The organism is Gordonia sp. NPDC003585, assembly GCF_040610755.1.
GTDB lineage: Bacteria > Actinomycetota > Actinomycetes > Mycobacteriales > Mycobacteriaceae > Gordonia.
The window spans coordinates 1-55,988 of record NZ_JBEXMX010000023.1; the positions used below are offsets into that span (position 1 = coordinate 1).

General features: G+C 65.3%; 56 protein-coding genes and 1 pseudogene (1 of these 57 running past the window's edge). 17 read left to right on the plus strand and 40 right to left on the minus strand.

The window, feature by feature from the left end:
- Both ABZW74_RS08370 and ABZW74_RS08375 read right to left on the minus strand, forming a co-directional pair.
- Positions 1-503, minus strand: a pseudogene (locus ABZW74_RS08370) (ATPase); the annotation flags it as partial.
- Positions 504-520: 17 nt separating this feature from the next.
- On the minus strand, positions 521-964 hold the full coding sequence (locus ABZW74_RS08375) for a hypothetical protein (protein WP_240857130.1): 444 nt from the start codon (positions 962-964) through the stop codon (positions 521-523).
- A 115-nt stretch (positions 965-1,079) separates the two neighbouring features.
- Here ABZW74_RS08375 and ABZW74_RS08380 point away from each other — a divergent pair, with 115 nt between their 5' ends.
- Positions 1,080-1,556: a nitroreductase family deazaflavin-dependent oxidoreductase gene (locus ABZW74_RS08380; protein ID WP_355275543.1), complete on the plus strand. Its 477-nt coding sequence runs from the start codon at positions 1,080-1,082 to the stop codon at positions 1,554-1,556.
- Between the two features lie 6 nt (positions 1,557-1,562).
- Here ABZW74_RS08380 and ABZW74_RS08385 read toward each other — a convergent pair whose 3' ends face one another.
- Positions 1,563-2,390, minus strand: a complete 828-nt coding sequence (locus ABZW74_RS08385; RefSeq protein WP_240857128.1) for a crotonase/enoyl-CoA hydratase family protein — start codon at positions 2,388-2,390, stop codon at positions 1,563-1,565.
- Between the two features lie 156 nt (positions 2,391-2,546).
- Here ABZW74_RS08385 and ABZW74_RS08390 point away from each other — a divergent pair, with 156 nt between their 5' ends.
- Positions 2,547-3,206, plus strand: a complete 660-nt coding sequence (locus tag ABZW74_RS08390) for a PaaI family thioesterase (RefSeq protein ID WP_240857127.1) — start codon at positions 2,547-2,549, stop codon at positions 3,204-3,206.
- Positions 3,207-3,250: 44 nt separating this feature from the next.
- Here ABZW74_RS08390 and ABZW74_RS08395 read toward each other — a convergent pair whose 3' ends face one another.
- Entirely contained in the window at positions 3,251-4,186 is a 936-nt protein-coding gene (locus tag ABZW74_RS08395; protein WP_240857126.1) for an AraC family transcriptional regulator, read from the minus strand.
- A gap of 154 nt (positions 4,187-4,340) precedes the next feature.
- Positions 4,341-5,420, minus strand: a complete 1,080-nt coding sequence (locus ABZW74_RS08400) for a diacylglycerol kinase (protein ID WP_355275546.1) — start codon at positions 5,418-5,420, stop codon at positions 4,341-4,343.
- A gap of 150 nt (positions 5,421-5,570) precedes the next feature.
- Here ABZW74_RS08400 and ABZW74_RS08405 point away from each other — a divergent pair, with 150 nt between their 5' ends.
- Entirely contained in the window at positions 5,571-6,305 is a 735-nt protein-coding gene (locus tag ABZW74_RS08405; RefSeq protein ID WP_355275548.1) for a glucose 1-dehydrogenase, read from the plus strand.
- 9 nt (positions 6,306-6,314) lie between these two features.
- Here ABZW74_RS08405 and ABZW74_RS08410 read toward each other — a convergent pair whose 3' ends face one another.
- The 6 genes from ABZW74_RS08410 to ABZW74_RS08435 form a co-directional block, all read right to left on the minus strand.
- Positions 6,315-7,298: a bile acid:sodium symporter gene (locus ABZW74_RS08410; RefSeq protein WP_355275550.1), complete on the minus strand. Its 984-nt coding sequence runs from the start codon at positions 7,296-7,298 to the stop codon at positions 6,315-6,317.
- 80 nt (positions 7,299-7,378) lie between these two features.
- Positions 7,379-8,008 (minus strand): uracil phosphoribosyltransferase, encoded by a 630-nt coding sequence (gene upp, locus ABZW74_RS08415; protein ID WP_355275621.1) that lies wholly within the window; start codon positions 8,006-8,008, stop codon positions 7,379-7,381.
- Positions 8,009-8,060: 52 nt separating this feature from the next.
- A complete protein-coding gene (locus tag ABZW74_RS08420; protein ID WP_355275552.1) occupies positions 8,061-9,305 on the minus strand; it encodes a URC4/urg3 family protein in 1,245 nt (414 codons plus the stop codon).
- A complete protein-coding gene (locus ABZW74_RS08425; RefSeq protein ID WP_355275554.1) occupies positions 9,305-10,558 on the minus strand; it encodes a GTP cyclohydrolase II in 1,254 nt (417 codons plus the stop codon). The genes ABZW74_RS08420 and ABZW74_RS08425 overlap by 1 nt, the downstream gene beginning before the upstream one ends.
- A 166-nt stretch (positions 10,559-10,724) precedes the next feature.
- A complete protein-coding gene (gene katG / locus ABZW74_RS08430; protein ID WP_240857120.1) occupies positions 10,725-12,947 on the minus strand; it encodes a catalase/peroxidase HPI in 2,223 nt (740 codons plus the stop codon).
- A gap of 42 nt (positions 12,948-12,989) precedes the next feature.
- Positions 12,990-13,436: a Fur family transcriptional regulator gene (locus ABZW74_RS08435; RefSeq protein ID WP_240857119.1), complete on the minus strand. Its 447-nt coding sequence runs from the start codon at positions 13,434-13,436 to the stop codon at positions 12,990-12,992.
- Between the two features lie 94 nt (positions 13,437-13,530).
- Here ABZW74_RS08435 and ABZW74_RS08440 point away from each other — a divergent pair, with 94 nt between their 5' ends.
- The gene (locus ABZW74_RS08440; RefSeq protein WP_355275556.1) at positions 13,531-14,016 is read left to right on the plus strand and encodes a PPOX class F420-dependent oxidoreductase; all 486 of its coding nucleotides are present in this window, start codon (positions 13,531-13,533) and stop codon (positions 14,014-14,016) included.
- Between the two features lie 637 nt (positions 14,017-14,653).
- Here the strand turns inward: ABZW74_RS08440 and ABZW74_RS08445 are convergent.
- The 4 genes from ABZW74_RS08445 to ABZW74_RS08460 are packed head-to-tail and all read right to left on the minus strand — an operon-like array spanning position 14,654 to position 18,853.
- Positions 14,654-15,592, minus strand: coding sequence for a M28 family metallopeptidase (locus tag ABZW74_RS08445; protein ID WP_240857117.1), 939 nt, complete (start codon positions 15,590-15,592; stop codon positions 14,654-14,656).
- A complete protein-coding gene (locus ABZW74_RS08450) occupies positions 15,589-15,900 on the minus strand; it encodes a hypothetical protein (protein ID WP_240857116.1) in 312 nt (103 codons plus the stop codon). Before ABZW74_RS08450 ends, ABZW74_RS08445 begins: the two co-directional genes overlap by 4 nt.
- 7 nt (positions 15,901-15,907) lie before the next feature.
- Complete coding sequence (locus ABZW74_RS08455) at positions 15,908-16,819, minus strand: zinc metalloprotease (protein WP_240857115.1); 912 nt, start codon at positions 16,817-16,819, stop codon at positions 15,908-15,910.
- A 9-nt stretch (positions 16,820-16,828) separates the two neighbouring features.
- On the minus strand, positions 16,829-18,853 hold the full coding sequence (locus ABZW74_RS08460) for a DNA/RNA non-specific endonuclease (protein ID WP_240857114.1): 2,025 nt from the start codon (positions 18,851-18,853) through the stop codon (positions 16,829-16,831).
- 219 nt (positions 18,854-19,072) lie between these two features.
- On the opposite strand from ABZW74_RS08460, the gene ABZW74_RS08465 reads away from it, so the two are divergent.
- Together ABZW74_RS08465 and ABZW74_RS08470 are read left to right on the plus strand one after the other, a co-directional pair.
- Positions 19,073-19,921, plus strand: a complete 849-nt coding sequence (locus ABZW74_RS08465; RefSeq protein ID WP_355275559.1) for a hypothetical protein — start codon at positions 19,073-19,075, stop codon at positions 19,919-19,921.
- 11 nt (positions 19,922-19,932) lie between these two features.
- On the plus strand, positions 19,933-20,568 hold the full coding sequence (locus tag ABZW74_RS08470) for a hypothetical protein (RefSeq protein WP_355275561.1): 636 nt from the start codon (positions 19,933-19,935) through the stop codon (positions 20,566-20,568).
- 108 nt (positions 20,569-20,676) lie between these two features.
- Here the strand turns inward: ABZW74_RS08470 and ABZW74_RS08475 are convergent, their stop codons facing one another.
- Both ABZW74_RS08475 and ABZW74_RS08480 read right to left on the minus strand, forming a co-directional pair.
- A complete protein-coding gene (locus ABZW74_RS08475) occupies positions 20,677-21,231 on the minus strand; it encodes a DUF4334 domain-containing protein (protein ID WP_240857111.1) in 555 nt (184 codons plus the stop codon).
- 69 nt (positions 21,232-21,300) lie between these two features.
- Positions 21,301-21,840 carry an FKBP-type peptidyl-prolyl cis-trans isomerase gene (locus tag ABZW74_RS08480; RefSeq protein ID WP_240857110.1) on the minus strand — a complete coding sequence of 180 codons (540 nt, stop codon included), beginning with the start codon at positions 21,838-21,840 and terminating at the stop codon, positions 21,301-21,303.
- Between the two features lie 134 nt (positions 21,841-21,974).
- Here ABZW74_RS08480 and ABZW74_RS08485 point away from each other — a divergent pair, with 134 nt between their 5' ends.
- Positions 21,975-22,412, plus strand: coding sequence for a VOC family protein (locus ABZW74_RS08485; protein ID WP_355275564.1), 438 nt, complete (start codon positions 21,975-21,977; stop codon positions 22,410-22,412).
- Between the two features lie 176 nt (positions 22,413-22,588).
- Here ABZW74_RS08485 and ABZW74_RS08490 read toward each other — a convergent pair whose 3' ends face one another.
- The 6 genes from ABZW74_RS08490 to ABZW74_RS08515 form a co-directional block, all read right to left on the minus strand.
- Positions 22,589-24,217 carry an alkaline phosphatase D family protein gene (locus tag ABZW74_RS08490; RefSeq protein ID WP_355275623.1) on the minus strand — a complete coding sequence of 543 codons (1,629 nt, stop codon included), beginning with the start codon at positions 24,215-24,217 and terminating at the stop codon, positions 22,589-22,591.
- Between the two features lie 142 nt (positions 24,218-24,359).
- Positions 24,360-25,481: an ATP-binding protein gene (locus tag ABZW74_RS08495; protein WP_355275566.1), complete on the minus strand. Its 1,122-nt coding sequence runs from the start codon at positions 25,479-25,481 to the stop codon at positions 24,360-24,362.
- A gap of 6 nt (positions 25,482-25,487) precedes the next feature.
- Positions 25,488-25,658 (minus strand): hypothetical protein, encoded by a 171-nt coding sequence (locus tag ABZW74_RS08500; RefSeq protein WP_355275568.1) that lies wholly within the window; start codon positions 25,656-25,658, stop codon positions 25,488-25,490.
- A 136-nt stretch (positions 25,659-25,794) separates the two neighbouring features.
- Complete coding sequence (locus ABZW74_RS08505; protein ID WP_240857108.1) at positions 25,795-26,163, minus strand: TraR/DksA C4-type zinc finger protein; 369 nt, start codon at positions 26,161-26,163, stop codon at positions 25,795-25,797.
- Positions 26,164-26,191: 28 nt separating this feature from the next.
- On the minus strand, positions 26,192-26,557 hold the full coding sequence (locus ABZW74_RS08510) for a hypothetical protein (protein WP_240857107.1): 366 nt from the start codon (positions 26,555-26,557) through the stop codon (positions 26,192-26,194).
- Positions 26,558-26,626: 69 nt separating this feature from the next.
- Positions 26,627-26,902: a nickel-binding protein gene (locus ABZW74_RS08515; RefSeq protein ID WP_240857106.1), complete on the minus strand. Its 276-nt coding sequence runs from the start codon at positions 26,900-26,902 to the stop codon at positions 26,627-26,629.
- Positions 26,903-27,039: 137 nt separating this feature from the next.
- Here ABZW74_RS08515 and ABZW74_RS08520 point away from each other — a divergent pair, with 137 nt between their 5' ends.
- Both ABZW74_RS08520 and ABZW74_RS08525 read left to right on the plus strand, forming a co-directional pair.
- Positions 27,040-29,613 carry an AAA family ATPase gene (locus ABZW74_RS08520; protein WP_355275625.1) on the plus strand — a complete coding sequence of 858 codons (2,574 nt, stop codon included), beginning with the start codon at positions 27,040-27,042 and terminating at the stop codon, positions 29,611-29,613.
- Positions 29,614-29,769: 156 nt separating this feature from the next.
- Positions 29,770-30,261, plus strand: coding sequence for a hypothetical protein (locus ABZW74_RS08525; protein ID WP_240857104.1), 492 nt, complete (start codon positions 29,770-29,772; stop codon positions 30,259-30,261).
- A gap of 2 nt (positions 30,262-30,263) precedes the next feature.
- Here ABZW74_RS08525 and ABZW74_RS08530 read toward each other — a convergent pair whose 3' ends face one another.
- Together ABZW74_RS08530 and ABZW74_RS08535 are read right to left on the minus strand one after the other, a co-directional pair.
- Positions 30,264-32,486 carry a 6-phosphofructokinase gene (locus ABZW74_RS08530; RefSeq protein WP_240857103.1) on the minus strand — a complete coding sequence of 741 codons (2,223 nt, stop codon included), beginning with the start codon at positions 32,484-32,486 and terminating at the stop codon, positions 30,264-30,266.
- Between the two features lie 172 nt (positions 32,487-32,658).
- Complete coding sequence (locus ABZW74_RS08535) at positions 32,659-33,720, minus strand: lactonase family protein (protein ID WP_240857102.1); 1,062 nt, start codon at positions 33,718-33,720, stop codon at positions 32,659-32,661.
- 192 nt (positions 33,721-33,912) lie between these two features.
- Here ABZW74_RS08535 and idi point away from each other — a divergent pair, with 192 nt between their 5' ends.
- Genes idi through crtI (ABZW74_RS08550) form a run of 3 tightly spaced genes read left to right on the plus strand, consistent with a single transcriptional unit; the run spans position 33,913 to position 37,000 of the window.
- The gene (gene idi, locus ABZW74_RS08540) at positions 33,913-34,458 is read left to right on the plus strand and encodes an isopentenyl-diphosphate Delta-isomerase (protein WP_240857101.1); all 546 of its coding nucleotides are present in this window, start codon (positions 33,913-33,915) and stop codon (positions 34,456-34,458) included.
- The gene (locus tag ABZW74_RS08545; RefSeq protein ID WP_355275573.1) at positions 34,455-35,378 is read left to right on the plus strand and encodes a squalene/phytoene synthase family protein; all 924 of its coding nucleotides are present in this window, start codon (positions 34,455-34,457) and stop codon (positions 35,376-35,378) included. Before idi ends, ABZW74_RS08545 begins: the two co-directional genes overlap by 4 nt.
- Entirely contained in the window at positions 35,375-37,000 is a 1,626-nt protein-coding gene (crtI, locus tag ABZW74_RS08550) for a phytoene desaturase family protein (RefSeq protein ID WP_240857099.1), read from the plus strand. The genes ABZW74_RS08545 and crtI (ABZW74_RS08550) overlap by 4 nt, the downstream gene beginning before the upstream one ends.
- A 140-nt stretch (positions 37,001-37,140) precedes the next feature.
- Here crtI (ABZW74_RS08550) and crtI (ABZW74_RS08555) read toward each other — a convergent pair whose 3' ends face one another.
- The 7 genes from crtI (ABZW74_RS08555) to ABZW74_RS08585 all read right to left on the minus strand — a co-directional run bounded on the left by crtI (ABZW74_RS08555) (position 37,141) and on the right by ABZW74_RS08585 (position 45,102).
- Entirely contained in the window at positions 37,141-38,628 is a 1,488-nt protein-coding gene (crtI, locus tag ABZW74_RS08555; RefSeq protein WP_355275575.1) for a phytoene desaturase family protein, read from the minus strand.
- Positions 38,625-39,776 carry a glycosyltransferase gene (locus ABZW74_RS08560; RefSeq protein WP_355275577.1) on the minus strand — a complete coding sequence of 384 codons (1,152 nt, stop codon included), beginning with the start codon at positions 39,774-39,776 and terminating at the stop codon, positions 38,625-38,627. Before ABZW74_RS08560 ends, crtI (ABZW74_RS08555) begins: the two co-directional genes overlap by 4 nt.
- A complete protein-coding gene (locus ABZW74_RS08565) occupies positions 39,763-40,509 on the minus strand; it encodes a carotenoid biosynthesis protein (RefSeq protein ID WP_355275579.1) in 747 nt (248 codons plus the stop codon). Before ABZW74_RS08565 ends, ABZW74_RS08560 begins: the two co-directional genes overlap by 14 nt.
- A 71-nt stretch (positions 40,510-40,580) precedes the next feature.
- Positions 40,581-41,213: a monooxygenase gene (locus ABZW74_RS08570; protein ID WP_355275627.1), complete on the minus strand. Its 633-nt coding sequence runs from the start codon at positions 41,211-41,213 to the stop codon at positions 40,581-40,583.
- Positions 41,214-41,275: 62 nt separating this feature from the next.
- The gene (locus ABZW74_RS08575; RefSeq protein ID WP_355275581.1) at positions 41,276-42,403 is read right to left on the minus strand and encodes a polyprenyl synthetase family protein; all 1,128 of its coding nucleotides are present in this window, start codon (positions 42,401-42,403) and stop codon (positions 41,276-41,278) included.
- Positions 42,404-42,470: 67 nt separating this feature from the next.
- Positions 42,471-43,799: an NAD(P)/FAD-dependent oxidoreductase gene (locus ABZW74_RS08580; RefSeq protein WP_355275583.1), complete on the minus strand. Its 1,329-nt coding sequence runs from the start codon at positions 43,797-43,799 to the stop codon at positions 42,471-42,473.
- Positions 43,800-43,860: 61 nt separating this feature from the next.
- Positions 43,861-45,102, minus strand: coding sequence for an FAD-dependent oxidoreductase (locus ABZW74_RS08585; protein ID WP_355275585.1), 1,242 nt, complete (start codon positions 45,100-45,102; stop codon positions 43,861-43,863).
- Between the two features lie 228 nt (positions 45,103-45,330).
- Here ABZW74_RS08585 and ABZW74_RS08590 point away from each other — a divergent pair, with 228 nt between their 5' ends.
- Positions 45,331-45,801, plus strand: coding sequence for a VOC family protein (locus ABZW74_RS08590; protein WP_240857093.1), 471 nt, complete (start codon positions 45,331-45,333; stop codon positions 45,799-45,801).
- Here ABZW74_RS08590 and ABZW74_RS08595 read toward each other — a convergent pair.
- Positions 45,790-46,371, minus strand: coding sequence for a dihydrofolate reductase family protein (locus tag ABZW74_RS08595; RefSeq protein WP_355275587.1), 582 nt, complete (start codon positions 46,369-46,371; stop codon positions 45,790-45,792). The two genes, ABZW74_RS08590 and ABZW74_RS08595, sit on opposite strands and share 12 nt — an antisense overlap.
- Before the next feature lie 64 nt (positions 46,372-46,435).
- The gene (locus ABZW74_RS08600; RefSeq protein ID WP_240857091.1) at positions 46,436-47,314 is read right to left on the minus strand and encodes a hypothetical protein; all 879 of its coding nucleotides are present in this window, start codon (positions 47,312-47,314) and stop codon (positions 46,436-46,438) included.
- A gap of 36 nt (positions 47,315-47,350) precedes the next feature.
- Here ABZW74_RS08600 and ABZW74_RS08605 point away from each other — a divergent pair, with 36 nt between their 5' ends.
- Positions 47,351-48,235, plus strand: a complete 885-nt coding sequence (locus ABZW74_RS08605) for a DUF3616 domain-containing protein (protein ID WP_355275590.1) — start codon at positions 47,351-47,353, stop codon at positions 48,233-48,235.
- A gap of 49 nt (positions 48,236-48,284) precedes the next feature.
- A complete protein-coding gene (locus ABZW74_RS08610) occupies positions 48,285-49,616 on the plus strand; it encodes a glycosyltransferase 87 family protein (protein WP_355275592.1) in 1,332 nt (443 codons plus the stop codon).
- On the opposite strand, the gene ABZW74_RS08615 is transcribed toward ABZW74_RS08610, so the two are convergent.
- The 6 genes from ABZW74_RS08615 to ABZW74_RS08640 form a co-directional block, all read right to left on the minus strand.
- The gene (locus ABZW74_RS08615; protein WP_355275594.1) at positions 49,591-50,457 is read right to left on the minus strand and encodes an SGNH/GDSL hydrolase family protein; all 867 of its coding nucleotides are present in this window, start codon (positions 50,455-50,457) and stop codon (positions 49,591-49,593) included. The genes ABZW74_RS08610 and ABZW74_RS08615 overlap by 26 nt on opposite strands.
- A gap of 56 nt (positions 50,458-50,513) precedes the next feature.
- Positions 50,514-52,151 carry a hypothetical protein gene (locus ABZW74_RS08620; protein ID WP_355275598.1) on the minus strand — a complete coding sequence of 546 codons (1,638 nt, stop codon included), beginning with the start codon at positions 52,149-52,151 and terminating at the stop codon, positions 50,514-50,516.
- A gap of 55 nt (positions 52,152-52,206) precedes the next feature.
- Positions 52,207-53,457, minus strand: coding sequence for a M23 family metallopeptidase (locus ABZW74_RS08625; RefSeq protein ID WP_355275600.1), 1,251 nt, complete (start codon positions 53,455-53,457; stop codon positions 52,207-52,209).
- An 81-nt stretch (positions 53,458-53,538) separates the two neighbouring features.
- Positions 53,539-54,006, minus strand: a complete 468-nt coding sequence (locus ABZW74_RS08630; protein WP_355275601.1) for an SRPBCC domain-containing protein — start codon at positions 54,004-54,006, stop codon at positions 53,539-53,541.
- Between the two features lie 9 nt (positions 54,007-54,015).
- Positions 54,016-54,663, minus strand: a complete 648-nt coding sequence (locus ABZW74_RS08635) for a dihydrofolate reductase family protein (protein WP_240857084.1) — start codon at positions 54,661-54,663, stop codon at positions 54,016-54,018.
- Complete coding sequence (locus ABZW74_RS08640) at positions 54,660-55,007, minus strand: metalloregulator ArsR/SmtB family transcription factor (protein ID WP_355275604.1); 348 nt, start codon at positions 55,005-55,007, stop codon at positions 54,660-54,662. Before ABZW74_RS08640 ends, ABZW74_RS08635 begins: the two co-directional genes overlap by 4 nt.
- A gap of 110 nt (positions 55,008-55,117) precedes the next feature.
- On the opposite strand from ABZW74_RS08640, the gene ABZW74_RS08645 reads away from it, so the two are divergent.
- Positions 55,118-55,636 carry a hypothetical protein gene (locus ABZW74_RS08645; RefSeq protein ID WP_355275606.1) on the plus strand — a complete coding sequence of 173 codons (519 nt, stop codon included), beginning with the start codon at positions 55,118-55,120 and terminating at the stop codon, positions 55,634-55,636.
- A gap of 40 nt (positions 55,637-55,676) precedes the next feature.
- Positions 55,677-55,988, plus strand: partial view of a VOC family protein gene (locus ABZW74_RS08650; protein WP_240857081.1) — the 5' portion only. The gene runs 48 nt beyond the window's last position; only the first 312 of its 360 coding nucleotides appear in the window; it begins with the start codon at positions 55,677-55,679; the stop codon falls past the right edge of the window.

Genomic DNA, 55,988 nt, shown 5'->3' on the forward strand with positions numbered 1-55,988 from the left:
GGTGAGGGTTCAGTCCGACCGTCGAACGATCGCAACGCGGCGTCGATCCCCGCCCGTCCGATCCAATACGCGCTCCCGGCATCGCCGACAAGGTGACCCCAGCCGTCGACGCGCCACGTGCCCGCCGGCCCGACGCCGAGTGCGACGACCCCGGTGCCGACCGCGCAGGTCACACCGTCGGCGAAGCGGTTCGCGGCGAGATATGCCGACACCGAGTCGTGTGCAAGGACGACGGCGGTGATCCCGAGGTCCGACACCATCGCGAGTAGCGAATCCGGCCGTGCGTAATCGGGTGTCAGACCCGATACACCCGCTGCGAGTGCCGACACCGGGCCCGACGAGGGTGCCAGCACCGTTCGCGCGATGGCGGCGACCTGCTCCACGACGGGCCGATCGGTGTACACCGGCTCGGCATCATGATCGTCGTGACCGTCGGACCTGTGTACACGTACGCGCGTGCCCGTCTGCCCGGCGTCGATGATGATGCGCGAGCCTGCAGTCATGGCTCGACGCTAGCGTGTCAGGCCACCTCGCTGATCGTCTTCGGCATCGTCACGAGGGTCGCGTCGTTGGCGCGGTGGATCGGATGCAAGGACACGCGATGGCGGGCGCCGGCCTCGGCCAGCATGTGCGCCCAACCCTCGTCGCTCGTGCTGATCCCGTCGACGCCGGGCCGCGTCAGCAAACACGCCACCGACACCGATCCGTCGACGGTTGCGATCTCGCCCAATCGGTTCATCAGGAGGTCGGCGAGCCGGGCGTCGGGCGTGGCGGGCAGGTCGAGCTTGTTGGCGGCCGGAATGATCCGGCAGTCGTCGTCGACGAACACGAACCAGAGCAGGCGCTCGGAGAAACCCAGAGGTCCCATCAGAGCTCGCCAACGTTGACGAAGCTGTTCGGTGCCGTGGAACGGCTCGGTGACGGTGTCGATGTGCGGAATCGGGGTGTGTTCGGTGAATGTCATGGACAGATCCTCACGGCTTGAGGGCGCCAACCCGAGAACTCCATCCACAGGAGGCAGTCGCTGTGGAACGTCGGGTTGACCAGCGGTCGGTCGTGCGCATGCCAGACTGGTATCCGTGAACCCGTTGCGCGCCACCGCGGTGAAGATCGGATCAATTCCGTGGATGCCCACTTATCTTCCGCAGATCGTCAAGTGTGACAGCGCTTTACAGAAGCTCACCGGGCATCGTGTGGGATTGCTCGACATCGCCACCTTGCCGAACATCACCATGGAGGTCGTCGGCAGATCGAGCGGGGTCGTCCGGACGACTCGTCTGCTCGCGGTACCCGACGGGGACGACTGGGTGATCGCCGGGTCGTACTTCGGTGGTCCGAAGATGCCGCAGTGGGTGTTCAACGTGCGGGCCGCCGACACCGTCGAGATCTCGAGGCACCGACGATCCTGGACCGCGGTTCCGACCGAACTCGACGGCCCCGACCGCGAACAGGCATGGCAACTGTTGAGGGCGGTATGGCCGAATTTCGACCTCTACGAGCAACGCACCGACCGGCGAATCCCGGTGTTTCGACTGCGGCCGGCGGAACACACCTGAGCGGCGTTACTCGCCGGTGAACTCGGGTGCGCGCTTCTCGAAGACTGCGGTGATGGCCTCGGTCAGATCGTTGCTCGGCAGGAATGCCGAGTTCCACGCCGCGACATAGCGCAGGCTGTCATGGACGGCGGCACTGCGCGTGTGGTCGAGCACCGCCTTGATGCCGTGCACCACCAGGGGCGGATTCGTGGCGATCTGGGCGGCGGTCTCCCGGGCGAGCGCGAGAACCGCGTCCTGGTCGTCGGCCACGTCGTTGACGAGTCCGATCTTCTCGGCGCGAGCAGCGTCGATGTCCTTGCCGGTCAGTGCCAGTTCGCGCAGGTGGCCGTCGTTGAGGATGAGCGGCAGACGCGCCAAACTGCCGACGTCGGCGACCATGCCGACCTTGACCTCACGAACGCTGAACCTGGCGTCGGCGCTGGCATACCGGATGTCAGCAGCGGCGATGAGGTCCACACCACCACCGATGCACCACCCGGAGATCGCGGCGATCACCGGCTTGCGGCAGTCGGCGACCGCGGTGATCGCGTTCTGCAGTCCGCGCAAGCTGTCGAGGAACTCGGTCCGCGGTCGCGCCTTGGCTCCGTCGGCGAGCACCGACGACAACGTGCCGCCCATGGCGACGAGGTCGAGTCCGTACGAGAAGTGTCGTCCAGAGCCGGTGAGGATGACCGCGCGGACGTCGTCGTCGGCGTCGAGCTGTCCGAACAGTTGAGGCAACTCGCTCCAGAAGTCCGGGCCCATGGCGTTGCCCTTGCCCGGCCCGGTCAGGGCGACTTCGGCGATGTGGTCGGCAACGGAGACCTCGAACGCTTTCCACGCGTGTTCACTCATGCGGCTGAGACTACCCGGCGCACTATGGCGACCTACATATGGGTGGACCGCCCGCGCGGTCGATCGAGAAGGCCTGTTACAACCGAGTGAGGTTTGGTGAGTCAGTGACGTTGGTGAGTCGGCGTGATACGGCTCGAGGCGACGAGGAGTGCCCGTATGAGCGGCTATATCCAGGAGGACATCGATCCGGAGGAGTTGCGGCACCGCACCGACACAGCGCGAGCGCTTGCCGATCGAGTTCGCGATCTCGTGTCGGCAACCGTCGTCACCGACGTCGACGACGCAGCGATCGACGACGCGCAGCGTCACATCGAGGCCGCCACCGCGATCCTGTCCGCCCGACGACTGCCCGGGTCGTTCGGGGTTCGATTCAACTCCGACTCGACCAAGCGGGCCTGGGGAAACGCGGTGGTGGGGGAGCGGAACCCGTTAGCTCCTCCGGTGGAGCTCGTTCACGAAACCGATTGCAGCTGGGCAGAATTCGCGCTAGGCCCACAGTACGAGGGGCCAGCGGGACTGGTGCACGGCGGGGTGATCGCCATGATCCTCGACCAGGTGTTGGGTTCGGCTGCCGAGCATGCCGGGTCGCCGGGCATGACCGGGACCCTGACCATCCGCTACGTTCGCGGCACGCCGCTGGGCGAGGTGCGGGTCCAGGCCAGCCTTGATCGGGTGGAGGGGGTCAAGTCGATCGTGACCGGGACTCTGAGCACCGCCGACGGGGTCTGCGCCGAGGCGGAGGGCATCTTCATACTCCCGAAATGGGCGCGCGGCAGGGTTTCCGAGCAACTCCGCAAGTCCGTGGGTGAGGGCTGACCTCACCGAATGGTCAAACGCTACGGATCAACGCGGCCCGGCCGTCATCGGAACCCTCCGGATTGCTTGCGGTGCCACATGATCGGGTCTGGATCGAGTCCGGAGACGTCGACCCCTGCGTCGTGCAGCATCCAGCGGACGAGTTGTCGTCGGTGTGCGGAAAACGTCAGCACGTGGGCGACGATCTGCGACAGCAGGAACGACTCGGGTGGTTCGCACAGGGCGTCGACGATACGGTCCTGCCATGCGCCACGGCGGTCGATGTCCCGGATCAGGGCGAGCCAGCGTGCAGCGATGTCTTCATGGAGGTCGGTGAGTGCTGCGACATCGTCACGGGTGTCGGTCGACATCGCGCTACCCTCGATACTCGACAACCACGGAGCCTTGTCGCTGACGAGGTGAAACATGACCTCGCACAGTCGTTCTTCAGGTCCGCTCCAGGCGAGCACACGATGTTCCGGCAGACGCTTGCGTCGGTACTCGGTGTCGTCGAGAGCCTTCGCTGCGTCGAGCAGTATCGCGGTGTCGTCGAGGTCGTGTCGGACCATCATCATGGTGACGTTCCCGGCACCCTCGGTCACCGCGGTGCCGTTGTCGACGTACAGCACTGTCGGGGAATGGAAGTGGATGCCGTTGGGCGCGTCGAGCCAGTGGCCGCGCTCGCCGAGTGGGGGAATGCGGCTCGGACTGTGGCCATATGCACGAGTGAAGGCGCGTGCGAAGCCGTCGACGGATTCGTAACCGGCCGCGAATGCGACATCGGTGACCGACTCTTCGCGCTGCAACCCCCATGCTGCCCGTTCGAGCAACACCCGCCGGCGCAATGCAACCGGCGATTCACCCGCGCCACGATTCACCTGGCGGCTGAAGTGAAATGACGACGAGTACGCGTCGCGCGCCATCTCGTCGAGACTGTCGTTGCCGTCGGCGAGGACAGCGTCGAGGAGCTCGCGCAGCCGGTCGTGCGGTGGTGGCGTCATGCATCGAGTATGCGACTCGAACGGCCGCGCAGGCCCGACCGTTCTTGCCCTTTCGGCCGGCGGGACTCGCCGGCACCCGCGACAAACCGGCGCCTATTGGTAGAAGGCGAGTGCTGCAGCACTCGCCTTCTCCAATTCAACTCGAGTTCTCGGGTCAACCTGTGTAGTTGCCGGTGACCAACGGAAGGTCGGCGGTGGTGCGGATCCCGGCGGGGGCGTCGATGATCGCGGGGATGGCATTCACGATCCGGCCCGCTGCTGCCACGATTGCCGCGTGATTGTGGTCGCCATGCTCGCTGGTCGGGCAGATGTCGACCCGATAATTCGGTTCGCCGACGATCTCGACGCGATAGCACCCGCCGGGTTGCGCGGGCTGCGCCCAGTCGGGGCGCAGATCCTCGCGCAAGCGGTTGACGTGTTCGATGACGATGACGGGTTTGCCGTCCACCTTGCCGATGATCTCGAACCGCACTGCGGCGCGGCTCCCCCTGGCAATCGTGCCCGCAGCGATCTCGAATTCCTCAGGAGCGGGCTCACTTTCGTGGATCTCCTCGATCTCGTCCACCTCCACCCCGAGACCGGCGGCGAGCTGGCGAATGGTGGTTCCCCACGCGAGGCCGAGGACACCCGGAAGGAACAGCATCGGAGTTTCGTCGAGCGGTTTGCCGAAACCCATCACGTCGAACATCACGGTTGCGCCGTCATACGTCGCGTAGTCGGCAATCTCCATGCACCTGATCTGCTCGATCCGCTGACACGTACTGGCGAAGGCGAAGGGAATCAGGTCGTTCGCGAAGCCCGGGTCGACGCCGGTGATGAAGATGCTCGTGTCGTTGTCGCGCGCCACCGTCTCGAGCTTGGTGATTGCCTTCTCGGGCATCACGCCCCATGGAAACTGCAACGTACCGGGGGCCGACCCGACCACATCGATACCCGCGGCGAGGAGGCGCCGCACGTCGTCGAAGGACTCGATCGGACGCGTGTCGCCCATGGCGCAGTACACAACACAGTCGGGATTCGACGCGATCACGCCGTCGAGGCCTTCGGTGGCTTGCACTCCCGTGACGGTGTCCACGCCCGCCAGGATGCCTGCGTCTTGTCCGACCTTCGTGGCGGTGGAGACGCCGACGGCGGTCAGTTCGAATCGGGGATCCGCGATGAGCTGACGCAGGGCGAGTCGACCAGCGTTGCCGGTGCCGACGAGGCCGACACGAATCGGGGTGGCGACGGACATGAAGAGGTGCCTCCTTGCACTCGTTTGACCGGAAGACCGAGGTCAGGTGTACAGCTGTCCGGACTTCTGTCCATATCAGTAGAGCACGTTTGCCCCGACTTCGGTAGAACGTGTTCTCATTTGGCTCTGACCGCTGTACTCTTGCTCGCCATGGGACGCGTAGACGACAAAGTTGCAGTGATCACCGGTGGCTCACGGGGGATGGGTGCCGAGCATGCCCGGGCGCTCGTGGCCGAAGGTGCGAAGGTGGTGATCGGCGACATCCTCGACGATGAGGGCAAAGCGCTCGCCGACGAACTCGGTGATGCGGCGCGCTATGTGCATCTCGATGTCACCTCGCCCGAGGACTGGCAGGCGGCGGTCGCGACGGCGGTCGACGACTTCGGCAAGGTCAATGTGCTCGTGAACAACGCCGGCATCGTGAACGGCTCCACCCTGCAGAAGTTCCGGCTCGACAAGTGGCGCCAGATCCTCGACGTCAACCTCACCGGAACCTTCATCGGTATCCAGACCGTCGCCGACCCGATGATTGCTGCGGGCGGCGGATCGATCATCAATGTGTCGTCGGTGGAGGGTCTGCGCGGAAGTCCTTGGGCACACGGGTATGTGGCGTCCAAGTGGGGTGTGCGCGGCCTGGCGAAGTCGGCGGCCTTGGAGCTTGCGCCACACAACATTCGGGTCAACTCGATCCACCCCGGCCTGATCCGGACGCCGATGACCGAGGGGCTGCCCGAGGACATGGTCAAGGTGCCGCTGGGGCGGGCAGCCGAGTCGAGCGAAGTGTCGACCTTCGTGGTGTTCCTCGCGAGTGACGAGTCGTCGTATGCGACGGGTGCCGAGTTCGTGATGGACGGTGGCCTCAGTGCCGATGTCCCACACAAGTGACACGAGCGGTCAACCGCTCGTGGTGGTTTCGGGAAGCAGAACCGGGATCAGCCACACGTAGGCGACCATCCCGATGAGTTCCACCAGGGTCTGGGTCACCACGGCCGCGCCGGCAACCTCGAACCCGGCGGGCAGTGCGAGCGCGAGCGGCAGCACCACCAGTGAGTTGCGGGTGGCTCCCGAGAACACCACGGCCCGGGCCGATGCCACGTCGAGGCCGAAGGCGCGTGCCACGGCAATGCCCGCAAACGCCATCACGATCAGGAACGCTGCATAGATCGGCATGATCGCGACCAGATCACCGAAGTTCTCGTCGACGCGGGGAATCTGCGAACAGGTCACGACGGCGAGCACCGCCATCATGAGCGGAACCATCGTCGCCGTGGCGCCTTTCGTAAAGACCGCACCCGGACGGGCCCGCGAGGCCCACGCCTGGGTCGCCCAGGCCAACGCCAGCGGTATCACGATCAGGAGGACGAACGCCTCGACGAACGGCTCGAGTTCAACCACGTCCACCGCGTCGTGCCCCAGAAATGCGAGCAGATAGAGCGGAGTGAGCAGCATCTGGATGATCAGGAGCAGGGGAGTCGCCGCGAGCAGGCGGCTCGCGGATCCGCCGGCCAGACCCGTGAACACGACCACATAGTCCACGCACGGGCACAGCAACACGAGCAGCACGCCGATCTGGATGGCGAGGTCGTCGGGAAGGAATTGCGACAGTCCGAATACGACCAGTGGCACGACGGCGAAGTTCACGACGACGATCGCGCCGAGGAATCGGTTGTCGCGCAGCGACTTTGCCAGGTCGGCAACCGGAATCTGCAGAAACGTCACGAACAACAATGCCGCGAGCAACGGGTTGATGGCCACGTCCAGCGATTCGGTGAACCTCGGCGCCGCGAGTCCCACCAGCACCCCGACGACGATGGCCATCAGATAAAGCGGTACCTGCACACGTTCGAGTCGATCGACGAACGCGACTGATTCGGTCATGGCGCCATTGTGCGTGACGGGTGTCCCCGGCCAGGTGCGAGCCCCATCAGCCCCTGGTGAGGTGACCTGTTGTCTGGCCGTCACGCCGTGCCGAAGATCCGATCGCCTGCATCCCCGAGTCCCGGCCGGATGAAACCGTTGTCGTCGAGCCCGCGGTCGACGGCGGCGGTGTAGATGGGGATGTCCGGATGCGCACCGTGCAGGACGTCGATGCCCTCCGGGGCCGCGAGCAGGCAGACGAATTTGATCGACTTGGGTCCGTACTCGCTGATGCGATCGACGGCGGCCACCGCGGAGTGGCCGGTCGCGAGCAGGGGATCGACGATCACCACATCGCGCTCGTGCAGATCGCTGGCCATCTTGAAGTAGTACTCGACAACCACCATGGTCTTCGGGTCGCGGTACAGCCCGATATGCCCGACTCGTGCGCCCGGGACCACCGACAGCATTCCGTCGGCAATCCCGGTGCCTGCGCGCAGCACGGCGGCGAAGACCAGCTTCTTGCCGTCGATCACGCTGGCCGTGGTGGTCTCGAGAGGCGTGTCGATGGTGATCTCGTGCATGGGAATGTCGTGTAGGACGTCATAGGCCATGAGCATGGAGATCTCGTTGAGCAGACGTCGGAAGTCGTTGGTGGAAGTCTCCTTTCGTCGCATCAGCGTCAGCTTGTGCTGTACGAGAGGGTGATCGATGACGGTCACGCTGCCCATTGCGTCCTTCCTCGGCGTCGCTGCCAAGTGGGTGGTCGACTCGATGGTCATGTCAGAAGACCGTCCCGTCGCTGATGATCGAGATCGGTGGCAGGCCGCTCCTCAGGCCCTGTGCCAGCTCACGGCCGGTCGCCCAGGTGCCACCTTCGAGTACGCAGGCGAGCGGCATCTGCTCCGCGGTCTGGTCGAGTGCGCCGCGCACATGATCGGCGAGTTCATCGAGCAGAGCGACGGTGAGTGCACGCCACTCCACGATGATCTCGTCGCCGACCCGCCACTGTTGCGCAGACCAATCGTCGTCGCGCAGTCGCAGCACACCGGTGTCCAGCAGGAGACCGCCGTTGCGGTACTCCGGCAGTCCGGTGAGCGCATCGAGCCCGGTCACGTCGATGCCTGACCAGCCAATGGGTTCGAGAAGCGAATACGTGAGCCATTGGGAGAGTTTGTGGAAGGGCATCCAGCCCGCTGTGTCACCGGTGCCGCTGACCGCACGGTGGTGCCAGCAGTCGCCGAGGTGGTGGCCGTCGAGCACGTTGTCGGCCGGCCAGACGGATCCCAGTGTGTCGAGGATCGCGACCAAGATGTCATGGGCGGCAATCGTTCCGTCCATCGACGCACGGAGACGATCATAGAGCCCGGCCGGTCGCGCGGTGGTGCCGAATGTCTCGGGTTGTGCGGCCATCGCGGTCCCGAGTCGGTGAAGCAGTTCCACCCGACCTGCGAGGCCGACGACCGGGTTGTCCGCGGTGACCTGGAAGGCGTTGCCGAGACCATCCACCGTGAGCGCTGCCAGGCCGTCGGCGTCGACCTGGTGGGGTCGACGGGGATCACCGGAGAAGAGGCCGCCGAAGAATGCATGCCAACTGGCGACGCCGAGACCTTCGGATCGCTGCAGCACGAGCCCGGTCGACGGCTCCCGAAACTGCCATTGTGCTCCTGCGCCGGCGTCGAGCAGCACACTCACGAGCGCGAGGTCGATCTGGGCTCGCGCATGATCGACCGCGTCGGTCCCGAGCGCGTCACCGACGCCGGCAAGGCGATCGATCCCACCCGCTTCGAAGTGACGCCATCGGCTGTGGAAGGGAATGTCGAGGTCGGGATACCGTTGTCGGGTTGTCGCGGCAACCAACGCGGCGGCATCGGGAATCATGTTGTCCTGCACGATGAACCACGGGGAATCGCCCTGGCGTGCGCGCTCGAGCAACTGGCCCGACCGTTGCCGAATCGCGGTCGTGGACCGCAACGTGGTGACCGCGGTCGGCAGACCGATATGGACGTCGGTGTTGACGGCCCCCATCACCCCAGCCCCCGACCCTTGACCTTGCGCAACTCGTCGGCATCGGGGACCGGACCAGGAGTGAAGTATCCGGCCGCCATCTTCGCGTCGATCTCGACACGGGCATCGGCCGGGACCAGTTCATCGGGGATGTTGACCCGCTCGCCGACCTCGATGCCCGATCCGGTGATCGCGTCGTATTTCATATTGCTCATCGACACGAGTCGATGGATCTTGGTGATGCCCAGCCAGTGCAGAACGTCGGGCATCAACTCCTGGAATCGCATGTCCTGCACACCCGCCACGCATTCGGTGCGCGCGAAGTACTGGTCGGCGGTGTCGCCACCCTCTTGTCGTTTCCGCGCGTTGTAGACGAGGAACTTGGTGACCTCACCCAGTGCCCGGCCCTCCTTGCGGGAGTAGGCCACCAAGCCCACGCCGCCACGCTGGGTGCCCTGGATGCACTCCTCGATGGCGTGAGTGAGATATGGACGGCATGTACAGATGTCGGAGCCGAACACGTCCGAGCCGTTGCACTCGTCATGTACCCGGGCGGTGAGTTCGACGGCGGGGTTGGCCAGGTCGCGGGGGTCGCCGAAGATGTAGATCGTCTGGCCGCCGATCGGCGGCAGGAACACCTCGAGGTCGGCTCGCGTGACGAGTTCGGGGTACATGCCGCCGGTCTCCTCGAACAGGACGCGGCGCAGTTCGGCTTCGCTGCAACCGAATCGGGCCGCGACGCCCGGGAGGTGCCACACCGGTTCGACCGCGGCCTTGGTCACGAGCGCAGCGCCGTTGTCGAGCAGCACCGTGCCATCGGGGACCAGTCGCCCCTTGCCGATGGCCTCGGTGACCTCGGGCAGAATGACATGGGCCTTGGTCACCGCGATGGTGGGCCGGATGTCGTAGCCGTCGGCGATCGCGGCGGGGAAGTACTCGGCGACGCCCGCACCCCACGGGTCGAGGCTGACGATCGCATTACCGTCACCCCACTGTGGATACGGGCCGATGAGGTCGGTGGGCGAGGTGTTGGTGAGGTCGGCGCGGTGATCGCGGGACAACGCCCCGGCGGCCACCGCGAGCGCCCGATAGACGCTGTAGGAGCCGCTATGCGTGCCGATGACGTTGCGGTGTGCGCGGGTGCCGGTGGTGCCGATGATCGGACCGCGCTGCGATGCGGTCGGCGCACCCCACTCGACGGCAGGGGCGTCGAATCCGCCGCTGTGCGAGGTCAGCCGAATGTGCCCGAGTGATCGGTGTTGTGAGCTCGTCATTGCGTGATCCTCACTGTGGGTGGCTGCGTTCTCCGGGCTGTGCGGGGAGAAATCGCCAGCTTAATCATCGAACGCCGATCGCGCCGGATACAACGACGCCCCGCGACGTGGTCGCGGGGCGTCGTTGTCTACCAGGTGGATCAGGCGGTTGGATCAGGCAGTTGGATCAGGCGAGGTCGTAGCGGTCCAGCGTCATCACCTTGTCCCAGGCGGCGATGAAGTCCGACACGAACTTCTCCTTGGCGTCGTCCTCGGCGTACACCTCGGCGAGTGCGCGGAGTTCCGAGTTCGACCCGAACACCAGGTCGGCGCGGGTGCCGGTCCACTTCTGCTCGCCCGACGCGAGGTCGGTGCCCACGTAGGTCCCGTCATCGGCCGGCGACGGCTTCCACGAGGTGGCCATGTCGAGAATGTTGACGAAGAAGTCGTTCGTCAGCTGTCCCGGCTTGTCGGTCAGCACGCCGTGCGTCGAGGCCTGGTAATTGGCTCCCAGCACGCGAAGGCCACCGACGAGGACGGTCATCTCCGGTGCCGACAGCGTCAGCAGGTTCGCCTTGTCGACCAGGTTGTACTCCGCGGAGAGCTCATTGCCCTTGCCCTCGTAGTTGCGGAAACCGTCGTACTTGGGCTCGAGGTGAGCGAACGAGTCGGCGTCGATCGACTCCTGCGTCGAGTCGGTACGACCGGGCGTGAAAGGCACCGACACATCGAGTCCGGCGTCTCCGGCGGCCTTCTCGATGGCGGCGACACCACCGAGAACCACGAGGTCGGCAAACGACACCTTGGTGCCGCCCTCTGCGTTGAAGGAATCGGCGATGCCTTCCAGCGCCGAGATCACCTGCCGCAGTTCATCGGGCTGGTTGACCTCCCACCCGACCTGCGGCTGCAGACGGATGCGCCCGCCGTTCGCGCCACCACGGAAGTCGCTGCCGCGGAACGTCGATGCGGCGGCCCACGCCGTCGAGACCAATTGTGCGACAGTCAGTCCCGAGGCGAGGATCTGAGCCTTCAGCGAATCGATGTCCGCATCGGAGATGACCGCACCGTCCTGGGCGGGAACGTTGTCCTGCCAGACGTAGGTCTCGGTCGGCACGAGCGGACCGCGATAACGGATGGCCGGACCCATGTCGCGATGCAGCAGTTTGAACCACGCCTTGGAGAACTCCTCGGCGAGTTCTTCCGGATGGTCGAGCCAGCGCCGGGTGATCTCGCCGAACGCCGGATCGAACCGCATGGTGAGGTCAGTGGTGAGCATCGCCGGATGCGTCTTGCCATCGCCCTGCGCCATCGGCACCGAGTTCGCCCAGCCGTTGTCCTTCGGGCGCCACTGCTGGGCACCGGCCGGGCTGTGGTACATCTCCCACTCGTTGCTGTAGAGGATCTCCAGGAACGAGTTGTCCCACTTGGTGGGCGTGTGCGTCCAGGTGACCTCGAGGCCACTGGTGATGGCGTCGTTGCCGCTGCCGGTGCCCTGCGGGTTGATCCAGCCCAGACCCATCTCTTCGATTCCCGCGGCCTCGGGCTCGGGGCCGAGCAGTTCGGCGTCACCGTTGCCGTGTGTCTTGCCGAACGTGTGGCCGCCGACGATCAACGCTGCGGTCTCGACGTCGTTCATCGCCATCCGGCCGAAGGTGTCGCGGATGTCCTGTGCGGCCGCGAGATAGTCGGCGCTGGCGTTGGGGCCCTCCGGGTTCACGTAGATGAGACCCATGGTGGTGGCAGCCAGTGGCTTCTCCAGGTTGCGCTCGCCGGAGTAGCGCAGGTTGGTGCCCAGCCACGTGGATTCGGCACCCCAGTACACCTCTTCGGGCTCCCATTCGTCGGGCCGGCCGAACGCGAATCCCTTGGTGGGCAGGCCCATGTCCTCGATCGCCACGTTGCCGGCCAGCACCAACAGGTCCGACCACGACAGTGCCTTGCCGTACTTCTTCTTCACCGGCCACAGCAGCCGTCGCGCCTTGTCCAGGCTCACGTTGTCCGGCCACGAGTTCAGCGGGGCGAAACGCTGCATTCCAGTGCCTGCGCCACCGCGGCCGTCCTCGACGCGGTAGGTACCCGCTGCGTGCCAGGACATCCGGATGAAGAAGGGGCCGTAGTGGCCGAAGTCGGCGGGCCACCAGGGCTGTGAGTCCTTCATGAGCGCCTTGAGGTCGGCCACGAGCGCGTTCGCATCGAGATTCTCGAGTTCGGCGTCGTAGTCGAAGTCGGCGTCACGCGGCCGGATGACGTCGGGATTGTGAGCGAGGATGCGCAGATTGAGACGATCGGGCCACCACTGCTGGTTGCCACCGCCCTCGACGGGTGGCCTGATGTGCATCGGACAACCGCTTTCGCCTGCCTCCGTCTGCGCTTCTCCGATCGGGGGATGGTCGGGGGTTTCGTCAGCCATGGTTTTGACTTTCCTTTCGGGAGTTGGTGATTCGGGCTGTGATCACGGTTGTGATCCCGAAGTGTTGACGGTTACCGAACAACTGGGGCACAGGCCCCAGTAGACGACTTCGGCCTCATCGAGGACAAAGCCGTGGTCATGGGATGCGGTGAGGCAGGGTGCGTCGCCTACCGCGCAGTCCACATCGCCGATGGCGCCGCAATTGCGGCAGACGACGTGGTGATGGTTGTCGCCGACTCGTGCCTCATACCGGGCGACATGTCCCGCCGGTTGGATGCGCCGGATCAGGCCGGCAGTGGTGAGGGCACCGAGTACGTCGTAGATCGCCTGTAGCGACACGTCGGGGAGATGCGCGCGGGCGGCGCCGCAGATCGTGTCGGTGTCGGCGTGGGGGTGGTCGTGTACGGCGCCCATCACCGCGACGCGTGGTCGGGTCACGCGCAGACCTGCGGTACGCAAGAGATCCGCGTACTCGGCTGCTGAGGGCATGTCGGTCAGTATGCCATCGTTTTCTGGAGTGATTCAGGTTTTGCCGAGATTTCTTGTGATCGATCGCGATGCGCGGCCGCGTAGCGTGGAGAGCATGGCTCGCACCGTCGCAACCTCAGAAACCGTCGACCTCGCTGAACTGCTGGACTTCGTCCGACCCCGACATCGTATGCTGCTCAGCACTTTTCGCGCCGACGGAAGCCCTCAACTATCGCCGGTCTCCGGCGGCGTCGACGACGATGGGCGCCTGGTTATCGCGACCTACCCGAACCGCGCGAAGACCCGAAACGCCCAGCGCAACCCAAAGGTGAGTGTGTGCGTGCTGTCCGATGAATGGAACGGCGGGTGGGTTCAGGTCGACGGAGACGCTGAGGTTCTGCACATGCCCGACGCCGAAGACGCCCTGGTCGACTACTTCCGCAGCATCGCGGGCGAGCACTCCGACTGGGACGAGTATCGAGCGGCGATGCGACTGCAGAACAAATCGCTCATCCGGATCACCCCGACGCGCTGGGGGCCGGTGGCCACCGGCGGTTTCCCGGCCGACGTCGCCGAGCGAATGGATGCGGCCGACGGATAATCGTGGATCTCGGGAGGACCTCCACTTTTGCCGCTGAGGCGCGACGAGCCTCGAAGCCGCTACTCGCGAGACCCTGTTTTCTGCAGCCCCGACACCACTCGGTCCGCCGCGTTTACCCAGGTCAGCGCGGCGGTCGCCGAACTCTTCGGATCAGCGACCCACCCGCCGCCTGCGGCGGCGATCGTGGAGGCGGGAAGAGGGCCGTGGAGCGCGGCGCGGCGACGATGATCCACGAAAAGTAGGGGAAGAAACTCGTCCCCTATCCCTGGAGTCTTCCCCGCGAATTTTCTCGCGGACGACTCAACAAGCAGGGGCAGAAAGTAGGGGAAGGACCTTCCCCTACTTTCAGTGGTCCGGTGGCTCGCCGACGTGGCCCGTTCGCCTGTCCTTCGAGGTATCCCGCGGCCGGCGCCTCGGGCACCTCAGCGAGCGGTGGGGTGGTGGACGCTTATGTGCAGGTCAGAGCGCTAGTCACCGAACTCTTCGCTCTGACCACACCCTGTGTCGAATCGGCTCACCTGTGTGCTGCAGCACACAGATCCTCCAACAAGACACAGGGTGCCCGTCGCACCTCCGATCAAACGACGACAGGGTCGCATTTACCCAGTTCAGAGCGTTGGTCACCACACTCTTCGAATCAGCGCAGATGGCCGGCGGCGACCGCGAGGTTCATGCGAAGGATCTCGATCGCGAGATCGGGGTCGAGCTTCGCGACGACATCGTGCTCGGTGTGGACATCGGTGTTCGCGGAATCGTCGGCCTCGATGGTGAGCACGGCGGGCAGTCCGGCGTCGATGAAGGGGACGTGATCGCTGGCGAACGGGTTGAGGGAGGTGGTGACGGCGAGGTCGGTCCACGTGGCCGCGGCCACCACGAGTTCGTCGATCAGATCTCGCGAGGGTTCGCCGCCTTCGACCATGACGCCGGGGTCCGCTGTGTTGCGCCGCGCGATCATGTCCATGTTGATGACGGCGGTTATCCGCGCGCGGTCGTGCGGGTCCAACTGCCGCACATGGTGGATGCTCCCTAACAGGCCCTGCTCCTCGCCGCCGAAAAGGATCAGACGCAGGTCGCCGGACCAGGTCTCGGTGGACAGGACCCGCGCGAGTTCGAGCACGCCCGCCGAGCCGCTCGCGTTGTCGTCGGCACCGGGAGCCGGTAGCGCAGCGCCACCTCGGTTGACGGAGTCCAGATGAGCGGTGATCAGCGTGAGTCCGCGTTCACCCGACGACGACCCCCGGCGATCGGCTATGCAGTTCACTGTGTCGCCTCCGCCGGGAATCGAGAACGGCTGGCGGGTCACGGTATACCCGAGCGAGGTGAACACATCCGCTGCGGCCGAGAGTGTCGCGGTGAACTCGGGGCGGGTCGAATGGCGGGTCGGCGGGGCGGTGAGTGTGTCGACCGTGTCTTGATACTTCTCGCGCGACAACTGTCCCAGGAGCTGCGTGGTGAACTCGTCGCGTTCACGCGCGGTGACCACGGGGTGCGCGAGTTCGACGTCGATCCGACGACCCCTGGACTGTCGGCATGAATGCAGGACCGGTGTTGTCGGGAGCGTATCCGGGTTTCTCATGTGCTCTCTCCGACGTCGAGTTCGAGCCGTTCGGGGCTCAGGTGAACCAGACGCATGGTCCGAATGGCGCCCGAACCATCGTGGATATGCAGCTTCTCGAGGTCGGCGTCGGCCGACCACGTCGCCTCGTGCGCCTCGGGTGCGTCACCGCGCCCGAGGGCGAACTCGGTGACACTGCCGTCGTCATGGAGTTCGATGCCGCGGCGTCCGCGGGCCGCCGGGAAATCGTAACCATCCGGCCGGTAGACGCGAACGTGGTCGTGATCCTCCTCGAAGGAGTGCCACCACCGCTGGTTCAACCCGTCCATGGGTGCCTCAGGCGCCCGTCCAGAGTGCTTTGCGCGCGTCGTCCAGGCAGGCACGCATCCGTGCGACTTGGCCGGTGGTGAACATCACCATCACATCATCGTCGACATAGTCCATGTAGTCCATGAACAGATCACCGTTGGGTCCATTGGAACAGCTCAGCTTGGGAAAGGTCGGTTTGCCGGTGTTCTCCGACCCCTGGTTCGGTGTGTCATCGACCTCGTCGGTTCCGCCGCAACCGCTGCCGTCGTCGCCCCAGATGTGAAAGAGGTTCAGATAGTGGCCTACCTCGTGAGTCGCGGTGCGGCCCAGGTGAAATGGCTCCTTTGCGGTACCCAGAGTGCCGAATGCGGTGTAGGTGATGACCACGCCGTCGGTGTCGGCGGGTCCGCCGGGGAATTGCGCATAACCCAGCAGCCCGCCGGCCAGTCGGCACACCCAGATGTTGAGGTAGCGGTCGGTCGGCCATGCGTCTGCGCCGCGCGTGGCCGAAGACTTGACGGCGTCGTCTGCGGTGAAGTCCTTGCGGGTTGTCTTGGTCCGCGTGATGCCGTCCGTCGGCTTTCCGTCGGGGTCGACGGTCGCGAGTTCGAACTGCACGCGGGCGTCGGCGACGAGGTCGGCGAAGACGTCGGGAACCGTTGAGACATCCGGATTGGTGGCTCGATAGTCGAGGTTGAGGACATCGATCTGGCTGCGGATCTGTTCGTCCGAGATGTCCTCGGCCTGAATCCGGTGCACGACGTGCACGACAACCGGAATGGTGGCCACCTCGGTGCTCGTGCGTTCCAGGCTCACCAGACGAATGGTCGCGTTCTCGAGTTCGGCGCGGGCGCTGCGGTAGGCCGCGGATTCGGTCAGCAATCGGCGATGGACGGCCATCGCGCCACAGTGACGTACGGGGCGTTCGGTACTGGTCATGTTCAACTCCTAACAGAGAATGAGGTTTTCTGGGCGGATCAGTTCGCGTGGTGTGCCCGTGGATTCGACGTGTTCGAGCGGATCCGCCGCGATGTAGGGCGAGAGTTCGAGTCCGGTCAGGTCTGCGATCCGACGGACGGGGACCTGGTAGGTGCGATAGGCCCCGTAGGAGAACGACTCCGGACCGGCCGCGAACTCGTCCAGCAGCGCGGCCTGGCTGAGCAGGTACGCGGTGGATGCCAACGTGTGCCTGTCGGTGACGATGGTGACCACCTTCCAGAACTGGCGGGGGAGTGACACCCCGCGGTAAGGCGGGTCGTCGGCGGCGAGCACCGGACCGGTGAGGACGCTGACCTTGAGGCCGTGAGTGGCGCTGTTGCGCAAGACGTAGTCTTCGAGGCCGAGCCACAGGGTCGAACCGGCATTGAATTCGTGGTGCTGCGGTGTGCAATTGGTGAAGTGGAACGTGTCGTCGTTGGCGGCCTTGGCGTTTGGTCCCCACGCCGGGTCGAGTCGTCGGACCAGGTGACCTCGATCGAGGTTGTTGGCGAGGTACAACTCTTTGTCGGTCTGCTCACCGGCGGGTAGCCGAGGATCGGCGATCCAGCGATCGGATTCGCGGGGCAACTCGGCGGGTTGGTTGCCGTCGATGTTGACGGCGGTGAACATCGCCATCCGGCGAACGCGGTTCATCACCACGCTGAAGTGGTGATACCGCAGTTCACTCGATGCCAACGCAGCCAGTCCGGGGCCGACGGTCGGCAACGGCGCCCGAAGTGTCGGATCGAGGAAACCGGGGTCGTAGCCGGCCCGGGTGCTGTAATCCGGATCGATGGAGATCGCTTCGGCAGCAACGCTGTTCACCGTGATGGGAGTGGGCTCGGCGACCCGGAAAGTGATCTCGAGCGGCAGGCGTATCGTCGACACTCCGTCGGGCACGTCGACGGCGAGTTCCGGCGGACGCGGTTGCCGGGCAGGTGCTGCTGCAGCGGTCGGCGCCGCCTCCGAGCGGCCGCTGCCCGCGGGACCGAGCAGAACGTCGAGCAGGGCCTGCTGTTCGGTGGTGAAGGATTGTGTGCGAAGGTAATTCAGGATGCTGCTGATCCGGACACCCTCGTTCAGGAAGCCGCCGAACTCCGATCGCTCGGGGGCGGGCACGCTGGCGTGGTGGAGCGCGACCACTTCCCATTGATCGTTGAACACCGGTGAGCCCGACGAACCCGGTTCGGTGTCGGCGCTGTAATGCACGAATCCGTCGGGGATGTCGATGAGTTTGTTCTCGCGCAGTACGATCTGCTTCTTGCGGCCACCCGGATGCTGGACGATGGTGACGTTCTCGCCGATGATCACCGTTCCCTGCGCGGCGGTCAGACGGTTGAATCCGTAGCCTTTCAGCGTGCCGCTGTCGTCGGTCACGGCCACCAGGGCGAAGTCGCGTTGACGATCTGCGACGAAGAACTTGTCAGGATTGAGTTGGTAAGTGTGCGAGGATAACTCGGTTCCGCCCGCGCCGTCCTGATAGTCGAACTCGATGAGGCTGATGCGCGCCGTTTGTGCGTCGGGCAGAACGTGATGGTTGGTGAGCAGGAGGTCTGGGGTCACCAGAAAGCCCGTACCGTATCCCTGCAGATGGCCTGAGGCCGCTCCGATCTGGACCCGGCCGATGGCGCGCGCTGCCAGTACCCCGTCATCGAGGTATCTGACACCGAGGAAGTCGGCGGTGTTGATGATGCGCTCGAGCTCGGCCGACGGTGCGGCAACCGCCGCGGCCGTTTCTTCGACGCCGAGCTCGATTGTCGGCTGCGGTTGCGCCTGAGCGGTCGGCGAGTAGTAGTCCGCGATGCGCGCCAAGCGCTTTCTGATCCGTTCCGGATCGTCGGCCTCGGCGAGGCCGTTCGACCTGGCGAGCACTTCCTCGTGCTGCCGGCGACTGGTGGATCTGTCCTGCAGGCGTCGGGCGGCAGCCGCCACCTGGAGGTCGTGTTCGGAATCGAACGCGCCCTGCGCGGACGGGGTGGGGGAGACGACGGTCATGGTGGCACCTCGGGTCGCTGAGTTGTCGCGATGCAACGAGTATCCGGCGCTCGTTGGAGCACAACATGAGTAGACGGCTACCCGAATTCCTGGCTCTGACGACCTCAGGTGCGCGTCGGGGCTGCGACGGCAAGGTAGCCGACGGTCCTATGATCGAGCCATGGTCGTCGTCGAGATCCTGCCGAAGTGTTGCTTCGTCGACGCCGGTCGGAGGTGACGATGGATCTCGACGACGCCGCGGACGAGCTCTTTGGGCTGATGCCCGCTGAATTCGTCTCGCGCCGAAACGAACTCGCCAAACAGGCGAAGGCCGACGGCGACCCCGAGTTGTCGTCGGCGATTCGCGGACTACGACGGCCAACACATTCGGCATGGGCGCTCAATCAGTGGGTGCGGTCCGACCCGGATGGGGTGGCGGCGCTGACCACGCTCGCTGCCGAACTCGCCGCGGCCCAACGACGTGGTGAGATGGCCCGGGTGCGTGAGTTGTCGCAGCAGCGACAGACTGTGGTTTCCGACAGTGCAGCTGCGGTGGCCGATCTCGCGACCGATCGCGGCCTGCCGATGTCGGGTGGCGCTGTCGGTGAGGTGTCGGCGTCGTTGCGGGCAGCGATTGCCGACGAGGCGGTTGCGGCCGTGTTGACCGCCGGACGGTTCGTGACTGCGGTCGAGTACAGCGGGTTTGGTCCCGCGGGTGTCTTTCTCGTTCCCGACGCGGAACCGCCCACCGATGCCGCCTCGACTTCCGTCGAGCAAGCCGATGAGGATGAAACAGATGATCCCCGCGCAGCCGCGCGCGCCGAACTCGCCGCCGCCACCGAAGAAGCAGCACGTATCCGGGACGAACTCGAGCACGCAGGTGACACGGTGGACGAGGCCACCGAGAGCACCGATCGACTGTCGACGAAGGTCGAAGAGCTGCGAGTCCAGCTGGCGGCCGCGGACGAGGAACTGCTGTTTGCGCGTCGCAAGCAGGTCGCCGCGCGTGAGGCCTACGATGATGCGCAGACCCGGCTGCGGGTCGCGGAACAGCGTGTGCACACTGCGCGTCGGGATGCGGAAGCGTGAGGGAGTTCGCCGTGTCGCCGGCGAAGGGGAGCGAGGAAGCGGCGTTTCGCTCGCGATACGGCCCGTGGGCGAACGTGACACCCGGCGACGTGTCGGACCTGCTGGGTGATTTCGATCGTCCATGGTGGGTGGCAGGCGGATGGGCAATCGACGCGTTCACGGGCACCGAGCGCGATCACGAAGATTTGGACCTCTGTGTATTCCGCACCGACCTGGACGCGTTGCTTGCCGCGTTGGACGACCGATTGCACGCCTGGGCGACCGGCCTGCAGGGCAGTCTGTGGCCGGTGACGGGTGAATACCCGCTGCCCGGCGACTCGACGCAGTTGTGGTTGCGCGCCGACGCGACGTCGCCCTGGCTGCTCGATGTCCTGCTGACCCCGGACGATGATGGTCGCTGGGTCCATCGCCGTGACGGTTCGTCGGCCCCGCTCGACGAAGTGACTTGGCGGTCGGGCGAGATTCGCTACCTCGATCCGGAGATCGTGTTGATGTACAAGGCGAAGGCCAATCGTTCGAAGGATCTGTCGGACCTGCGCAGGGCGATTCCGCAGCTGGACGACCACGCCCGGAAGAGGCTGCGGGAGTTCCTCATTCACAGCCATCCAGGACACGCTTGGATCGGGCTTCTCGACTCCGCGTCGTAGGGTGGTTCGAGTGCAGTGGACCTCGGAGTCGGTGCTCGAGCAATCGAAACGGTGGCAGTCGTCTTGGCATCCGCCGGGATCCGACGTTGTCGTCGATGACCGTTGTGGCTACACCAACGACAGCGAGTCGTCGCGCCGAAGCACGAAGAAGTAGGGCTTGTCTGAACCCTTGAGATCCATGGCGCCGATCACCGCGTCGTCGGAGAGGCGGTGAAAGACATCGTTGATGGGCAACTGGTCGTAGATCATGGTCGCGGAGTCGACGCCGCGGTACCGAGTGGTTCGCAGGCGCGCCTTGGCGGATCGTGTCTGCGACAGGAGTCGGGTGGCGGCGATGGGCTTCACATAGGTGTGATTCTTGACCTGCGGCAACACTTTCGACACTCCTACACCGCTGAAGGCGAGGGCCGGGTTCATCGCCCACAATGCTTTGCCATCGCGGGTTCGGAACAGCAACGGGTGCACGGTCTCGGCGTCGACGAACTGTTTGCCCCACCAACCGCTTGCACCGAGCAATCCGTCGATGGGATGTCCGGTCGGCACCTCGGCACCGTGCCAGGTGCCGATCATGAAATCGGGTTCGACGGCGGCCGAGTCATCGAACAGTTCGGCCGCCTCAGCGAAGGTGGTCGGTACGGTCGGCATCAATTCGTGCAACTGCATGCCTTGGATCGTACGCGACATTGACACAGACTTGACCAAATGTCTCAAAGTCGACGCGACGTGCAGTGATCACTCGGCAGAGATGATGGCGATCTCGAAGACCAACGTGTCACCGGGTTGGATTCCGGCGTCTGGCGCCCCGTTCGGATAGGCGTCGGCGGGTGCCATCGCCACTGCGACGCGCGAGCCAACCTTTTGGCCGGCGATGGCCTTGCGGAAACCGGGCACCACCTCACCGAGCCCGAAGGGGGCCGGCTGTCCGCGCTGGTAGGAGCTGTCGAACGTGCGGCCGTCGCGGCCGTTGACGCCCTCGTAATTGACTGTTACATAGCTGGTTTCGGACACCACCGCGCCGGATCCGGTTTCCAGTGTGTGCACCTGGGTTTCGGTCACCGCGAACGGCGCGGTGATCGTGATCTTCGGCGGCGCGGTATCGGTCGAAGCGACCACCTCGGCCGTGCCGGTCGTGCCCTGGAAAGTCCAACTGGGCGGGTCGGCGGGATCGTCAGAGCTGCATCCCGCTGCGAAGACTGCGATCACGGTGGCGATGATCGCCAGGGCGACTACTTCGGCCGACCTCGGTCGGCGCTTGGCGGTGCGGGATCTCATGCGGTGAACCGTACCCGAGCGCACCGACCGCCGATCGGTGGTGTGTTCCTCGGCGGTCCGGTGCGATTGAGGACCGCAGGTGTCCCCGATGCATGTGATGGTGGATGTATTCCGAAGCAACGAAAGGTGGCGTCATGTCCAGCGAGGTCCAGGTGACGTTCGACTGCGGCGATCCAGCTGCGCTCGCCGCGTTCTGGGCCCACGTCCTCGGTTACCGGATTCAGGATCCGCCGGCCGGTCACCCGTCGTGGGACGAGTTTCTCGAGGCCGTTGGCGTGCCGGCCGAGCGGCGCAACGACGCTTCGGCGCTGGTGGACCCGGACGGCTCGGGGCCCCGAATCTTCTTCCAGCGCGTACCCGAGGGAAAGTCCGCCAAGAACCGCGTGCATCTCGACGTTCGCTCGGCGCCAGGATTAACCGGCGCCGACCGGATGGCAGCTTTGGAAGAGACTGCCGAACACCTGATCAGCCGGGGTGCGACCCTACTCGAGCGCCACGAACCGGCGCCACCGATGGCCGGCGGCCACATCGTCATGGCCGATCCCGAAGGCAACGAGTTCTGCCTGGACTGAATTCCACCCGACGGCCGAGGCACGACGGGCGCGGCCTCGTCGCAGAAACCGCACTTGTCGCCAGAAACCCCAGGTGTGGTCAGAAACCGCTGCTGCGCCTCGGGTATCTGACCAGACACGCGGTTTCTGAGATCGCGACACGCCGACGACCATTGGGGGGCACCGTACTCGTCCGATCAGTCGAGCCGCACCGACGCCGCGTCGACGAGGTCGCCGTGGTCGTCGGGTTGGTCGAACGTCACCCTGGCATCGCGTCCGTCGAGCTCAAGCGTCGCAATGGTATTGCCGAACAGCGGGCCGGCAACGTTGGTCCATCGCACGGGCAGAGGCTTTGATCCCCAGCGTCGGGCAAACGCCCGGGTTGCCTTGCCCACGCGGCTCGACCATCCATAGGTCAACACCGGTCTCACATAGGCAGGAACGTGGTTGTGGACGGGCGAACAGACGAGCTGATACACGCTCGTCTGTGTCGTCGTCGGCAGATCCACGCGCGCCGCGTAACTGTGGTGGACGTCGCCGGACAACACGGTGACGGTCGCCAGCGGATGTGCCGGGCGATCAGACGCCCCGACGATGAGCTCGGTGAGGCGCACGAACGAGTCGAAGAAGGCCGGCCAGTGCTCGAAATCTGCTGCCTGACGGATCTTTTCACCCAGACGACCGCGCCACCCGGGCCTGCCCGCGGCGAGTTCGTTGATCGTCTGCAGGTCACTGACCGCATAGGGCAACAACCACGGCAACGACGTCCCCAGCATCAGGTGATCCACATCCTCGTGTGCATCGGCGATCTGGTCTGCCAGCCAATCGAATTCACGTTCCCCGAGCATGGATCTGTGTCCATCGGTCAGAATGCGGCCGTTGCGAGAGTCGATCATGATCAGCCGGCTTCGTCCGAGATCCCAGCGGAAGCTGAACCGTACGCCCTTGCTGCCGTCGACCTCGGCGTCGGCGCGATCGGCCAGGTCGGCGAGGACGGGCCAGCGATCACCGGTGCCCGTGACGATCGCGCGGTAATCGGGATCGTCACGGAGCGTGTCGGCGCTGAGATTGCCGATGTGCTGATACACCCAGTACGACGCCAGACCCGCACGAATCCGATCGGGCCACCATGGGATGGACGCCATCTCGGCCCGCCAGACCGCCGACGTGTTCCAGTCGTCGCGGATGTCGTGGTCGTCGAAGATCATTGCCGTGGAAATCGTCGACATGATCCAGCGGATCTCGGGATCACTCCAGGTGTGGCGGTACAGGCTCTCGTACTCCCGAAAACTCACCACTTCGTCGGGCGGGCGTTTGGTGCGCACCGAACCTCGCCGCCGCCCGGCGAGGTGAGCACGGGCCTGCGGGGTCAGCTCGTCGGCGTACACCTGGTCGCCGAGGAGGATGAGGACATCCGGCCATTGGTCGACGGGCACGGTGGCAAGGCGCTTGGCGTACGAATCGAGCGCATCGGTGCCGAGCTTTTCATCGATCTTCGGTTCGCCGGTCTTCGGATAGCGACATGACCCGAAGATCACCTTCTTGCGGACGGCACCGCGCGGGCCCTGGGTACGAATGACGCTGCGCGGAAAGGTCGAATCTGCTTCCGGCCACACGACGTCGTCGTCAATGGAGACTTCGTAGTCGTAGGTCGAGTCCGGGGACAGGCCGTCGACGAGTACCAGCGCGTAATGGTGGCCCTGCACCTCGAAGGTCTGCGCACGACACCCCAACACGGTGACCTCACATGAGGTCGACGTCTGTACCCAGATCGACGCGGTGGTGTCGCCGACATGACGCAGGATGGGGCCGAGAAGAAGAGGCATCGATTCAGGGTAGGCGCTGCGGATGAGCAGTGCTGCCAAGTCGGGCGCCCCGGCGAGGCTGATGCCCTCGGCCGCCCGGTGATCGGCGCGCATGCGCGACCTCGGTGCGCGGCGGGTGGTAGGAAGGTCAGCCTGACAGGGCCTAGAGGTAGGTCCCGATCGGCACCGTCGCGGCATATCCCCGTTCACCGATCACGCTCAGCAGAGTTGCCGTGGTGACCGCTTCACCGTCGACGAGAACGGCTCGCCGAATCGCCTCGGACACATCGGCACCAGTCCGTTCGGCCGGGAACGCATCCACCACCCGCGCGACGTCGACGTCGGCCGACGGAAGGCGCCGCAACGTGGATCGCAGCATCGCCGCCACCGCCGCGTCGGTCGGCCAGCCCATCTCGACGATCGAATCGAACCGGGCGGCACGCGTCGCCGCATTGTCCAGCGACTTCGGATCGTTGGTGGTCGCGATGGTGAGCACCCGGTCTCGCTTGGTCGCGCCGTCGAGGGCCGATAGCAGCGAACCCAGACTCGAGTCGGAACCGCTGCCTCGCCGCTTGATGTGCAGATCGATGTCGTCGAGAAGCACGACGAGTGGTCCGAGATCGTCGGCAGTACGGTAGATGTCGCCGATACCGTGGGCGGTTGCCGCGGGATCGGCGATGATCGCCGTGAAGGAACCGACCAACTCGCTCATGATGACGCGTGCCACGGCCGTCTTTCCGACGCCGGGAGGTCCGGCGAGCATGATCCCTCGACTCGTTGCCAACCCGGCGTGACGCAGGGTCTCATGTCGCGTGGTCACCGCAGCGACCGCGAGATCCACTTCGCGCCACACTGATTCGGGGACGACAACATCCTCGCGACTTGCACCCAGTTCGACGTCCTCCACGGAAAGCTTGAGACGGCCGTCGAATCCGGCGTTGAGGACACGTCCACGCAGCGGGTTCCGGGCAGTCATGCGTCGGCGGATCTCGGCTACGGCGGTCTTTGCCATCTCGTGCCCACCGGGAGGTGCGATCACCGCGATCGAATGGTGGTTGTACTGCGGATTGATCACAGCCTGCACCGCCAGAGGTCCGGAACCGAAGGGGTTGTGCGGACCGAAGAAGAGAGTGGCGTCGGTGGGAATCGAGTAGTCGACACCGCCCAGGGTGAACTCGCGCCAACTCGGCGGATCGTCATCCTCGTCGGGTCCGATCACCGGGTTGTGCTGATCCACCAGATCGGCGAGCACCAGTCCGGCCGCAATCAGCGTCGACGGCGTCAAACTCAGTTAGTGCGTGGACAATTCGTTTCGAGGTGCACCCAGATGCGCCGCGAGCAGACGATCTGCGGTGGGCTTCGGTTCGGCGGTGCCGGTCAACATCTGGCCGAGAACGAGCAACGCACGACGGACCACGGGTGCCTCACCGTCCAGCGGCGTACCCATCGCATCGTCGATCATCGTCCTCAACTTCCTTGGTATGGCCCGCCTTTCGGGCAGCGGTCAACTGTGGCACCGGCGACACCACACGCACAACAGGTTTTCCAGCGATGCACGGTCGGAACGTTGGTGCGTTCGGTGACGTGGGTGTCGCAGATCACCACTGTCGAGCCGGGTTGCGGCGCGCACAGTCGACGCATTGTCGCGCCGCCGGCAGGACCTCGAGACGCTCCGGATCGATCTGTCGCCCACAGGTTTCACAACGCCCGTACGACCCGCGTCCGAGGCGCTCGAGGGCGGCGTCGATCTCGTGCAGCCGCACGCGTGACCGTTCCACCTGCGCAACAAGGTGTCCTCGCTCGACGGCGAGGGTTGAACCCTCGGGATCATGCTCGTCGTCGGCTGACTCGTCGGCGGTCGCGTCGATGACGGCCGCCAATCGTGCGGTCAGTGCGTCGATCAGCTCCTGTGTCCGTGTCCGTTCGGAGAGCAACGTGTCCCGCGACGGATCATCGTGCGCGGTCACGATGATCCGGTCGAGAGTCGACGCCGCCTCATCGCACCCCCGCCTCCTTGAACTTTTGTACGCCCGACCGTGTACTCGTCACCAGGACGGGATGGTCGCGCTGATCGTCCTGTGGTGGCGCAACGCCTCGTTCTCCGTCGCGGTGGCGCAGGTACCAGAACAACATGAATCCGGTCGACGTGCCGTGGAATGCATGCAGCACCCAGATGGGGCCCAGGGGCAGACTGACCACATAGATCGCGTACAGCAGATTGCCGAGGTTGGCGAGCACGATGTTTCCGATGCTGTACGACGACAGGTCTCGGGTGGTGGCCGCCTTCCTGAGCATCGGCAGCGTCGAGAGGACGAACACCGCGGTGGACAGGCTCCCGGCGACGGTGGCGATGTCGGTCATGACGGAGTCCTGGTCGACGAGCGTTCACCGCGGTGTTCGGCAATCACTGGCGTGTCAGGGATTCGCCGGTCAGGGATTCGCACTGTGCGGTCCGAACTCGGAAGCGACCTCGGTGACCGAGGTGCACGGGAATCCGGCGCGGCGCGAATGCTCCCACACGGTCGACTCGTCGTCGGCCTGGTGGACGCAGACGATCTTGTCGCCGGCGGCATAGCTCGTGATCCACCGGTAGGGGACGCCGAGCGACGCGGCGGTGTCATTGGACGTGCGCGCGATGTCGGCGAGTGCGGGAGCGTCGAGGTCGGCGGCGCCGGGAAAGTCGCGTTCGATGACGAAGGTCTTCATGTCAATTCTCCTTGCTGGATGATTTCTTGCCTGCTCAGAGTCGCGCGTACCCAATTCCCGGGCATCGGGAAGAACTCCCTATCTTGGCCGTCTTGCCTGGTCAGGAAAAGCCTGCCTATTCTCTGGCGGTGGCGCTCATGGAGCGGGACCGGGAGCTGACGAGGCTCGAAGCACACGTCGATCGGGCGCGTGCGGGAGATGGCAGTGTCGTGATGGTCACCGGTGAGGCCGGTGCGGGCAAGACCGCGTTCGTCGAGGAGTTCACCGCTCGATCCGCGGGCGACATGCGGGTCCTGTGGGGCCAATGCGATCCACTCACCACACCGCGGCCGCTCGGTCCGCTGTTCGACGTCGTCGACGACCTCTCGCCCGACTCCCGGCGCACACTGCAGGGGGCCGAACACGCCTACGACATCTTCGACACGGTGGCACGCGACCTCGCGTCGGTTCCGACGATCCTCGTCATCGACGACGTGCACTGGGCAGATCAGGGTACGAGCGACTTCCTGCGTCACATTCTGCGTCGCGTTCGGCGCAGCACCACCCTGGTGGTGATCACGACGCGCGACGAGGCGTCCGATCACGCCGACCCGGTGCAGCACCTCCGTGGCGACGTCGCCCGGTCGTCGTCGGCGACATTGATTGCCCTGCAACCACTCTCGATCGACGCGGTCACGCACATGGTTGGTGCGCGTGCACTCGACCCGGTGGCGCTGCACCGCGTGAGTGGCGGAAATGCGTTCTACGTCACCGAATTGCTTGACCACGATGGTCGGGAGCTGCCGCCCACCATTCGTGATGCGATCCTGGCACGAACTGTCGGACTCGACTCGGCGAGTTGGGATGTGCTCAACCTGCTCGCGTGTTCACCGTCCGCAATCCCGGACCGATTGCTGGGAGTGCTCGGCATCGGCACCGACACACTGACCCGTTTGGGCCGCGCCCACCTGATCCGCCGGAGCATGCGGGGGATCGCGTTCTGGCATGACCTGTGTCGGCTTGCCGTGGCAGATGTGCTGCCACCTGGTGCCAAGACGCCGTTGCATCAGCGGCTGATCGCCGCGTACGACACTGTCGGAGAACAAGACCAGGCGACCATCACCTATCACGCATCGCGGGCGGGTGACACCGCCCGCGTCCGGTCGTCGGCCATCGCCGCGGGCCGGAATTCGGCACGGTCTGGTGCACATCGCCAGAGCGCCGAGTTCTTCCGGATGGCCCTTGCGGTGGGGGCGGACGACGATCCCGCCGGCGACGCCGAACTGCTGGAACTGCTTGCCGCCGAGTCGTACCTGACCGACCACCTCGACGAGGCCATCGACGCCGGCGAGCGGGCCCTGCAATTGCGTACCGTCGCCGGAGACACGGATGCCGTCAGTGCCGACCATCTGTCGCTGGCCGTATACGAGTGGTACAACGCCAACCGTCCTGCAGCCAATCATCATGTCGCCCAGTCGATCGCGGTGTTCGAGTCGGGCTCGCCCACGCCGCCGCTCGGACACGGGCACGCGATGGCGGCGTTTCTGGCGCTTCATGGGGGATCGGTCACGCAGGCACGCGCGCACCTGGAGCAGGCCAAACGGGTATCGGCTCTGACCGGCGACCAGTCGTTGCGTGATCGGATCGACATCGTCGAAGCCATTTGCGACATTGTCGACGGCGAGGTGTCGGGTCGTAGTCGGCTGTTGCAAGTCCTCACGCGGGCGCCGACACATCTCGACGAACTGTTCTCCAGCGGCTACAGCAACCTGGTTCATTTCGACGTCGAACAGCGTCGCTTCGTTCCGGCCGCCGAAGTCCTGGCCCGAAGCATCGACATGACCGTCGACAACGACCTTCCGGTCTGTCACGTGTGGCAACTCGCCACCCGTTCCAGGCTCGAATTTCTCCGCGGCCGGTGGGATGACGCACTCGTTGACAGCGCGTCGGTGCTCGACGGTCCGTCTGCCCCACTCGCGCGAACGTGGCCGTTGCTGGTTCGAGGATTGACCGCCCTTCGTCGTGGGGCGGATGGTCGTGACGACCTCGAACGCGCGTGGGAAATCGGCCAGAGCTATGGCGAACCCTTGCGGGTGTTGCCCGTCGCGGCCGCGCTGGTTGAGCAGGCGTGGTTGACAGGCCTGCCCGACGACCGGATCTCCGGGTTTGCCCGTCTGATCGTCGATGACGCCGACGGATTACAGTGGACCAGAGGTGATCTCGCTGTCTGGCTGAGCCGGGTGGGTGATGGGAACCGCGCCGGCGAGCTGGTTCCCGGCTCGGTTGCTCCGCCGTTTGCCCGCTATCTGGCCGGTGATGTGAGCTCGGCGGCACAGGCTTTCGGCGATGCCGGGCTCGAGTTCGATGCGGCGGTCGCCTTGACCGAGACCGGTGACACGTCGAGCATCGGTCGGGGTTTGGCAGCGCTGGACAGGTTGGGAGCGTTCGCGACCGCGGACCGAATCCGGCGAAATCTACGAGCCGCGGGATCGCTGGCCGTTCCGTCGCGTCGACGAGCATCGACGAGATCCAACGCCGCGGGGCTCACCCGACGCCAAACCGAGGTGCTGGCACTCATGGGTGAGGGACTCACCAATGCGGAACTAGCGGATCGCCTGTACCTGTCGGAGAAGACCGTCGGCCATCACGTGTCGGCGATCCTCGATCGCCTCGCGGTCACCAATCGACGCGACGCGGTGCGGCGAGGCCGGGAGACCGGCGTCATCGACTGATGGCCGCTGAGGCCGCCGCGCGAAAGTTAGGGATGTTCTCCCGATTCCCCCGAGGATTCGTGTGCCGATTCTGATGGTGCGGCTCAAACCCCTTGAGCTCGCCCGACACAGATCAGGAGCACGAACATGAAGACCACTTCGAGGACCACACGGGTCATGACGACACTTGGGGCGGTGGCCATTGCCGCCGGCCTCGCCACCGGTGCTGCGGTGTCATCCGCCGACGCCGCACCACGAGCCACCGGGGCGCAGCTGGCGGTCTCCGCCCCGAACCAGTACAACATCCGGGTCACCATCTCCGGTGTGTTCAAGATGAGTCGCGTCGATGCCGACACCATCATCAAGTACATGGTCGACAACCGCACCGGCGGCGTGACTTTCACCCTGCGGGCCGACGATTACGGGACCGGCGACGACGTGGCGTTTCAGCGGATCGTCACCGGCACCGGTTACATGCCGGGCGGCCACCTGGTCGCGACCGACCAGGGGTTGAGCTACCTGAAGGTGATGGACGTTCCTCGCGAGTACCTCAACGAGGACGACAACGCCTTCGACGAGACGGATGAGATCTACGCACAGGTCCACCTCAACTACGCACGTGGCGGTGATCGGTACGCCACGAGTCCGGTCGTGTCGCGCAACTTCTGATGTCAGCGGCGCATGATCTTCGCCAGGTCCTTGCTCTCCATCCAGCGTTGCTCGACGGGCCGCTTGGCCTCGGCGTCGATCAGAGCGGGGTAGGAGGTCAGGTCGGTGAACTGGACCCGCCCGGATTGGAATCCGATCATGGCGCTGGCTCGGCCGCCGGATTCCAGTTGTTCGGAAAGGAATTCGATGCATCGAGCAGTGAGGCTGGTGGCGTGGATGCGGTCGAAGGGCGAGGGGTCGCCGCCCTCTTGCACATGGCCGAGAACAGCTTGCCGGGCATCGAAGAGCTCGCCGCCTTCCTTCTCGAACAGTGAGGTGATGAACCACGTGTTGTAGACCGCGTCGGCGCCTTCGCTGCGGATGATCAACCCGAATCGTTTGCCCGAGCGGAATCCCTCGGCCATCGAGTGGATGTCGGCGGTCAGGTCGTCGATGGTGATGCCGTCCTCGGGCATGTAGATCCGTTCGGCCCCGGAGGCGATTCCGGACAGGAGCGCGAGGTATCCGGCGTGGCGTCCCATCACCTCGACCACGGCGACGCGACGGGTGGCCACCGCAGCCTGCCGGATCTTGTCCACGTCGGACACGATGCTGTTCAGCGCCGTGTCACTACCGATGCTCAGTTCCGTTCCGGGCACGTCGTTGGTGATCGTCATCGGAAGGCACACGATCGGGATGTCGAGAGCCGGGTATTGCTGGCGGTGGCGGTGGAGTTCGTAGGCCGACTGGTAGCCGGTCCAGCCGCCCGCCATGAGCAGCCCGTCGATCCGGTGTGCGGCGATTTGCTCGGCGACCTGCTCGATCCCCGCGCCCGTCGTCGGAATGTGCCGGTCCGTACCGAGTTCGGCACCACCGTCGGACACCCAGCCACTGACATCCATCCAGTCCATTTCCTGGATCTGCCCGCGACGCAGCCCGCGGAAGCCGTTCTTCACCGCCAGGACCGAGTAACCCCGATCCAGGCCGAGGCGGACCGCCGCTCGCACCGCGGCGTTCATTCCGGGGGCAAGGCCTCCGCTGTGCACGATCGCCAGCCGGAAGCGGCGTCGGCCCGTCTGCGTCGGTCGTGCAGCCGCTTGCTGAACAGTCTGCAGGATGCGGTGCGATTGGCGAAAACTTCCTCCGCGCAACAACATCGCGCCGTCGTAATCCTGGGCCTTGATACGTTCGGCAACGGCGTGGGTCTGTTCGACACACTCCATCAGCGGCGACGTCACCACCCGATTGCCGCGCAGCCCGACGAGCTGGGCGGGCGCGCCGGGTGCGTCGGTGAGTAGTCGCTCGACGGCGGTGAATCCCAACCGGGTCGCCAGGAAGCGGTCGAAGGCGCTCGGCGCACCACCACGTTGCACGTGTCCGAGCGTGGTGATGCGGGTGTCCTCGCCGAGTTCGTCCTCGAGAAGTTTCTTGACCTGTTCGGCGGTGATCGGGTTGCCGGCGCGGTCCTGCGCACCCTCGGCCACCACCACCACCGACTGCCGGCGTCCGATCTGGCGGCCCGTCCGGACGTCCCGACACATCTGATCTGCCCAGTCGTCGGCCGGCGGCTGTTCGGGAATGAGAACCCAGTTGGCCGCCGTGGCCAGCGACGCCATCAGCGCGAGGTACCCGCAGTGCCGGCCCATCACCTCGACCACGAAGGAGCGTTGGTGGCTCGACGCCGTGCTTCGCAGGGCATCCATCGCCTCGACGATCCGGTGCAGGGCCGTGTCCGCACCGATCGTCATGTCGGTACCGGACATGTCGTTGTCGATCGATCCGACCAACCCGACGAGGCGGAGAAACGAGTGGGACTCGGCGTCGGCGGCCGAGATCTCACCGGCGTCGACGAGTTCGGCGAGCAACTCCGGCCACTCCGCGCGGAACATGTTCGCACCGGTCAGGCTTCCGTCGCCACCGATCACCACCAGGGCGTCGATTCCGCGCTCGAGCATGTTGCGGGCGGCGGCGCGGCGGCCCTCGCGGGTCCGGAACTCCTTCGAGCGCGCAGTTCCGATCTCGGTTCCGCCCTTGTGCAGAATCCCATCGGTGTCGGCGAGTTCCATGCGGCGGATGAGGTCACCGCCGTCGACCAGCCCCTGGTAGCCCTCATGGATCGCGTACGCATCGATGCCGTGATGGAGGGCCGTGCGAATCACCGCCCGCACCGCCGGGTTCATCCCCGACGCGTCACCGCCACTGGTCAGGACTCCGATGCTCGACGGCGTGGACCCGGTGTCAGCCATGTCGGCGACCCGATTGCGACCGGCGTCCGCGTGAACGTGTGCTACTCATCTGGTACCCCATGTCCTCGTCGTGCTGTCGGAGAATCTCCTCAGGCGTCGGCTATGAGCATTGCGGTCCCGAGGTGTCGGCGCAACCGATTCGGCGATGTCCGCGCCCTCCTCGACCGGTGTGTCAGCCGACGACGAACTCGATGCACGACGGGCTGCCGGTGATGATCGTCTGGCCGGTCGGGGTCAGTGCACCGGTACCTACATCGGCGTGAAACGCAATGATGTTGTCGCTCACCTGGTTTGCGACAAGCAAGGTGTCGGAGTCGGGGGCGAACCGCAGGAAACGAGGTATCGCACCACCGGATTTCGTAAAGGTCGGCGGGCCGGCCATTCCGTTCGGGAGCACGGGAAAGGACGCCACCGAGTCGTGCCCTCGATTGGAGACGTAAACGAACCGGGTGTCGCGCGAGAAATCGATCCCAGCCGCCGCGCTGGGTGTGTCGTCACCGTCGGGCAGCGTCGAGAGTGATTGCACGACGCAGAGCTCCGCGTCGGCCGACGCGTGTTTGTAGACCGTCAAGTGCGACGACAATTCGTCGACGACGTACATGAACGGCAGCGATGGGTGGAACAGTAGGTGACGCGGCCCGGAACCTGGTGCGCTGAGGTGTGCCGGACCGGCGACGGTCAGTTGAGCAGTCGTCGGGTCAAAGGCCAGCAGATGCAGCCGGTCGGTTCCCCGGTCGGGCACGACGATGTGCCGGCCGCTCGGGTCGATACACACCTCGTGGGGCTGTGGTCCGGTCTGCTCGCCGGCGATCGGTCCGGGTACTCCGGTGAGTACGAGCGAACATACGCGCGGACCGAGTGTGCCGTCGGGGTTGCGCGGCAAGACTGCGATCGATCCGGACGTGAAACTGGCGACGATGAGATGACGTTGGTCCGGTGACAGCGCCAGGTGCACCCCGTTACTGCCGCCGGTGTCGTAGCGGCCCAGCTCGCGCAGCCACCCGGTCGATTCGATCTCGTACGAGGACACCAGCGGGCTGTCGCCGTGTGCCGCGTACAGGTGACGGCCGTCGTTGTCGGCCACGAGAAATGACGGGTTCTCGGCGGTCGGCACGGTGTGGATCGCGCGCCACTCATCGTCGGGCGTCACCTCGAAGACAGCAATCCCGGTCCCGTGTCCGCGCCGTCGCGCACTCGAAAAGCATCCGACGAAGGCAAAGCGTGTTCTGCGCACGTGACCTCCCTAGCGGTGCCTGTCGTGCGGGGGTTCGGGCGAGGGTGTTGCGGGAAGCGATCGGTACGCTATCAGCCCGAGGCACGTCTGTGACGCCGCCGGGCACATCCGAATCGCGGACGGCGACGAATTCAGACAAGAGTGGTTCGCCTGCGACCGGAGGGGACCGCCACACACCGAACGGAGGACCACATGACCGACGACCTCGTCGTTCTCGTGGACGCCCACCGACAGCCGTGTGGGACCGCGCCGCGCACGAGCGTGCACGGCACCGAGACCCCACTTCACCTGGCGTTCTCGTGTCACCTCGTGGACTCGGCCGAGCGCATTCTGATGACGCGGCGCGCCCTCTCGAAACCAACGTGGCCGGGCGTGTGGACCAACTCGTTCTGCGGCCATCCGCGCCCCGGCGAGCACGTCGAGGATGCGATCCGGCGCTACGCCCCGCGCGAACTCGGCCTCGACATCGACGACCTGACCTGCATTCTTCCCGACTTCGAGTATCGGGCCGTCGACGCCGGCGGAGTCGTGGAGAACGAGATCTGTCCCGTGTACTGGGCCCGACCCGTGGGCACGCCGGTGCCCAATCCGGATGAGGTGATGGATCTCGTATGGGCCCCGATAGAGGACGTCTGGGCGGCCGCCAACCGAACGCCCTGGGTCTTCAGCCCGTGGTTCGTCGAACAGGTGCATGCACTGGGTTCGCGACCGCTCGACACAGTCCGGTGGGCATCATGACAGCCACCGTTCGCCATTCCCCGGATGGTGATGCGGCCCGGCCCTATCACCACTACGACGACGTCGCCGACCAGAGCGCGGCACTGGTCATCCGCTCGTATTCATCCTCGTTCGGACTGGCGTCCCGACTGCTCGCCAAAGGGGTACGGCAGGACGTCCGAAACATCTACGCGCTGGTGCGGGTCGCCGACGAAATCGTCGACGCCCCACGCCCCGAGCAGACGCAGGCCCAACGCCGCAGTGCGCTCGACTCTCTCGAATCTGAGGTGGCCACGGCGCTGCAGTCCGGGTCGAGCTCCAACCTGGTGGTCCACGCGTTTGCCCGAACTGCCCGGCGCTCGGGCATCGACACCGCTCTGGTCACGCCGTTCTTTGCGTCGATGCGGGCCGACCTGGACTGCCAACAGCACAGCGAGGCGAGCCTGACCGAGTACATCTACGGGTCGGCCGAGGTTGTCGGACTGATGTGTGTTCACGCGTTCCTCGCCGACCACCCCCACCGCAAGGCGCGCTACGACCAGCTTGCACCAGGTGCCCGGCGCCTGGGAGCCGCGTTCCAGAAGGTCAACTTTCTCCGTGATCTCGGTGAGGACAGTGGTCAACTGGGACGCCGATACCTCATCGGGATCGACCCGGACAAGCCGTCCGCAGATGCGTGGCGCTATTGGCTCGACGACATCGACACCGACCTGGCAGTGGCGGCCAAGGCGATTCCGCTGTTGCCCAACGGAACCCGAGTGGCGGTGTGTACCGCGCACGACATCTTCGCGGACCTCTCCAGACGGCTGAGGTCGACGCCGCCGGAAATTGCCTGTCGCACACGGATTCGCGTACCCGGACCAGACAAGGCGCGAATTGCCGCCGGCGCCGCATTACGTCGTGGCCAACCACGCACCGCCACCGCGAAGTCGGTCTCGTGAGCGGAGGGGGCAAAAGGGTCGTCGTGATCGGCGGTGGCGTGGCGGGGTTGTCGACCGCTGCGTTACTCGCCGCCGACGGACATCACGTCGACGTCGTCGAGAAGAATCCCAGCTTGGGTGGTCGAGCTGGGTCGTGGGAGCGCGATGGGTTTCGCTTCGACACCGGACCATCCTGGTGGCTGATGCCCGACGTGTTCGACCACTTCTTCGCGCTGGTCGGCACGTCCACCTCCGAACGCCTCGATCTTCGGCGCCTCGACCCCGCATACCGTGTGTTCTTCGAGAATCACTCCACACCGATCGACATCACGGGAGACGAAAGCCGAAACCGTGAGATCTTCGACGCGGTAGAGCCGGGGGCGGGGGTCGCACTCGGGGATTACCTGGAGTCGGCACGACGCGCGTATGACCTTGCGGTGCAGAACTTCTTGTACACCAACTTCGATACCCCCACCGCCTTCCTGGGCCGCGACGTGCTACGCAATGTGCGTGAACTCACCGGCCTGCTCCTGGGCAGCCTGGACCGATACGTTGCCGACAGATTCACCGACCGTCGCCTCCGGCAGATTCTCGGATATCCGGCGGTCTTCCTCGGGTCGTCGCCCGATCGAACGCCCGCGATGTATCACCTGATGAGCTGGCTCGACCTCGCCGACGGTGTTCGCTACCCGGCCGGTGGCTTCACGACGCTGGTGGATGCACTCGCCGACGTTGCCACCGAACACGGCGTGCAGATCCACACCTCGACCACGGCACTGGCCATCGACACCAGACCGCCTGTGCGCTCAGACATTTGGTCTCGCCGCAGACGACGACGCGCCGAGGTGACCGGTATTCGGGTCTCGGACGCGGAGGGTGCCGAGCACGTCATCGATGCCGATGTCGTCGTGGGCGCCGCAGATCTTCACCATGTGGAGACGCAGCTTCTGCCGCGCCGACTGCAGACGTTTCCGCAGAAACGTTGGGATCGCGCAGTTTCCGGACCCGGGGCGGTGCTCGTCTACCTGGGCGTAAAGGGCGAACTGCCGGAACTCGAACACCACTCGTTGTTCTTCACCGAGGACTGGACCACCAACTTCGACGCCATCTTCGAGACCCCGACCCAAGTCCCGGACCCCGCGTCTCTCTACGTCTGCCGGCCGTCGGCGACCGACTCCACCGTGGCACCCCCCGGCCACGAGAACATCTTCGTCCTCGTACCGGTCCCCGCCGATCCGGGTCTCGGGGCGGGCGGCGTGGATGGCCGCGGAGATCCGACGATCGAGCGGATCGCGGAGAGAGCGATTGACATGATCGCTTCGTGGGCGGGGATTCCCGACCTGGCCGATCGGGTTGTCGTGCGCCGCACCGTCGGCCCGGCCGACTTCGCCACCGAGGTGAATGCATGGTCGGGTGGCGCGCTCGGGCCGGCGCATACCTTGCGGCAGAGTGCATTCTTCCGCGCCGGCAATCGGTCCCGGAGGGTTGACGGACTCTTCTACGCCGGGCACAGCACCACCCCGGGAATCGGTCTGCCGATGTGCCTCATCAGTGCCGAACTCGTTCGCAAACGTCTGCGCGGGGACACCTCCGTCGGGCCGTCGCCGGTCGATCAGCGCGTTCACCACCCATCTGCCGGCTGAGCCTCGAAGGCCTGGTGACCGTCGCTACCTGGCCGCCCAATTGCCCTGTCCCACCAGCCCTTCGAGGCTCTCGGCTAGCGCCTCGAGCACCTCAGGGAGCGGGGAAGGCTCGGCTCGCACCTCAGGGAGCGGGTGGTGGATCACGCCGGACCGATCAACTCTGCGACGATTCGCGCCGACATCATCACCAGCGGCAGCCCGCCTCCCGGGTGGGCCGAGCCGCCGACGAGGAACAAACCCGGAACCGGCGAAGCGTTGCGTGGGCGTAGAAAGGCTGCGCGGGGACCGTTGGACGACGTGCCGTAGATGGATCCGCCTGGGGTCAACGTCCGGCGTTCGAGGTCCGCAGGTGTCAGAACATCGTAATGCCTTATCCCGGACCGGATGTCGAGCCCGCGCTCGGCCATGAGGGTGAGGATGTGTTCGGCGTACTCGGGGGCGACGCCGCCGGCATCCCAGTCCATCCCGGCACCCGGATCGTGGCGCGCCGCGTTGACCAGGACGAACCATGCGCCGGTTCCGGGGCCCGGAACTGTCGACGGATCGTCGGGAGCGGACAGGTAGACCGTTGGTCGCTCGACGAGCCGCGGTGGTCCGTTGCGTCCGAACACTGAATCGAACTCGGCGTCATAGTCTTCGGCGAAGAGAACATGGTGGTGGGGCTGGTCGGCCGGTGGGTGGTCGACGGCGAGCATCAGGACGAAACCGGACAGCGACGGAGCCGCGCGACGTATGCGGCGCAGCATCTTCGAGGCCGAACGTGTGCGAAGTAGTGTCCCGTACATCTGCTCGGCATCGGTGTTGGCGACCACCAGAGCGGCACGGCGGTGCGTGCCGTCGGCCAGGATCACCCCGTTCACGTGGCCGCGATCACCGACCGTGATCTCGGTGACGGCACATCCTGTCTCAACAGTCCCGCCGAGTCGTTCGAACCGATCGCGGATGGCGGTCGCGATTCGGCCCAATCCACCTGGCACATACCATGATCCCCAGGCCTGCTCGGCCCACGGCACCGCCGCCAGCGCAGCAGGTGCGCGCCGCGGATCCGACCCGGTGTACGTCGCATACCTGTCCAACAGCATTCGCAGACGCGGGTCGTGGAGATACTGCCGGCCCAGCCCGCGAAGCGTCTGCCACGGTGCGATGGTGGCGACGTCTGCAGGTCTCGCCGCACGCAGCATGGTGCTCGCCCCGATCGGGGATTCGAGGAAGGTGTGGTGGGTGAGGTCCCAGATCGATTGCGCACGTCGGAGAAATGCGATCCATTGGGCCCCACGCCCCGGTCCGAGTGCGGTGTCGAGGGCGTCGGGAATCGCCGACAGCTCGCCAGGGAGATCGAGCTGCGTTCCGTCGGGAAATCGGTATCGAGCTGCGATGTCGAGGCGCGCCAGGGGCAGCACCTCGTCGAGGGCTGCGCCGCCGGCCGCGAACAGATCTCGGAGGATCTGTGGCATCGTGACCAGCGACGGTCCGGTATCGAAGACGAATCCGTCTCGTTCCTCCACGCCGAGCTTGCCGCCGATCCGATCGGACTGCTCGAGGACCGTGACGCGATGACCCAGTGCTTGCAGGCGCAGCGCTGCCGCAAGACCGCCGACACCGGCGCCGACGACGATGACGTCCGTCATCTGTTCGCCGTCACCGCTCGGCCCTTCCAGCGCAGCACTCCTCGTCGCTGCGCCACAAGGGAATCGGCGGTGAGCGCCGCAAGGACGACTACGGACATCGGATGCACCGCAGCATCAGGCCACCATCGTCCGCGCGTCGTGGTCGCGACGATCGACCTCGACGCCACTCCGGCAAGGTAGCCGACGAGTCCGGTGCGTGAGCCGCACATCATCGCGATCGCCGGCAGCACGTAGGTCATCCCGAGTAGACAGGTCACGGCTACACCGCCGGCGGGCGAACCGAACGCCGACCACAACGACTTGCGGTAACCGTGCCGCAGCTCTCGACCACCGTCGTACATCCGGCACGTCGCGACGCGACTGCCCTCGACGACGACCCCGCGCCCACCGGACCGCTTGATCGCGCGGAGTAGTGCTATGTCTTCGAGTACCTCGCCACGAACCGCGTGGTGACCACCCGCGCGTCGGTACGCGTTGGCGTCGACGATCAAGAACTGTCCGTTGGCCGCGGACAGGGATGGGCGCGGAGTTCTCTCGGCGAGTCGAAGCGGCAAAGTGCTCATCCACGACCACTGCAGCAACGGCTGCACGAGTCGCTCGGCCACGGTGTCGGCTTGCTGTCGGGGATAGGGACTGATCAGGTCGAGGCCGGTATCGCGCATCAACGCGATCGAGGCGACGAAAGCGGCCGGTTCGACGCGGACGTCGGCGTCGACGAAGACGAGAACACCGTCGCGCGCATATGAGTCCGAATCCACGGCGTGGGCCGCCAACTGTGCACACGCCCACGGTTTGCCAAGCCAGTTGGGCGGCGTGGCGGAGCCGTTCACTGCCTCGATGCGAGGGTCGTTCGCGGCAGCGTCAGCAACCAATTCGCCGGTGCCGTCCGTGGATTCGTCGTCTAGCACGATCAGGCGACCGCGACCGGGCCACCGATCCAACGCGGCGCAGATCGACGCAACGCATCCTGCGACATGGTCGACTTCGTCGCGGACCGGGAGCAGTACAGTGATCGGCTCGGGGGCCGGGTCCGAGTGCGGGTTGGGCCGACGAACGGTCACGGCGTTATATGCCGTCAGCACCAGCGATCCGACAGCTGCAGCGCTGCCGATGGTAACGGCTCCGTGCCATAAGTCACTTGCGCACACGGTTGTTCCCTCGGATCAGGGTGACGATCAACGGTACGGCGACTGCGCCCATCAGCACTCCGCCGACGAGTGCTACGGGCGGGCGACCGAAGAACACGGCATGGGCGACAACCGACGAGAAATAGGTCCACAGGTAGACCGTGATGGGAAGCGCGTCGAGGCTCGACGGACCGATCAGTCGATCCAGAAGTGTCATGATCACCAGCGACACGAGGATCCAACCGGCAAAGTTGGTCAACGGGATGCCGTCGACGCCCGGGATCGACGGTTCGGTGTTTTCCCAACGCCAGTAGCCCTGGTCCACCATCTGCGGGTCGAGGAACACGTCCCATGCGGTGAGTGCGAGCGCCCCGACGATCGGAGTCGCCCACCGGTGCCGCGAGGTGAGGCGGCGAGCCACCACCAGAGCCGGCCAGGCCATCATGATCCAGGCCATCGGCACGATCACCGGTACACCGAGCAGCTCGGGCCCCAGCGTCCCCGTGTACTCGTAACCGCCGAACGGAAATCCCGTGTGGACGCCGACCGATTCGGCCGCCAGACCGCCTGCGCCGGCGACGGCCGCCAACGCAACCGCTGACGACGGGCTCACAGTCGACGCCACGTGGACCAGTGCCGCTGCGCTGAGGAGTGCGACGCTCATCATCGTCAGTGTCAGTGTCCCGCCATCGGTGAACGGGAACACGGTTTGCACGACGACGGTCGCGGCGAAGAGCAACCAGGCGACCGACACGACGCGTCCGGTGCCACTGGCTGATCCGCGTGTATCGCCTGTCGTTCCCACGCGTGATGACATGTACCGGGTCATGGGGTGTATCCCCGGTAGGTGCCACCGATGTCGACGACCGCGAACCGCGCGAAGAGTTCCTCCGCATACCAGCGCTGCGGAGTCGTGCGCCGGATCGCGGATACGTGTGCCGGTGTGCGATAGGCGAATTCACTGAGCGCGTGCGACGACTCCCAGAGGGAGAATGTTCCCTGCAGGCCGATCGGCGCCTCCCCGATACCAAGTGCCATCCGCAGACCGCGGGCGTCTGCGAGTTCGGCGACCACCGGTGGCACGGCCCGCCAGAACGACATCGCCCGCGTCGGTCGTAGCCGGGCGCGGGTGATCGCTGCAACGGGCCCGGCCCAGTCGATCACCGGACGGCGACCCACCTCGAACGGTTCGCGCCGGGCCCACCGTCCTCGGCTCGACAGGGGTCGCAGTCGAACAACGAGTTCTTCAGCGCAGTTGTCAGTCCACGAACGAAGTGGGCGCGACGTGGCGCCGGCAGCTGCTGCCGCGGCGTCGTCCCATACGGTGAGCAGCGCCCAGTGGTGCGGGTCGGCGTCGCGAGGGGTGAACGTTCGAGCGTTACCCGTTCCCATCAGCTTGCCGAATCGCAGGCCGGGGAGTCGGCGCACTGCCGGTCCGTTGCCGGCCATCCGCAGCATCGCGGCGAACGCACTGTTGACCCGCCAGATGCGGAATTCGACCACCTGTGGACTCGGGCGGTTCACGACGTCCGCCACACGCACCGAGAGATCAGTTGCTGCAACGCACTTCGACTTGTGTCGTCGATCGGCAGCCCATCGACTGCGCTCAACGCGTCGGCGGCGAGTTCGTCGATCCGCCGCTCGACATGGTCGACCGCGCCCGTCTGGCGGAGCACGTCACACACGGCGTGCAGGTCCTCGTCGGTGATGTCTGGATTGCCCAGGGACCGTTCGATTTCGGCGAGTTGCGTGCGGTTCGCACGGTCGGTTGCGACGGCGACCAGCAGCGTGCGCTTGCCCTCCCGGATATCGTCGACAACCGGTTTACCGGTCTGTGCGGCATCGCCGAAGACGCCAAGAAGGTCGTCGCGCAGCTGGAATGCCTCACCGGCTGCGAGTCCGAGCGATTCGTACGCGATCAACAAGTCGTCGCTCGCGCAGCCGAGCACTCCACCGAGGCGAAGTGGCTGGGCCACCGTGTATTTGGCGCTCTTGTAGTGCAGGACGACGCGGGTACGAGCCATGGAGGTCGATGGCAGCGTCTGACCCAGGACGTCGAGATATTGTCCGGCGACCGTTTCGTCGCGCATGGTCGACCACACATCCCGGGTACGGTCCCGAACAGCCGGTGACAGTGTGCGGACGGCGTCGGTGAATAGATCATCGGACCAGGTCAGGCAGAGGTCTCCGGCCAGGATGGCGACGGCTTGCCCGAACGCTTCCGGGTCGCCCGTGAGCCGGTCGGTGGCGTGGCGGTCGGCAAAGTGGCGATGTGCCGTGGGCATGCCCCGGCGCTGGTCGCTGTGGTCCATGACGTCGTCGTGGATGAGGGCCGCCAGGTGAAAGAGCTCGATCGCCGCCGCCACCCCCACCGCTCCGGCCGGCAGGTCACCACCGGCAGCCGCCCGCGCGCCCCACAGGCACAGCAGAGCGCGCAGGCGCTTGCCGCCCGTCAATGCGCAGTTCAAGTAGTCCGCGAGTGGATTGACGTCGGAGTGGATCGCGGCCAGTCGGTCCGTGTGACCCCCTACATGGGTGCGCAGCACGGCGTCGACGGACGCAGCGTCCTCGGCTGCGCACACATCCGTCGCCCGGTCCTGGATTCGGCTGGGCGACGGCGGGCTTCCGGCAGGCAACACATCCTGCATTCGGAGCCGCGTGGAAAGTGGATGGGCGTCCCGAGGTCCGGTGATCAGGATCGAACTGTCGAACCGCTCAGCGGACCCACAAGTGGTCATAAGGCACTTCATGACCCACGATGTTCTCGGCCGCACGGTGCCCCGATTTCAGAGCTCCCGTCACTGTCGCCGGGTCCTCGGTCCAGGTCGCCTCACCGGCCAGATGGAGAACGTTGCCGACCGGGGTGGCCAGCGCATCGTGGTCGTTGCGGTCCGAGCCGACGGTCATGTACGCATATGAGCCCCGCGAGTACGGATCATCCTGCCAACGTGTGACGTGCACCTGATCGGGTTGCTCCACTCGCTCGCCAAAGAGCCGGCGCAACGCGACGAGCACAGAGTCCACGATTTGCGCGTCCGACCACTCGCGGACCGCCCTTGCGCACGGGCCGGCGGCAAAGGTCAGTAGCGTCGGCGTTCCGTGTACAGCGCTCAGGTCGTACCAGGAGTGCCACCATCTGCCTGCCTCACCCTGCTGGCGGATCGCGTAAACGCCGTCGTCCCAGAACTTGTGCGGAAAGCGGAGGAAGACTTTCTCAAAGGCGTTCATCTCCAGTCGATCCAGTGAGTCCGACACAATGTCGGGTAGTGGGGGCTCGATGGTGAACCCACTGGATTTCAGTACTCCGACCGGCACCGTGACGACAATCTGGTCGGCCGCGAACGTGCCGTGTGCGGTCTCGGCCGAAGCGCCGTCGTCTGCCCAGAGCACCCGCGTGACCTCGTGGCCGAGCCTGACGTCGAGTCCGTCGGCGAGCCGCGTCGCGAGCACGTCGTAGCCGTCGGGGAACACCACCTCGTCACCGTCGATCGCGTCGTCGTCGAGGCCGTGCGCGTCGAGGTCGTCGAACCACCCGCCGTACTGCTCTTCGGTCCGATGCTGCATGAATTCGCGGACTCGCATCGAGCGATGCTCATCCCAATCCAGCTGCGTCAGAGTGGTTTCGACCACCTGTGCAAAGGAGCTACCCGGTGGGGACGTGGCAATGGCCTTGGCGAGATGTCCATTGAAGGTGTGGATCGTCCCCGCGAAGCGTGTGGCTTCGTCATCGGTCAGTCTGGTGCCTTGGGCCGAGTAGTAGGCGATGGGCCTTCCATCGGGTTGGTAACTGCCGACCGTGAATTCGACGGTGCGCATCCCGAATGCGTTGACCAGGTCGGCGAGCGGATTGTCGTCGATTCCGTGAATCCACGACGCGCCGTGGTCCACCAGGCCATCGCCCATGCGCGACGTCCAGACCCGGCCGCCAACGCGATCTCGGGCCTCGAGAACCACGACGCTCTGTCCATCGGAAGCAAGGAGCCGGGCAGCTGTCAGTCCGGCGATTCCCGCACCGACAACCACTGTGTCGAAGTGTGTCACCATGACTCCGATCTGTCGGTGGAGATTCTCCACCAAGACGCAGGGTGTTTGTCGCGCCTTCCCGTCAGTTGGACTCGGACCGTCCGACGAGATCGCGCAACTTGACCGAAGGATCCGCCAGCGCATCAAGGTCCACCGGAGCGCCGCTGCGGATGAGCTTCTTGCCGGCGTTGAAATCGGACGGCGCATTGATCGCTTCGACGGCGACCACATTGCTCCCCGGTTGGATGTGGAAGAACGACACCGCGTTCTTACCCGGCGTCGGACGGGTCACGACGGTCACGTCCGGGGTCGTCAAACCCGCGATCTTGAGTTTGAGATCGAACTGATCCGACCAGAACCATGGCACCTCGTGGTCTTCGGGTTCGTGACCGAGGATGGCAGTCACGGCGTGCCGGGCGTGTTCGGTTGCAGCCGGAATCGATTCGAGGCGGCGCAGGCCGTGGTGTCCGGCGACCGGACGTCGGGCGACGTCACCGATCGCGAAGATGTGCGGGTCGCTGGTGCGACCGTATTCATCGGTGATCACACCGTCGTCGTACTCGAGGCCCGCCGATCGGGGGAGCTCCTCGTCGGGTGCCGCACCGATGCCGACGAGGACGGTGCCGCAATCGACCACGGTGCCGTCGTCGAGAACCACGCCGGTCACTTCGGCGCCGTCGGTCCGTAGATCTGAGACCGACCGGTTGGTGAGGATCGTGGTGCCTCGCTCACGGTGGTAGTCGGTCAGCATCGTCGACAATTCGGCGCTGGCGACGCGCGCGAGGATGCGACTCTCCCGTTCGATGACGGTGACGTGCATGTCACGGCTGCGGGCCACGGCCGCCACCTCCATGCCGACGTAGCCGCCACCCACGATCGCGAGTTCGCCGCCACGGGTCAGCGACCGGTTGAGGGTGGCTGCGTCGTCGAGGGTGCGCAGCGTCATCACGGAGGTTGTGCCCTCGGGTGTGCCGGGCAGTGCGCGTGGGTGAGAGCCGGTCGCGAGCACCAGGGTGTCGTAGCCGATCTCGGTGCCGTCGGCAAGGACCACGATCTTGTCGTCGGGCCGGATCGCCGTGGCTCGGGATCGGGTGCGGATCTCGATCTGGTTCTCGGCATAGAACTCGGCGGGACGCAGGAGCTGCTGCACCGAGGGACCGTCGAACTTCTTCGACAGCGGGGGCCGATGGTAGGGAAGATGCTGCTCGTCGCCGATCATGGTGATCGGTCCGGTGAAGCCGGACTGTCGCAGCAGCGCGGCCAGACCGGCCCCGCCATGTCCTGCACCGATGATGACGACGGACTGGTCGGTGTGTGTGGTCATGGCTTCTACGTTAGAACCTGCGATTCGAGGCTAGGCGAGCTCACTCCTGATTCGCCTCGGCGCCGCGGTCACGCAGGGCACCCGGACTCTCCCCGGTCTCTCGCTTGAACGCGCTCACGCACGACAGCCGACAACGCATCCATGCCTCGATCAACCCCGGACGAACTCACAGCAATACCGGACGTTCACACATTCATTCTGCGCGTGCAAATCCTTAATGTCGCTGACATGAGTACTCAGACGGAAACACACCCATTGATCACCGGAATCGCTCAGGTCAAACTGCCGGTCACCGACCTTCCTCGCAGCGTGTCCTGGTACTGCGAGGTACTCGATCTGCGGCACTGGATCGAGTTTGTCGAGGAGGGCGAGGTGTGTGGTGCCGGACTCATCGACCGCAGCGGCGCATTCAACATCGCACTCCGGCTACGCCAACGCTGCGCCGGCCACCCGGTCCTCACGGGTTTCGACGTCGTCGCGTTCACTCCTTCCTCGAGGTTTGCGCTCGACGTCCTGGCCGGGCGGTGCAGCCGTCTCGGCGTGACGCACAGCGGGATTGCCGACGGGCCCGAAGGCTCGAGGCTGGACATACCGGATCCCGACGGAACCGTGCTGCGGTTCTATCACTTCACCGCTCCGACTACGGGCTTTACGACTGTGGAGGCGACACCAGAAGGCATGGTGGCGTCAACCGTGTAGGCGCGGCCGGTAGGTCAGCTCCAAGGTCCGACCGTCGAAGATCCGATTCTCGAGAAGCTCCAAGTCGAAGTCGGCCGCACCGGCAAAGATCGGCTCCGTTCCAGTCTGACCGGTGATGGCCGGGAAGATCGTCAACTGGATGCGGTCGACGAGGCCGGCGGCCATCAGTGAGCGATTCATTGACAGGCTGCCGTGCGATCGAAGCGGAACCGGCGACTCCGCCTTCAACCGAGCGACAACGTCGGTGGCATCGCCGCTCTTGAGGGTGGCGTCCGGCCAGTCGAGGGGCTCGTTGAGTGTCGACGACACCACGGTGGTCGGAGACCGTCGCATTCGCGCAAACCAGTCGTCGTCCTGCAGAGTGGCGAAGCCGGACGCGAGCATCTCGGCGAAATCACGATACGTGTTCGCGCCGAACACCATTCGTTGTGGCGCTCCGTACATCGCCCGACGATGCTCGATGAACTCGGGACCGTCCTTGCCCCAATAGCCACCCCAGTCGCCGTGCTCGTTGAACGACCCGAAGCCGTCGAGGCTGGCGAAGATGTCGAATGTGTATGTGGCAGGCATGTTGTCACCTTTGGTGTCGTTTGGCTGATGCGCTACAGGGTCCGACTGGCCAACGAGCCGAAACTCATCGCGGGTGGGTCTCTTCCGCTCCAGGCCCGAACTCCCGGTACAAATCGGGCAAGATGCTTGCCAGATGGGTGAATTCGATCTGGTCGTGGAGCAATTGTTCATATGCCAGACTTTCTCCGGCGAGGCGTGCCTTGAGGCCCGTCGCGGTGGCGAGCCGGTCTATGCTGACAGTTCGCTTGCCGGTGCCCAGGACCAGGTGATCGGCAATCCAGTAGCGCGACCGCAGTTCGAATCCGTCGTCGGTGTCGCGTGCGAGGTGAACCATCGACGCGGTTCGCAATCGCGGGGTGCGCAGGTAGACGTTCGCGCACGCATGGGCATGAATGTTGGCTCTGGGCAGGGCATTCACGTCGATTCCGAACGCCGACGGTTCGACGAAGGAGATCGCGAGCTTCTGCAGGTCCGCACCGATGTACTCGTCGACGTGGTGGGTGTTGCCGACGTAACGTTGCTCGTCGCCGAGATCCGGTGCGGTCAGCACGTCGCGGTTCTGCGCGAGCGCACTGATGTGGTTCCACGGGTACCAGAGGGTGTAGCGGGCAGGTTCCACCGAGTGCCACCAGAACCACCACCGGAACATCTGCGCGGTGGCGCCCGGGAAGTGGGTGAGGCTCGCGGTGTACCCGGTACCGTCGGGAAACGCGCAGTATCCCGTTTCCCCATCGAGGTAGCCCGGTTCGAGCAACCGATTGAGGTCGTCGCCGACTGACAATGCGTACGCGGGGTTCATTGGAAACTTCAATGCGGGCAATGCCCGGTCCGGTAGAAAGAGTTCGTCGCGAAAGAAGTGGGCATATGGTTTGTCCGCGACCAGTCGTCGGTTCACCGTCACCTGGCGCTGCGTGGCCGGTGGGTAATACGTCACGGGAATCATGGTGGCTCCTCCGATCGATCCGAGGAGAATGATGCCGTGCCCCATTCCCGCATCACCTCAGTTCCCTTGGATCCGCGGCCCGATGGTTCGGTGTTCAACGCGTCGGGGGTCGTCGAAGTGGGACCAGGACGGTTCCTCTTCGTCGACAACCATGATCCGGTGGCGCTGTTCGAGATCACCCTCGACGCATCGGGCCGCATGAGCAGACCAGTCCAAGAGCGTGCACTTGCTGGATCGGCCGCCCACGACCTCTCCGATCCCGAGGGTCTCGCCCGCATCGACGTCGACGGCGAACTGCAGGTGATCGTGGCATCGTCGCTGGCACGCACCAAGAAGTCCGTACACGACGGGCTGATCCGGGTGTACTACGCCGAGGATGGCGGCTTGCGATCGGAGGCGATGCCTGGTTTTCGTGAATGGCTGCTCGACGCGTATCCCGATCTGGTCGACGCCGCCGAAACGAGACTGGACGATGGTGGTCTCAACATTGAGGGGCTGGCGTGGGACTCGAAGGAGCAGTCGCTCATCTTCGGCTTGCGATCACCAGCCGACCGCGACCGGGTCAGGCTGTTGCGCGTTGGGCTCGATCCGACCTCATCCTGGAGCACGTCGTCACTGACTGCTGGGGGTGACATCTGGCTGCAAACATCGAAAGCCGAAGGTGCACAGGGTGTCCGGGATATTTCTTTCGATGCGTCGCGTTCCGAGTTTCTGGTTCTGCTCGGAGGACCAGTGCGTCGCAAGGACAGCCGCTTCAGGCTGTGCCGCTGGGACGGAATCTCGGAATCGTTGATCGACTTCGGCGTCGACTTCGACCCGTCGATGAAACCCGAAGGCATCACGGCATTTGGGGCCGGCGAGCATCGCCGCGCCCTCATCGTCGACGACGCAGGCGGGTACGCCACCATCGAGCTACCCTGACGCGTCGGGTGTCGCGTAGGTGCGCGTCATACAGACTAAAGTCCTGGTCATGAGCGTCGTCGACCGCACGGCCGTCACATCCGACCCGGATCGTGACACCAAGAGCGTGCCGTGGTCGATGGTCATCGCAGCCGCCATCGGTGCGGTCGTCACAATCGTCTACAACCTCGTTCTCGGAACCGTGAGCGGACCGAGTGGACTCTTCGGTTCTGCGACCGACATCGAGGTCTACCGGGCCGGGGCGCAACAACTCTGGTCCGGTGACGCCGTCTACGACGGACCACTCGTCACCGTCGGGCCCCTGGAATTGCTGTTCACCTACACACCCTTCGCGGCGGTGGTGTTTTTGCCGCTCGCCGCCCTGGGCAGCCTTGGCCTGGATTGGGTTGCCTACCTGGGCAACGCGATCCTCATCGCCGCGGTGATCGGACTCTCGATGCGGCTGCTGGGCTACCGGATGTCCGCCTCCTGCGGATGCTTGATGGCTGCCGGAAGCGTGGCACTTCTGTCGCTGGAACCGGTGCGTACCTCCTTCGCCGCCGGTCAGATCAATCTCCTTCTCGTGGCGTTGATCATCTCCGATATCGGACGACGCAGCGGACGACTGCGAGGTGTCGGAGTGGGGCTTGCCGCAGGCATCAAACTCACGCCGTTGATCTTTGTCGTCTATCTGCTGGCGACCCGGCAGTGGCGCACTGCCGCCACCGCGCTCGCGACTTTCGCCGTCACCGTCGTGGTGGGATTCGTGGCGATGCCCGTCGACGCGTGGCACTACTGGACGGGCAAGGTCATGCATTCCGAGCGGATCGGCGTGATCGACGGAATGGCCAACCAGTCGGTGAACGGTTTCGTGTCCCAGCTCTTGCGGCTCGCCGACGCCGAGAGCTACCGCGACGCCGGCGGAGCCTTCGTCGCACCGGGGTGGATGTGGTTGCCGATCGCGGCAGTGGTCGGCGGGGCCGGCATCTATGCCGCACGCGTCGCGCACGATCAAGGCCGTGAACTGCTTGCGCTGTCGATGGTCGGGATGACGGGTTGCGCAATCTCCCCGTTCTCCTGGGGGCATCACTGGGTGTGGATCGTGCCGCTCCTGCTCGTGACGATGGACCATCTGTGGACCACCGGCACCCGCCCCACATGGGTCTGGCTCGCGCCGGCGGGACTGCTGGCGGTCACCTTAGCGTGGCCGTTCCCGCTGTCCGGCGGGCGGGGCTACGACATCGGGCTGTTCATGATGCCGCGACCCGAGGACCCGACGTGGTGGCAGACGATCGCGTTCGTCGTCGTTTGCGGCAGCTACCTGTGGCTGTTCGTTGCGACTGTGCTGGCGATCGGGCGCAGTCGACGCGGCGCTGTCACCGGCGGGCAACTGCCGCGATGACGGCCCTCGCCTGGGCGTGCGCACCACCGATGTTTGGGTGCAGCGGCGCCGCGAGCGAGAACGCCGGATTCGACGACACAACCCCCACGAACTCCACGTAGCGGGTCGGTGCCGGAGTACACACGTTGTGTCCGATGCTGGGCGTGTAGGTGTCGACGAGTTGCGCGTTCTGGTGTCGCGCCGCGGTCGCCAGCATCGCGTTGAGTTGTCGGAACTTCTGAGTGAACCAGGCCGAGTCCATCGGCAAGACCGGGACTGTCGGGAAGCAGCCTCGGCCGTTGTCGGGGACCGCCTCCAGGTAGTTGACGATCAGAATGCGGACGTCACGGGCGGCTCGTGCGCGCACCGCCGTGATCACTGCCTCGATCTTGGGTTCGGCGACAGCGAAGGCGGCGGTGATGTCGTCGGCCCCGCCCCTGACGTGTGCGGCTTTGCAGGACCTGTTGGTCAATCCGTACTCGACGCATTGCTGCGCGAGCGGTATCAGCCCCGCGTCGTTGCCGCCGATGCCGATCGTGACCAGGTTGATCTCTTTGGTGATCCGGCTGAGCTGAGGCCGGTTGATTCCTATCGGGGTGCGCTGCGCCTTGGTGGCATGGGCCGTCGTCGCTCCGCCGCATGACGCGTCGACGAAGGTGCCCAACTGGTGTTGACGTCGCAGGAAGCCGACGAGTTGGCGTGGGTAGTTGGTTCTCGATTGGAAGCATCCGAGCGGGGCGAATGTCGTGTCGCTTCCACGGTCGTATCCGGTGGCCGCGGTGTAGGAATCACCCAGTGCCACATAGTTGTAGGTTCTGGCCGCGCCGGCCGACGGTCCTGCGATCATGATTTGCGCGGACATCGCTGCGATGATCGCCACGAGGGAAGCGAGTGTTCTCGCGCGCGTGGGTCCGAGCATCAGCGCACCACCAGATCATGTGTGGTTGCACTGAGTGTGATCGGCGCGATCGGCTTGCCGCGCATCCAGGTGGCGACAAACCGCCTCAGAGCGGGATCCCCGGCCCGATGGGCAAAGGCCTGCTTCGGTATCTCGATGGCGCCGACGAGGTGACGGGGCGTCGACGTCAGCCCGGGCAGACTCGGCGTCATCCGCATGCCGTCGGCCGTGTGCAACAGCACGGGGATACGCCTGCCGCCTGGTGCGATGACAACGGCGTCACGCGTGGTGACGGCAGGGTCGAAGTGGGTGACCGCCAAGCGGTACTCCGACGGTGCCGCGTGCATGCCGAGTTGGTCGAGCGATCGCGGGTCGACAACGCTGTACGGCAGACCGATGTCGATGAGGAGTTGACCGTCGACGAGGGTACGTCGCGAGGGGAGTGATGCGGTCAGGTTCCACGGCTTCGGTGGTGCGAGGGTGAACGCCGATCGGTCGCCGGCCGAATTCGCGATGGGCCGTCCCAGCAAGGGCGCGTCCGTCTCGACGAAGACCCAGGACGGTGAGTGGATGTGCTTGCGCCAGTATCCGTTTCGCCCATTGCGCCGACCTTCGACGCGAAGTTCACGATCTTCGACGCCAGGCCCGAGGGAGAAGACGGTGATCGCTGAGGTGATCTCGCCGGTGATCTTGGGTTGATGGGTCCAGCCCGGCGCGGGTAGCTGGACGGCGGCCGTGGACCGGTCCACATACTCCTGCGTGAGTGTCGCGGCGCTTGGTTTGCCCGTCTGAGGCTCCCAGCTGTACCGGAAGAATACGGAATCCGAACCTGAGGAGTCGAAATCGAAAGTCCGCGTGTACATGTCGCCGTAGCGATTCATCACGAAGGTGGTTGACGCGGCGGCCGAGAGCGCCACCGACCGGAACCGGCCACCGAGCGGACTGCCGATCTCGTAGCTGTCGTCGTTGGGCAACCACGGGTCGGCGTAGGTGATACGGCTGCCATCGCCGGTGAGAGCCGGGATCATCGTCATCTTTGCCGAACCGGATGGATGCACGCGTCCGGCGATGTCGGCGTACACGCGGTTGTTCGTCGGCGACGTGACGCTCAGTGCCCAACCTCCGACACGGCCGTCGGGCAGCGTCCGACCCGATCCCAACCACAGCGGCGAACCCCAGGCCGACGTCCGATTCCACAGCACCGGCCCGTTGGTGACGTTGTCCATCGTGTAGATCCATCCGCTGCGACCGACGCCGACGAGTTCGTCGTCGTCGACCGAGATGGCCACGATGTTTCCGCGCAGGCATCCGGGGAGCGGGACGACTCGCCAACCGCTCGTCGCGCTGCGCGGCCTGGTCAGCAGCTGCGCATCGACGAGCGCGAACTCCCAGTACCGATTGAACTGGGTGTGGTTGGAGCGCAGGTCGATCCGCACCGGCGCGTGGGTCCCGCGATAAGTCGGGAAGGCCGCCAAACCCGTGCGGCCGCCGGTCGAGGCAGGCCCGGGAGGAAGTTGTGCGGTTCCAAACGGTACGCAGCCGGCCGGGGCGGCCGCGGCCGGTGTGGTGGCGATCCCGACGGTTGTGACACCGATCGTCAGCGCTGTGGCAAGGGCGGTGGCACGCAACGTGCGACGACGAGACCGGTGATCGGCCATAACAGGACTATGCCACCGATCAAGGAGCACAGAGCTCCGTTTGTGGACTCTGACTTCAGGACGACCCCGGGAAGTTCACGACGTCCAGATCGATGGGCATGGCATTGGTGACCGACTTGTTGACCGGTTCGGCCGCGTAGGGGACGGGCCCACCGGTCGTCGCCAGCGCCTCCAGCTGTTCGTCGGACTGCAGGCGATGAGCGACCGTGAACTCCTTGAACTCGTAGGGAATGCCGGAGGACCGCAACGGATCTGGTCCGTTCATCGTGTGGAAGTGCAGGTGAGGTGCGTCCGAATTGCCGCTGTTGCCGAGCAGGCCGATGACTTGCCCGGCGCTCAGTTTGTCGCCGACCTTGACCCGCACACTTCCCGGCTTCAAATGTGCGTAGAAGGCGTAGACGCCCTCGGAGATCATGGCGACGACGTGGTTGCCCCCGTACTGATCGAGTTGCAGACCGGTCGGATCGACGCCGGGTGTTTGGTCGGGGAGGTCGTCGACCACGCCGACCACCGTGCTCTGAGCCACCGAATGGGTCTCGGCACCGTAGTACGGATATGACGCGAGATTTGACCGGTCGCCGACGAACAGCTTGCCCGCGGCGTCGAGTTGTACCCAGTCGATCGCGAAACGTTCTGCAAGCCAGAGCCTTCCGTTGATCGGGTTGGCGGCCGTCCGGTGTGCGCTGGGTATGCAGCAGCCGTCGCCGTTGAGCCATCCGGCTCCGTGAAGGGGCGGGTCCAGTAATACGGCCTTCTGCTGCGCGACGGTCACGGTGATCGGTTCGGCGATCACCGCGGGCACCAGCGGCGGCTGCGGCTTGGTGGGTGCCACGGTCAGAATGTTGGACAGCGAACTCGGCGCGGCCGTACCGTCTGGGAGCGCAACGTCGAGGGTGAGTCGGGCGTATTCGCCGCCGGCGAGTTCGAGGCCGGGTTGTCCACTGCCCCTGCGCATGATTCCGGTCAATGCGGTGCCCTGAAGGTCGAGCAGCTTCTGCCCGGACGCGCTGACCTCGAGCGAGCGAACAGCGACCGGGTCCGACATCACGTTGGTCAGGAGCAACTCGTACGCGAGGTGGGTCTTGCCATCGGAGCCGACGACCGGAATCGGATCGTCGATCGCGTTCGCGGTCACGGGGGTGAGGGCGTCCGCCGCGGTGTCGGCGGTCGTGCTGCCGGTGACCGACGACGGCGTGGACTCAGACGATTCCGACGAACACCCGGCGATGGTCAGGAGCACTGCACTCCCGAATGCGATGGCGGCAATGCAGCGGGTGCGTGACCTTCTGGGCGTGATCGCTCTCATCTGTGCTCCCAGTTGTTCGAGCCCGGCCCGGACACTGATTCTTCCACCTCACGTGTGAGAGATAAGTGGATCGGACGAAACTCACCGTCCGCCGAGATAGTGGTCAAGGGCATCGAGCAGTCCGCGGGTGCCCACTTCGCGGTTGGGTCCGTCAGCCCAGAACTGGTCGAAGAACACGCCGTGCTCGGCATGGGTGAACGTGGTGAGGTCCCCAATCGGGTCGAACTCCAACGACGCCACCGACGTCGACATGTGAACCCCGTCGATCCACATGTCGTAGGTGGTCACGATGCGGTTGTGCTCGACGATGTCGGTGTAGGTCGCCTCGTATCGGGATACCGGGCCATCGTGGAATTTGCCTTCGGCGACGTCGCGTCCACCGACACGGAAATCGAAGATCCATTCGCCGGGCTCGATGGCATCGCCGGCGCCCCACCATGCGAGCTTCTCCTGCTCGACGGCAAACGCGTTCCACACGCGCTCGACGGGGGCAGGGTAGTCGCGCGTCAGGGTGAACTCGGCACGGGCCAGACGACGTTCACTGGTCATGATCGTCTCCTACCGCGCGAAAGTGACGTGGATCGTGCCACTCTCGGCCACTTCCGTTGTCACCTTGTGGGTGGTGTCGAGGCCCGGCAGGTCATCCCACAGGTGAGTTCCGCGACCGAGGATGATCGGTGCGACCATGAGGTGCAACTGATCGACGAGTCCGGCCGTCACGAAATCGCGGATGACGCCGACGCCACCGCCGACGCGAACATCCAAACCTCCTGCAGCGGAAGATGCCTCGGCAAGGACATCATCAAGTGGGCCGTTGCGGAAGTGGAAGGTGGTTCCGCCCTGCATGGTTATCGACGGCCGGGGTGCGGTGTGGGTCAGGATGTAGACCGGTGTGCCGAACGGTGGTTCGTCGCCCCACCAACCTTTCCAGTCCGGGTCGTCGGGGAACGTGTGCAGGCCGAACATGGCCGCACCCATGATCTCGGCGCCGATCCCTTCGAAATGAGCTTGGGCGTAGGAGTCATCGACTCCGGTGGTTCCGGTACCGCTGGTGTCACCGAAAACGCGCTCGTGAAACGTGCGCGTGGCAGCCCAGGCGGCGGTGAGGCGCCCCCAGTCCTCACCCATCGGATTGTCCGGGGACAGGCCGGCCGTGGCGGTCCGGCCATCCAGCGAGGTGAACATATCGACGCGAACGACTGTCATGTCAGATCTCCTTCTTTTCCGGCGGTGCGGGTCAGGTGGATGCCGAGTCGGTCGGCCTGGTCTTCTGCGGGTGTCCGCAGTTCGCCGAGCCATAGATGCAACGCGTCAAGGGCGCCCGGTCTCAGACTGACGGTGCGAACGCGACCTTGCTTGTGGGACAGCACGATTCCCGCCTTTTCGAGGATGCCCAGATGCTGCATGAACGACGGCAAGGCCATGGGGAAGGGTGCCGCGAGCTCGGACACCACGGCCGGGGCCTTGGCCAATCGTTCGACGACGGCGCGTCGCGTCGGGTCCGCGAGAGCGCGGAGCAACGCGTCGACGTCTTCGTCATACTTAGGCATATACCTAAGTATTGCTCTTTGGCCCCGGCGCGTTAAGAAGGGCATGTCCGAGGCTCGCTCGCTGGTGGATTACGTGGTATCAATGATTACAAGTAATCAAGGAGGTCGCCATGAGTGACAGTGAATCAGCGGTATCCGGATGGCTTACGGGACGCTTGCCGGACGACCTGTTCACCAGCGCCCCCGAGGTCCGGGTGGACCGCGAGGAGATCACCATCATCGGAACCATCGATCCGCCAGATGTCGAGTCCGGCGCCGAACCTGTCGATCAGCGACAAGCGGAGGCCGGCCGGATTGCACGGTTCCGGGAATCGACCCGGGACAAGCGCATCGAGGTTGCTCAGGAGGCTGAGCGCCGATTCGGCCGCAAGGTGGCTTGGGGCGTGCGCTGCGGCGACTCCGCCGAACTGTTCACTCACCTCGCCGTTCCGGTGATGACCCGACTACGGCAGCCACAACGCCAGGTCTTGGACACATTGGTCGCCGCGGGAGTCGCCCGTAGCCGCGCGGACGCGTTGTCGTGGTGCGTGAAGCTCGTTGGGCAACATACGGATTCCTGGCTCGGCGAGCTGCGCGAGGCCATGAGCAAGGTCGACGAGGTTCGTGACGCAGGCCCATCGGTCACCTGATCGTGGTCTCTCTGCGTGCTGTGGAGATAGTCTCGGAGACATGGCTGTCACTGGAATAGGCGGGCTGTTCTTCCGTAGTCGTGATCCGCAGGCTCGAGCCGCGTGGTACTCCGAGCATCTCGGCATCGGCGCGGGCGAGGATGGCCAAGGGACGGTGTGGCAACAGGAGTCGGGGATGACGGTCTTTGCTCCATTCCCTGCTGACAGCACCTACTTCGCGGTCGAACAGCCCTTCATGCTGAACCTTCGGGTCACCGATCTCGACGATCTGGTTGACCGTCTCGAGTCGGCGGGAATCGCAGTGGAACGAAATGCCGACTGGGACAGCGAGATCGGGCGGTTCGCCCGGATT

Excerpts from the sequence above, each read along its gene's own strand:
- ABZW74_RS08375 (WP_240857130.1), bottom strand. The coding sequence starts at position 964 with ATGACATTCACCGAACACACCCCGATTCCGCACATCGACACCGTCACC.
- ABZW74_RS08385 (WP_240857128.1), bottom strand. The coding sequence starts at position 2,390 with ATGAGTGAACACGCGTGGAAAGCGTTCGAGGTCTCCGTTGCCGACCAC.
- ABZW74_RS08390 (WP_240857127.1), top strand. The coding sequence starts at position 2,547 with ATGAGCGGCTATATCCAGGAGGACATCGATCCGGAGGAGTTGCGGCAC.
- ABZW74_RS08395 (WP_240857126.1), bottom strand. The coding sequence starts at position 4,186 with ATGACGCCACCACCGCACGACCGGCTGCGCGAGCTCCTCGACGCTGTC.
- ABZW74_RS08400 (WP_355275546.1), bottom strand. The coding sequence starts at position 5,420 with ATGTCCGTCGCCACCCCGATTCGTGTCGGCCTCGTCGGCACCGGCAAC.
- ABZW74_RS08405 (WP_355275548.1), top strand. The coding sequence starts at position 5,571 with ATGGGACGCGTAGACGACAAAGTTGCAGTGATCACCGGTGGCTCACGG.
- ABZW74_RS08410 (WP_355275550.1), bottom strand. The coding sequence starts at position 7,298 with ATGACCGAATCAGTCGCGTTCGTCGATCGACTCGAACGTGTGCAGGTA.
- upp (WP_355275621.1), bottom strand. The coding sequence starts at position 8,008 with ATGGGCAGCGTGACCGTCATCGATCACCCTCTCGTACAGCACAAGCTG.
- ABZW74_RS08420 (WP_355275552.1), bottom strand. The coding sequence starts at position 9,305 with ATGGGGGCCGTCAACACCGACGTCCATATCGGTCTGCCGACCGCGGTC.
- ABZW74_RS08425 (WP_355275554.1), bottom strand. The coding sequence starts at position 10,558 with ATGACGAGCTCACAACACCGATCACTCGGGCACATTCGGCTGACCTCG.
- katG (WP_240857120.1), bottom strand. The coding sequence starts at position 12,947 with ATGGCTGACGAAACCCCCGACCATCCCCCGATCGGAGAAGCGCAGACG.
- ABZW74_RS08435 (WP_240857119.1), bottom strand. The coding sequence starts at position 13,436 with ATGCCCTCAGCAGCCGAGTACGCGGATCTCTTGCGTACCGCAGGTCTG.
- ABZW74_RS08440 (WP_355275556.1), top strand. The coding sequence starts at position 13,531 with ATGGCTCGCACCGTCGCAACCTCAGAAACCGTCGACCTCGCTGAACTG.
- ABZW74_RS08445 (WP_240857117.1), bottom strand. The coding sequence starts at position 15,592 with ATGAGAAACCCGGATACGCTCCCGACAACACCGGTCCTGCATTCATGC.
- ABZW74_RS08450 (WP_240857116.1), bottom strand. The coding sequence starts at position 15,900 with ATGGACGGGTTGAACCAGCGGTGGTGGCACTCCTTCGAGGAGGATCAC.
- ABZW74_RS08455 (WP_240857115.1), bottom strand. The coding sequence starts at position 16,819 with ATGACCAGTACCGAACGCCCCGTACGTCACTGTGGCGCGATGGCCGTC.
- ABZW74_RS08460 (WP_240857114.1), bottom strand. The coding sequence starts at position 18,853 with ATGACCGTCGTCTCCCCCACCCCGTCCGCGCAGGGCGCGTTCGATTCC.
- ABZW74_RS08465 (WP_355275559.1), top strand. The coding sequence starts at position 19,073 with ATGGATCTCGACGACGCCGCGGACGAGCTCTTTGGGCTGATGCCCGCT.
- ABZW74_RS08475 (WP_240857111.1), bottom strand. The coding sequence starts at position 21,231 with ATGCAGTTGCACGAATTGATGCCGACCGTACCGACCACCTTCGCTGAG.
- ABZW74_RS08480 (WP_240857110.1), bottom strand. The coding sequence starts at position 21,840 with ATGAGATCCCGCACCGCCAAGCGCCGACCGAGGTCGGCCGAAGTAGTC.
- ABZW74_RS08485 (WP_355275564.1), top strand. The coding sequence starts at position 21,975 with ATGTCCAGCGAGGTCCAGGTGACGTTCGACTGCGGCGATCCAGCTGCG.
- ABZW74_RS08490 (WP_355275623.1), bottom strand. The coding sequence starts at position 24,217 with ATGCCTCTTCTTCTCGGCCCCATCCTGCGTCATGTCGGCGACACCACC.
- ABZW74_RS08500 (WP_355275568.1), bottom strand. The coding sequence starts at position 25,658 with ATGATCGACGATGCGATGGGTACGCCGCTGGACGGTGAGGCACCCGTG.
- ABZW74_RS08510 (WP_240857107.1), bottom strand. The coding sequence starts at position 26,557 with ATGACCGACATCGCCACCGTCGCCGGGAGCCTGTCCACCGCGGTGTTC.
- ABZW74_RS08515 (WP_240857106.1), bottom strand. The coding sequence starts at position 26,902 with ATGAAGACCTTCGTCATCGAACGCGACTTTCCCGGCGCCGCCGACCTC.
- ABZW74_RS08520 (WP_355275625.1), top strand. The coding sequence starts at position 27,040 with ATGGAGCGGGACCGGGAGCTGACGAGGCTCGAAGCACACGTCGATCGG.
- ABZW74_RS08525 (WP_240857104.1), top strand. The coding sequence starts at position 29,770 with ATGACGACACTTGGGGCGGTGGCCATTGCCGCCGGCCTCGCCACCGGT.
- ABZW74_RS08530 (WP_240857103.1), bottom strand. The coding sequence starts at position 32,486 with ATGGCTGACACCGGGTCCACGCCGTCGAGCATCGGAGTCCTGACCAGT.
- idi (WP_240857101.1), top strand. The coding sequence starts at position 33,913 with ATGACCGACGACCTCGTCGTTCTCGTGGACGCCCACCGACAGCCGTGT.
- ABZW74_RS08545 (WP_355275573.1), top strand. The coding sequence starts at position 34,455 with ATGACAGCCACCGTTCGCCATTCCCCGGATGGTGATGCGGCCCGGCCC.
- crtI (WP_355275575.1), bottom strand. The coding sequence starts at position 38,628 with ATGACGGACGTCATCGTCGTCGGCGCCGGTGTCGGCGGTCTTGCGGCA.
- ABZW74_RS08570 (WP_355275627.1), bottom strand. The coding sequence starts at position 41,213 with ATGCTGCGGATGGCCGGCAACGGACCGGCAGTGCGCCGACTCCCCGGC.
- ABZW74_RS08575 (WP_355275581.1), bottom strand. The coding sequence starts at position 42,403 with ATGCAGGATGTGTTGCCTGCCGGAAGCCCGCCGTCGCCCAGCCGAATC.
- ABZW74_RS08580 (WP_355275583.1), bottom strand. The coding sequence starts at position 43,799 with ATGGTGACACACTTCGACACAGTGGTTGTCGGTGCGGGAATCGCCGGA.
- ABZW74_RS08585 (WP_355275585.1), bottom strand. The coding sequence starts at position 45,102 with ATGACCACACACACCGACCAGTCCGTCGTCATCATCGGTGCAGGACAT.
- ABZW74_RS08590 (WP_240857093.1), top strand. The coding sequence starts at position 45,331 with ATGAGTACTCAGACGGAAACACACCCATTGATCACCGGAATCGCTCAG.
- ABZW74_RS08595 (WP_355275587.1), bottom strand. The coding sequence starts at position 46,371 with ATGCCTGCCACATACACATTCGACATCTTCGCCAGCCTCGACGGCTTC.
- ABZW74_RS08600 (WP_240857091.1), bottom strand. The coding sequence starts at position 47,314 with ATGATTCCCGTGACGTATTACCCACCGGCCACGCAGCGCCAGGTGACG.
- ABZW74_RS08610 (WP_355275592.1), top strand. The coding sequence starts at position 48,285 with ATGAGCGTCGTCGACCGCACGGCCGTCACATCCGACCCGGATCGTGAC.
- ABZW74_RS08615 (WP_355275594.1), bottom strand. The coding sequence starts at position 50,457 with ATGTCCGCGCAAATCATGATCGCAGGACCGTCGGCCGGCGCGGCCAGA.
- ABZW74_RS08620 (WP_355275598.1), bottom strand. The coding sequence starts at position 52,151 with ATGGCCGATCACCGGTCTCGTCGTCGCACGTTGCGTGCCACCGCCCTT.
- ABZW74_RS08625 (WP_355275600.1), bottom strand. The coding sequence starts at position 53,457 with ATGAGAGCGATCACGCCCAGAAGGTCACGCACCCGCTGCATTGCCGCC.
- ABZW74_RS08630 (WP_355275601.1), bottom strand. The coding sequence starts at position 54,006 with ATGACCAGTGAACGTCGTCTGGCCCGTGCCGAGTTCACCCTGACGCGC.
- ABZW74_RS08635 (WP_240857084.1), bottom strand. The coding sequence starts at position 54,663 with ATGACAGTCGTTCGCGTCGATATGTTCACCTCGCTGGATGGCCGGACC.
- ABZW74_RS08640 (WP_355275604.1), bottom strand. The coding sequence starts at position 55,007 with ATGCCTAAGTATGACGAAGACGTCGACGCGTTGCTCCGCGCTCTCGCG.
- ABZW74_RS08645 (WP_355275606.1), top strand. The coding sequence starts at position 55,118 with ATGAGTGACAGTGAATCAGCGGTATCCGGATGGCTTACGGGACGCTTG.